Origin of the sequence: Acinetobacter sp. 161(2023), from assembly GCF_037027805.1 — a bacterium.
Lineage (GTDB): Bacteria > Pseudomonadota > Gammaproteobacteria > Pseudomonadales > Moraxellaceae > Acinetobacter.
In genome coordinates this window covers 115,343-157,051 of the sequence record NZ_JAZEYD010000012.1, presented here as the reverse complement: position 1 = coordinate 157,051, position 41,709 = coordinate 115,343, and the positions used below count along the sequence as shown (strand labels likewise).

The window sequence follows — 41,709 nt, the reverse complement described above, 5'->3', positions numbered from 1 at the left end:
GATTGTGCCCACGTTTACGTGTGGCTTATTACGTTCAAACTTGGCTTTAGCCATGATGATCTTCCTTTATAAACTGCTCATGCAGGGTCACTGCACGAGCGCTTGGTTTTAACTAAGAATTAGTTTGGGCTTATAGTAATCGAAAGATTACTCGTCGTCACCTTTTTTACCGCCAGTCTGGAACTTAGCGATGATGCCTTCAGCCACGTTACGTGGAGTTTCAGCGTATTTAGCAAATTCCATAGAATAAGTCGCACGACCTTGAGACATAGAACGCATTTGAGTCGCGTAACCAAACATCTCAGCCAATGGAACTTCTGCTTTAATTGCTTTAGTTCCACCAGGAAGATCATCCATACCTTGAACCATACCACGACGACGGTTTAAGTCACCCATGATATCGCCCATGTAGTCTTCTGGAGTTTCTACTTCAACTTTCATGATTGGTTCAAGAAGGATAGGATCAGCTTTCATGAAACCGTCACGGAAAGCGTACGAACCAGCCATTTTGAACGACAATTCATCAGAATCGACATCGTGGTAAGAACCATCAAATAATGTCGCTTTGATACCCACAACAGGGTAACCAGCTAATACACCATTCTTCATACGTTCTTGAATACCTTTGTCAACCGCACCAAAGAATTCTTTAGGTACTGTACCGCCGACAACTTCTTCAGCGAATTGGTATTCTTTACCAGCTTCTTCAACATCCATAGGCTCTAAACGAACATATACATGACCGAATTTACCTTTACCACCTGTTTGACGAACGAACTTACCCTCTTGCTCAACAGTCTTTTTGATTGTTTCGCGGTAAGCAACCATTGGTTTACCAATGTTCGCTTCAACACCGAATTCACGCTTCATACGGTCAACGATGATGTCAAGGTGAAGCTCACCCATACCAGCAATAATTGTTTGACCAGATTCTTCGTCTGTACGAACGCGGAACGATGGATCTTCTTTCGCCAAACGACCTAAAGCAATTGACATTTTTTCTTGGTCAGCTTTAGTTTTTGGTTCAACAGCCAATGAAATTACTGGCTCTGGGAATTCCATACGCTCAAGTGTAATGATGTTTTTCTCATCACATAATGTATCACCAGTAGTAACGTCTTTAAGACCTACACACGCTGCGATATCACCTGCACGGATTTCATCAAGATCTTGACGTTCGTTCGCATGCATTTGCACGATACGACCGATACGTTCACGCTTAGATTTAACTGGGTTATAAACTGGATCACCTTGTTTAAGAACACCAGAATAAACACGTACGAAAGTTAAGTTACCTACGAACTTATCGTTCATGATTTTGAACGCTAACGCAGAGAACGGAGCTTCGTCAGATGCTTCACGAGATGCTTTAGTTTCAGCTTTGTCGTCAAGAATACCTTCAATTGCTTTAACTTCTGTTGGAGAAGGTAAGAATTGAATTACAGCATCCAACATACGTTGAACACCTTTGTTCTTGAACGCTGAACCACAAAGCATTACTTGAATTTCAGATGCTAATGTACGAGCACGAAGACCAGCAATAATTTCTTCTTTAGAAAGATCGCCTTCTTCAAGGTATTTGTCCATTAACTCTTCAGATGCTTCAGCCGCAGCTTCAACCATCTTAGTACGCCAATCGTTCGCAGTATCAACGAGGTCAGCAGGAATATCACCGTATTCGAACTTCATACCTTGAGATGCTTCATCCCAGATAATCGCTTTCATTTCGATAAGGTCAACAACACCAGCAAACGTATCTTCTGCACCAATTGGCACAACGATAGGTACAGGATTACCACCTAAACGAGTTTTAACTTGCTCAACAGCACGGAAGAAGTTTGCACCAGTACGGTCCATCTTGTTCACGAATGCTAAACGAGGCACTTTATATTTGTTTGCTTGACGCCAAACAGTTTCAGACTGAGGTTGTACGCCACCAACTGCACAGTAAACCATGCACGCACCGTCAAGAACACGCATAGAACGTTCAACTTCAATTGTGAAGTCTACGTGTCCCGGGGTGTCAATTACGTTGATACGGTGTTGTTCGAATTGGTTACCCATACCAGACCAGAAACAAGTTGTAGCAGCCGAGGTAATTGTAATACCGCGCTCTTGCTCTTGTTCCATCCAGTCCATTGTTGCTGCACCATCGTGTACTTCACCAATTTTGTGAGATACACCTGTGTAGAACAAAATACGTTCTGTTGTAGTTGTTTTACCTGCGTCAATGTGCGCAGAAATACCGATGTTACGGTAATTACTAATCGGGGTTTGGCGAGCCATGATGTCTACATTCCTAAATGTTATATTTAAAACAGGGCGCATCAATTAAATTGATGCGCGCAAATATCCAAGCAGGCAACTTAAATACCCGCAAAGCTCCCACTTTGATAAAGAGCAATGTTGAATCGAGCTGCTGTACGCATGAATATTCTCCTGATTAGGGACTGTTTTATCCGCTTAGAAACGGTAGTGAGAGAAGGCTTTGTTGGCTTCAGCCATACGATGCACGTCTTCACGTTTTTTGATTGCTGAACCTTTACCTTCAGCTGCATCAAGCAACTCACCAGCAAGACGTAAAGCCATCGTTTTTTCAGAACGCTTAGCAGCAGCATCTACTAACCAACGCATTGCTAAGGCAGTACGACGGGATGGGCGTACTTCCATAGGTACTTGATAAGTAGCACCACCAACACGGCGTGCTTTTACTTCAACCATAGGACGAACTTTTTCAAGAGTAGTCTCGAAAAATTCAACTGGGTCTACTTTGTTTTTTTCTTGAACACGTTCTAAAGCACCGTAAACGATACCTTCAGCAACAGATTTTTTACCATCTTGCATTACGTGGTTCATGAATTTAGCGATTGTTTGGCTGCTAAATTTTGGATCTGGAAGGATCTCACGAGCAGCGACTACGCGACGTCTTGGCATTTTAATACACCTAATAATATGACACTTCAGGATAATCCAGCAGTTTGTACAAGTGTCATGTACACGACGCTGGCCTTACTATACGTCGCTTGAATTACAAATCTATGAAGAATTCAAACAAGCGAAACGCTAAAGGGCTTATTGGACTAGTTTCCTAGAATTACTTCTTAGGACGCTTAGTACCGTATTTAGAACGTGATTGATTACGATCTTTAACACCAGCACAGTCTAATGAACCACGAACGGTATGGTAACGTACACCCGGTAAGTCTTTAACACGACCACCACGGATAAGAACAACACTGTGCTCTTGTAGGTTATGACCTTCACCACCGATGTAGCTAGATACTTCAAAACCTGAAGTTAAGCGAACACGGCAAACCTTACGCATAGCTGAGTTAGGTTTTTTTGGTGTAGTTGTATAAACACGTGTACAAACACCACGACGTTGTGGACAAGCCTTCAACGCAGGAACTTTGGATTTTTCAACCAAAGTCGTACGACCCTTACGGATCAACTGATTCGTTGTTGCCATATGGCAATTCTCCCGTTATTAAAAAACCTTAAAAAGAAATACCTCTTTTTAAGGGCACATAATTGTAAGCTAAGATGCAAAAATGGTCAACACGGCAATACTTACCAAATGTTGACCATATCAATCTTTGACAGGATAACTTACAAAGTTAAATAGAGTTCAAATTTTATTTTTAAACCTCTTATTTGTAAGCGTATTGTTAAGAGTATTTTTTATCATCCAGCTCCTCCTCATCTTCCTCTGGAGCTAAAGCTGGTTTTTGCTCAGTATGCTCATGTTCCTCTACATGTTTATCGGCAAGTTGCTCGATACCTTGATGAACATTTTCCTGAATTTTCTCTTCGCTCTTTTTACTTTCTGTAGGCTTTAAGACAATAGATACTTTTGAAATTACATCATGGTTTTCTACTTTATGATGATGTGCAGCATGAATATTGCCATCTTCACCAACATTTAAAAGACGTGGGCTGGCTTTCTGGATCAGCGTAACCGCTGCATAATAAGCCTGTAGCGGAGATAAATGCTCACTTGGATGTTCATTTAAATAATGTCTTGCAGCTCCAAAGATAGCCTGTGCTTTATGACCCACATCTTCTTGCAGTTTCCAACTATATACAGCGCTTAAAACAGCACCAGCAACTGGTGTAACTTTACCAAAGGCTGAGAGTTTCGGAATACGATTTAACCAACCCCATTTAAACTCTCCGTCTTCATCGACTAGCCAGTTCTTTAAAGTATCTAAATCGGTAGTTGAACCTAACACCTGCTGAAATTGATGAATATCTTGTGTTTCCAACATATTCCGCAATGTTTTTAAAGCCAATAATAGAGTTTGCTTTTCGGCAATCAGGCTAATATCAACTTCTTTAAAGATAAATTCGACAACATCTTGGTCTGTAACTTCCAAAAGATCAAAGCCATGTGATCTTCCAGTCTGATAAATCGTTCTTAAAACCAACACAAGTGAAACAGGAATATCTACAGCAGCACCAACCACACTCGACACGCCAGTAATTGCCCCTTGTATTGTCGCAATTAATTTATTTTGCTCGATGAGCGCCTGACTTAAACGTTGAGAACGGCCCGTATCCTTTGTTAGCTCAAACAAATCTTTAGCACCCGCTTCTTCTAAGATTTTTTCAGTTAAGGTGCTTTTTGAACTAAAGTCATTCAGCCAATCAAATAAATAGCCTGAGATTTTTTCATCCCAATCTGGGGAAAGGAATGTAGCCACACCATTTACTTTTGTAAAATGTCGCCCAAAGACCTGCCGAGTTACTTTCGGCAATTGTTCACGTAGCATTTGTTGAGGACTTTCATATTGCTCAACTTCAAATGGGCTTTTAGTTCTCGATTTTCCTTCAACCGTTTTACCAGTTGGAATTGGTTCAATTACCTTACTGACATCACCTGATTGGTTCTGTTGTAAGATACTCAATCCTGTAGAACTGAGCTTTTTAGCCACTCCGAAGACCTGAGAAAACAAATTGTCAGATTGATTATTATTAAATTTTGTCATCAAGTACCTCGATTTTTTAATTTATCTAATTAGACATAAATACTAGGTGGAATGTGGATTTATCTCAACTTGAATGTGTGTATTTTAGTTAACCCTAAATGCAACATACCATGTCTTTAGTTATTTTTTTTAAATGTAAAATTGTCATAAAGATTTGCCATAAGAAATAAAAATCCTTTCTGCTATCATGTTAACAACGAAAAAACATGAGTCTTGTTTTCTTACAGCTATATTCTCCTATTCGTTTTCGTAGCTGTTGATCACGATCGACTCTTAATATCACCATAAAGGGACCTGTAGATGAAACGTGTTGTAATCACTGGTATGGGTATTAACTCATGTATCGGTAACTCTTTAGAAGCAGTTACTCATTCACTTCAAAATGGAATCTCCGGGACACGTTTTAACCCAACTTATGCTGAACTCAATTTTAAAAGTCATGTGAGCGCTGCTGCAGACCAAGATTTTGATCATATTGACCGTAAGTTAAAACGCTTTATGGGCGTATGTGCAATGTACGCTTACAATGCTGCTGTAGCTGCTGTTGAACATGCAGGTCTTACTGCTGAGCAAATCGGTGGTAATCCACGTTACGGTATCGCAGGCGGTTCAGGTGGTGGTTCAACTGCATCTGTTGTTGAAATGACAGAGCTTTTAGAAACTAAAGGTGCACGTAAAGTAGGACCTTTCTTCGTACCACGCAACATGTCAAACACTATTACAGCAAACGTAGGTGTTGCATTCAAACTGCAAGGTATTGCTCATACAATTACAAGTGCTTGCGCAACTTCTGCTGACGCAATTGGTTATGCGTACAACCTGATTCAGCTCGGCAAACAAGACCTTATGCTTGCTGGTGGTGGTGAAGAAGATCATTGGTCTCAAAGTTTATTGTTTGATGCAATGGGTGCGCTTTGCTCAAAATACAATGAAACTCCAGAAACAGCATCTCGTCCATATTCAGCAGACCGTGATGGTTTCGTTATTGCTGGCGGTGGTGGTTTCGTAGTACTTGAATCACTTGAACACGCTCAAGCACGTGGTGCCAACATTTTAGCTGAAGTCGTGGGTTATGCTGCAAACAGCGATGGTGCAGACATGGTTGCTCCAAGCGGTGAAGGTGCTACACGTTGTGTGTTAATGGCGCTTGAAGAAGCTAAGCAACATGGCGTAGACAAAATTGACTATGTAAATACACATGGTACGTCTACTCCAGCTGGTGACATTACAGAACTTAAAGCAATGGAACGTGCATTTGGCGAAGGTAATGTACCTCCTCTTAGCTCAACTAAATCTATGACAGGTCATAGCTTAGGTGCAGCTGGCGTACAAGAAGCTATTTATTCTGTTCTAATGATGCAAAATGATTTTATTGCACCAAACATCAATGTAACTGAACTTGATGAAGGCGCAAAACCTTTTGATATCGTACTTGAAAAACGTGATGCAAAATTGAATACTGTAATGAGTAACAGTTTTGGCTTTGGCGGTGTTAACGCTTGCCTTATTTTCAAGAAGTGGGATGCATAATCCCACGTAGGATTATCGATGGATGCACCTTCTGATGCTTTTTTGTGGGTAAAAGCATTACATATTATTGCCGTGGTTTGTTGGTTCGCTGCTTTGTTCTACTTACCACGTCTATATGTTTATCATGCTATGAGTGAAGATGCTGTTAGTCATCAACGCTTTGAAGTAATGGAACGTAAGTTGTATCGTGGAATTATGTGGCCTTCTCTGATTGCCACATTAATTACTGCTCATTTCCTTGTGGATTGGGGCGATGCAACTCGACATTACCATCAGGCAACATGGTTTTACCTTAAAGTCGCTTTAGTGGCTTTGTTAGTCATCTACCATTTGGTATGTGGCTACTACCGTAAAAAACTCATTGGAAATGCTCACTATAAATCACATAAGTTCTGGCGCTTCTTTAATGAAATGCCGACCTTAATTTTATTTGCTGTTGTGATTTTAGTTGTCGTAAAGCCTCAGTTTTAACTGGGGCTTTTGCTTTTCTTATCCAAGAAATCTTTTATTCACAGCAATAAGAAAACTAGATCCATTTAAAGCTTTATATTTTTTAAAACAGAACGATAAAACTAATAAATAATCACGCCTCTTTATTTCGCAATACCTAATCTATACTATGCTAAAGAAATAGATGAACTCATTTAATGGCAAAGCTATGCTAACTTTTAATGCCTTTAAACGCTTAATCCATACACAATTTATTCTTCTTACGCTTTTTATTTTCCGTCACTTGAAAAACTACCCAATTAGGCATTTGACTGCTCAAGAAAAAGTATTAGCACAAATGGTCTTCGGCGACATGCTCAATTGTGAACAACCTAAAATTATTGCTACTCGCTACCTTCCTTGGCAGTCTTACGGTATTTTTATGGCTCCAAACGGAAATATTTATGTCAATATTTCCGATTACAGTGAAAATTATGCTCTAGAATCTAAATTTATGCAGGGTATTTTTATTCACGAACTCACTCATGTCATGCAATATCAAAAAGGTATTCATGTACTACTTAAAGGTGCATTACTGCAATCGGCCTACTATCTTAGCTTTAAAAGCTACAACCCCTATAAATACACCTACTCTCCTCACAAGGCGTTTAGCTCTTATAACATTGAACAACAAGGTGAAATTGCCCGTGACATTTGCTCTGGAAAAATCCCAAATATTATCTGTTCACCGCAACTTCATTTGTAACTAAATAATCATTCATTCTTTGAACGTAACATTTTTTGCTTAATGTAAATGAGAATTCATATAAATCAGAAATAGTTATCTAAGGTAGAAAATCAGTCTTATTTAATTCAAATGATTGAAAATAATATAACGCGCTTATTCCAAATTAGCTTGTAATAAGGCAGTATACAAATAATAAAAATAATGAAGCCTGTTTCTATTCTATACAGAAAATCTCGTTATTTTTACGCAGAAAATATGTGATTGGTATATATTATTGATCTTGACATTTTTGTTTACTATTTTAATTGTTTACTATCGTATCATACACATCGTTGAAAAATTATATCTATAAAAATCAACACTGTGTGTATCTATATTCGTTATGATCTAGGATTAGGTTTGAATGAAAAGTTTTAAAGTTGCCCTTGCTCAGTTTTCTCCGCATATTGGCAATATTGACTCAAACACCCAAAAGATGATTGAGCAAGTAAATCAGGCGAAAAAACAAAACGCTGACCTGATTATTTTTCCCGAGCTTTCTGTTATTGGTTATCCAGCTGAAGACTTACTGCTACGTCCAAATTTAAATAAACGTATGCAAAAGGCTTTTGCTCAACTTGCCGAAGTTAAAGATATTGTCATGGTTTTCGGATTTGTGAACCAGACAGAAGATGGCCAACGTTATAATTCTGCTGCTGTCATGAAAGACGGTCAAGTTTTGGGTGTTTTTAACAAACACAATTTACCAAACTATGGCGTCTTTGATGAAAAACGTTATTTCCAAAAAGGACATCAGCATTTGGTGTTTGAATATCTTGGACATAAGTTTGGCGTATTGATTTGCGAAGATATCTGGTCAATTAATACCGTAAAACAGTTAAGCCAACTCAATGTTGATACTGTTCTTGTACTTAATGCATCACCATACGAAGTCGGTAAACCACAGCATCGTACACAAACCTTAAGTGAACTTGCAAAACAGCTTCACCTCAACATTGTGTACGTTAACCAAGTGGGCGGCCAAGATGATTTAATTTTTGATGGCACAAGTTTTGTCAGCAATAAAGATGGTGGAATTGCTTTACAAGCACCAAGCTTTAAAGAAGACCTCTACATCGCTGAATTTGACCCAAAAAACAAAGCATTTAAAGTCACAGAATCAGCTCCTGCTTTAGAAACATTTGCAGAGATCTATCAAGGTTTAGTTCTGGCAACACGTGACTATGTAGAGCGTTCAGGTTTCCCAGGTGTAATTTTAGGTTTATCTGGCGGTATTGACTCAGCTCTTACACTCGCTATTGCTGTTGATGCAATTGGTGCAGAAAAAGTACAAGCCGTAATGATGCCTTATACTTATACTTCTCAAATTAGTGTGGAAGATGCGGCAGAACAGGCTCGTCGTATGGGTGTAACTTTCGGTATTGCTGAAATACATTCAGTTGTAAATAGCTTTATGCAAACCTTGTATCCTTTCTTTGGCAACTCACCAGCAGATGCAACCGAAGAGAACTTACAAGCGCGCGCACGCGGCACATTACTCATGGGCTTATCAAATAAATTTGGTAATTTAGTACTCGCTACTGGCAACAAGTCTGAGCTTTCAGTTGGCTACTGTACACTTTATGGTGATATGGTTGGTGGTTTTGCAGTTCTAAAAGATGTTTATAAAACTATCGTTTTTGAATTAGCAAAATACCGTAATAGCTTAAGCGAAACTCCTGTTATTCCTGAACGTGTTATTACTCGTCCACCTTCAGCAGAACTTCGCCCAGACCAAAAAGACCAAGACTCTTTACCAGCATATGATGTATTAGATGCCATTCTTTACGCATACATTGAAGAAGATTTAAGTCAGGCAGATATTATAGCCAAAGGTTTTGATAAAGAAGTAGTTGAAAAAGTTATCCGTTTAGTTGATCGTAATGAATATAAACGTCGTCAAGGCGCGATTGGCCCGAGAATTACTTCTCGTGCATTTAGTCGCGAACGACGTTATCCGATTGTCAACGGTTGGACAGCGAATGACTGAGCAGGAAAACTCATCAAAAACTACAGCACTTGCTCAAGCACTTTTGCTTGAGCAGGTGGAATTTTTCAAAAAACAATTATCTATAGAAAACTCACCTATTTATTTCCAGCAGTTCATTCAACTCTTTATGCAACATGCTGACGAAATCAAACTTCATGAAGTGGTGGATTTAGAGCAACTACAAGCCGTTGTGAAACGTTATGCTTTTGAAATGCAGCTAGGTGCTGGTTTACTTGAGTTTATTGGGGAAATTGCGCAGCGTATTTATCTATCTGCTATGAAGTCTCCAATTCAGCTACAAGATTTGGTATCTGACTACCAATTTGAAATGTGGCTCTCCAAATTTTTAGAAATGGAACATATTCCTCTTTATCTCAATCAGTTTTTAAGAAGCAGCCCTTCTGTACAACAACTTTGCCAATATATTGCAACCTCAACCTTAGAACAAAAATTACCAAAATTTCTAAGCGCATCTAGAGTTGATGACTACCACTTTGAGTGGCAACATAAACTCAAAAAATTCTCCTTTCTACAGCAACAACGTCTTGAGCATAAACTTGAAACTTGGATTGCCAGCTTTATTCATGAGCAACTCACAGAATTAAGTCTTTTATCGAGTGAAGATTTAGAAAGTCTGATACGACATGTATGGGAAGATCTTAGACATAAAAAAATGTATGAGTTTATGAAACAGTTAACTCCTCTTGATGTTGAAGAGTTCTTTGTTTTAATTTACGAATACTGGAAAGAATTACGCCAGTCACAATTTATGCAAGATCTTATTCTTTATGGCGTAGAAGTTTTTTATGACTTTTATAAAGACGAAAGTTTATTTGAAGTATTAAGTGAGATTGGTTTAACTGAAACCGATTTACAAACTGAAGCCTTACGTTTTTACCCTAAGGTTATGAATGCCTTTAATGAACACGGTATTTTGGAACCGTTACTTCAAGCGATTTTAGCTCCTTTTTATCAAAGCTCAAAAACACTCGATATTATTGAAAAACATTTTAATGAGTAAAAAAAAGACAAAAAGAAACCATGCATGAGCATGGTTTTTAAAATGGTGGCTATGACGAGACTTGAACTTGTGACCCCCGCATTATGAGTGCGGTGCTCTAACCAACTGAGCTACATAGCCGTAAACTGTGTGCGCATTATCTATAGTTCTGTATAGCAGGTCAAGAGTTCAAAACCACTAAACCCTATCAAATGAACAAATAAGATTCAGATCATCATTATTTGTTCATTTTTTAGCAAATTCGTACTTTAAATAATTGATCAGCCACAGAAATATATTAGAGATTTAATACTAGTTTTTTTCCTTTTGCTCTTGATACACAAATCATCATGCTCTTTTGTGAAGCCTTTTCAGCATCACTTAAGTATTGATCGAAATGCTCGGCTTCACCTTCTAAAATAGCCGTTTCACATGTACCGCAAACCCCTTCTCGGCATAAACATTCCACATCAATATTTAATGTTTCGATGGCTTGTAAAATTGTCTGATTACTTTGTACTTCAATTTCCTGATTAGACTTAGCAAGTAGAACAGTAAATGCTTCACCATCTTCAGGAACTGTTGAAGCAAATTGTTCCCAATGGATATATTCATCGCGGTAACGGTGCTTGTTACAACAATCAATAACAGCATCAATCATTGGTTTCGGCCCACAAACATAGACATGTGTACCTTTAGGTTGTGATGAAATCAACTCATCCAAATTTAATGCGCAACCTTCTGAGTCAACATAACTAAACACATGCTCAGCATGTTTCTGCTTTAACTCATCTAACAAAGCCGCATGTTCAGGTGAACGGTAGGCATAGTGTAATTCAAACTCAGTACCACGTGTCGCAAGCTCATCCATTTGAGGTAAGAATGGTGTAATGCCAATACCACCTGCAATTAAAATATGTTTATTGCCTGTTTCAGCTAATGGAAATAAATTTTTTGGTTCTGAAATCTGAATTTCACAGCCTTCACTACATTGATCATGCATAAAGACAGAACCGCCCTTACCTTCCACATCTTTACGAACGCAGACTTGGTAAGTCGATAGGTCTTGCGTACAGCTCATCAATGAGTAAGCATTGGAAAGCTGTTCATTCATTTTGACAATAATATGGCTTCCCCCACTAAATCGAGGAAAGTTCTGCCCATCTTGACGTTTGAACGTAAACCGTTTGATTAAAGGGGTAAGCTGTTCCACATGAGTAACAACTGCTGGGAACATTTCATAATGACTAGCCATATTAGAATCCTTCTTTTACCGCATATTCTTGTTGTTAGGGCTTATCCTTAAAGCCCTAAACACATGTATTTAATGGTCATGAATTCTTCAAGACCATACTTTGAACCTTCACGCCCAACACCTGATTGCTTCACACCACCAAATGGTACAACTTCATTTGAAATTGCTGTGGCATTCATACCGACCATTCCATATTCAAGCTGTTCTGACACTCGCCATAAACGTGAAATATTTTCGCTATAAACATAAGCAGCCAAACCAAAGATGGTGTCATTCGCTTGAGCGACTACATCTGCTTCATCTGTAAAACGAATGAGCGGTGCAACTGGACCAAAAATTTCTTCTTGGACAATTTCCATCGTACGGTCAACATCAGTTAAAACTGATGGCTCATAAAAGGTTTGTCCTAAAGCATGCTGCTTACCGCCGCAAGCAACTTTAGCTCCTTTACTTACCGCATCATCAATCAACTGCTGTGCTTTTAACACTGCTTTTTCATTAATTAATGGGCCAATTTGTACGCCATCTTCCAAACCATTACCAACTTTAAACTTTTGTACTTCTTGAACAAACTTCTCAGCAAAAGCTTGATAAATATTGTCGTGTACATAAATGCGGTTAGCACAAACACAGGTCTGGCCTGCATTACGGAACTTAGCAAAAATCGCACCTTGTACAGCTTTATCTAAATCGGCATCGTCAAACACAATCAGAGGAGCATTACCGCCTAACTCAAGCGCTAATTTTTTAATGGTACTTGAGCACTGCTGCATCAGTAAGCGGCCTACTGGAGTTGAGCCAGTAAAGGTCAATTTCTTCACTTTTTCATGTGAAGTAAATACCGAACCAATTTCTTGTGATTTACCAGTAACGACGTTAATCACACCAGCCGGAATACCTGCTTTTTCTGCAAGCTTCGCAATCGCTAAAGCACAGTAAGGCGTTTCATTAGCTGGCTTAATGACAACTGTACATCCAGCTGCTAAAGCCGGTGCTGCTTTACGAGTAATCATGGCAATTGGGAAATTCCACGGCGTAATAGCAGCCACAACACCCACAGGTTCTTTACTAATAATAAAACGCTGCTGGTTATTTACGGTTGGAATCACATCACCATAAATACGCTTGCCTTCTTCGGCAAACCACTGAATAAATGAAGCAGCATAACGCACCTCACCTTTCGCTTCTGCCAAAGGTTTGCCTTGTTCAATGGTCATGATTAAAGCAAGTTCATCGGTATGATCTATAACTAGTTTGTACCAAGCCAATAAAATATCTGCACGATTTTGAGCAGTTAAAGCTTTCCAACTTTGCAAAGCCGTATATGCAACTTCGACTGCTTGTGTAGCTTCAACCACTCCCATATTTGGAATTGTGCCAATTTCTTCACCTGTTGCTGGGTTGGTCACTGGAACCGTTGCATTCGACTGTGCAGCTAGCCATTTCCCATTAATATAGGCTTGTTGTTGAAATAATTCAGTACTTTGTAAACTCGACATATCATCTTCCTAACTGAAGAATCAGGTGTAAGTCATCTTTACACCTGAATAAATCCATTTGTTTTATTTGTGATGCTGCGCCACTAAATGCTGGAAGTAAGCGATACCATGCTCACTAATTCCTGAGCGCTGCTTGTCGGTCATAATACGGCCTTGACCACGATAACCACGTGATTTCAAACCACGTTGTACGCTTTCGACCAAGTTCAAATCTTCAGGACGGAATACATTGCGATACCACTCAATTAAATCTTTTTGATCTTGAGTGAGTTCTTCATTCGTAAAATAAATATCGTAATGCTGCAAAGTCGTTTCTGCATCTACGGGGAATTCGTAGATGACAGTCATGAAGTTGCTGCCCGGTGGCACGTTGAACATGGTACAAGGCCAAGTCCAGAAACCATGAAACTCTGGATCTGTTACTGATGGATCAAGCTTGAATGACTTCTCTGATGAACGCGCAAAACCATATTGTAAAGTCCAGTTTTGATGCGTGGTATGCCAATATTTATCGACCTGAACTGAGTCAGCAAAGCCCGGATGTGCAGGACCACAGTGGTAACATTCTAGATAGTTATCGACAATCACTTTCCAGTTTGCTGGCGTTTCTGTCACAAAACGTGCCGCCAGTTTCAAATCTTTAATCACGCTACATGCTTGATTTAAACGCTCAGCAAATTCTGGAAGTTGGTCTTCTACGCATGTCGCATTTTCATCCATATTAATGAAAACAAAGCCGGCATATTCCTCAACTTTTAAGGGCACCATGCTTGAGTTTTCTTTATCGAAAGATTCAACATGGTCACAGTTACGTGCCAAAGCTAAACTACCATCTAGCTTAAAAGTCCAAGCATGGTATGGGCAGGTAATTACATTTTTTGCTTTACCACTACCACTTAAAAGCTCATGACCACGGTGTGGACATACATTATAAAACGCACGTAAAACGCTATCTTTACCGCGAATGATGACAATATTTTCACCAATTACTTTACGGGTAATATAGTCATTCGGTTGTGCCAACTCACTGCCATGTGCAACACAAATCCAGCTTTTAGCAAAGATTGCTTCTTTCTCATGCTCAAAAACTTGCGATGAAGTATAGAAAACTTTAGGAAAAGTCCATGCAACATCTGGGTTTGCACAAAAATCTTCAGGTAATTTTTCAACTGCACTCATGTTATTACTCCATTAAATTCTTTTCGTCCAAATGACTCGATACTAAATTGATGTCTTTTCGACACTGCCAAACATGCGACGTATCGCACTCAGCATGTTTTGATATAACTGTTGAACTTCTGGGCAGTCACGCATGAGACGTAAACTGCCATGTAATAAACCTTTGCCTAAATGGAACTCACTCGGAATTCCTGCTTGTTCCAATTTTTGAGTAAGGAGATAACCGTCATCACTTAAAGGGTCATATTCTGCAACTGCGACAAAACTTGCAGGCATATCTGAAAAGTCCGTCGCCAATAAAGGCGCTAGACGTAAATCCTGCCAATCTTGTGGGTTAGGTGCATATTCCTTTAAATAAAAATGCATATCTTCCGTTGTTAATAACGGCGCATGGGCATGCTTTTGTGCGGCTGGTGTATCAAACGCTGTAGTTAAACACGGATAAACCAAAGCCACTCCTTGAGCTTGCAAACCACTATGTTGTAGCTCCACTGCTAGGGCTGCTGCTAAATTACCGCCAGCACTATCCCCTGCTAGAACGATATTTTCGCTATCGATCTGCCAAGTTGAACCATGCTTTTTAAGCCATTGATAAACTGCTAAACAATCTTCAAAAGCTGCCGGAAAGCGATGCTCTGGTGCCATGCGGTAATCTACGCTAATGACAACTGCATTTAAGTCCTGACACAAATAACTGGTAATAAACTCATGTGAATCGAGCCCACCAACCATCCAACCACCGCCATGTAAATACAACACACATGGCCAACCAGACTCAGGTCGATTAGTTTTTGGTGAATATATGCGAACAGGTACTAGATGCTCTCCATTTGCAACAACTCGATCTTCTACTTCGATCTTGCCATCACGAGGCAAAATGTAGTGTTGACACATCGCGTCATATGCTGCACGGACTGAGTCAATATCTGCATCTGCTGGTGAATAAATACTGCTCCAATACGCAAGGCTTTGCATTTCTTCACTTAAGGCATAAGTGGTCTGTTCACATGTAGTCATTACCGTTCCCTCTAGCTGGTTTTTCTATCCAGTTTGATTGAGCTTGCAAGCTCAAGCTGCATCCTTTTTGCATGTTCATCTTGAGACTGGTTTAAACCAATTTCCGAATCATCATAACCTTGTTGCTCAATCAAGTGAGATGGGACTTTGGCATAATCCTGAATGAGCCATTTCACTAAGCCGTAGGTTTGAATCAAAATAATCACGATGAATGGTAAAGCCGTCACAATGGTTGCTGTTTTCATTGTGTCTAAAGGCGCTTTACTAAAGATCATGGCAATTGGAACCAAAGTCAGCATGACACACCAAAACAGACGTGCGTTTGGCGATGGGTCTTGCCCTTCACTTAAACCGCGAGTACATGTTGCTGAAACAGCATATCCAACCGCATCCATATGTGCTGCCAAGAACACCACCATAATGCCGAGGAAAATCCACATCATTAGCTTTCCAGCAGGTAACAGGCTAAGCAATTGTCCAATTGCAACTTCACCACCTTGTTGAGTTAAAATTTGCGGTACATTCACAGCCCCATGAATAAAGCTATAAACGCTGTAGTTTTCAAATACACCAAAGATGAACCAAAGACCGACACTACCGCCAATTACCATGGCAAAGATCACTTCTTTAATCGTACGACCTTTCGAAACACGCGTTACGAACAGTGCCACACCCGGTGCATATGAAATCCACCATAACCAATAAAATACAGTCCATTCGCGGGTAAACTTGCCATCACCCATTGGGTCGGTAAACAAGCTCATATCAACAAAGTTGGTTGCCATTAATCCAAAACTCATTAATGAATTATTCAAAATGAATTGAGTCGGACCAAAGCACAGTACATAGATCGCAAATAACACAACACCCAAGCACACCAAATGGCTTAAACGCTGCATACCTTTATCCATGCCCACATAAGAGCTGAGTGCAAACACAACCGAAACGCCCAAAATAATGATGACCTTGGTCATAAAGGTATTTGGGATACCGGTGAGCTGAGACAAAATATTGGTAAATGTCACGGCGGTGAGTACTAACGAAATCGTCAGAGCACCAAACATGCAAAGCAAGAACATGAGGTCGACTAAACGTCCAACCACGCCAGTTGATTTAAAGCCTGTTACAGCCTCAATCACGGAAGCTAAACTCAAACCTTTATTTTTTCTGACATGGTAGCTGTAGCACAAAGAAATTGATGCCAATGCATAAATTGCCCAAGCACTTAAACCAGAGTGAAAAAACGAGTAAGCGACACTATATTTCAATGCTTCCGCTGACTCAGGCGGTAAGCTCAAACCCGGAGTTTGATAATAGTAAGCCCAGTCCAAAAAGCCCCAGTACAGTGTAGAAGACCCAATACCTGACAAGATGAACATAAAAATCCATGACATCGTGGTGTATTGAGGCTTTCCCTCTCCAAGTTTAATTTTTCCGTATTTACTAAAGGCCAGACCAAAAGTAAAAATAATGGCTAAAAAAGCAAATAGTAATACTGGGGTTGTAAATACCGATGTTGTCCACTGCATCCATGTTGCAGCAATCTTGATCGACTCTTGCGAATAAATCGCCAAACCAGCAACTGAAATAAATACAAACAGTAAGCTGGTTACGGCAAGAACTTTATCCGTATAAATTTTTGTGTTTTGATTATCCATATCCCTACATCCATTTTTGGATGGCGTTATTCCATAACGAACACGTCCATTTTAATTTGGGCTACACACGATGCAATTGCATCTCCTACCTCATAAGTTTTTGCCTCACCGCCGATATCTGCTGTTTTTGGCCCATTAATTAATACATTCTCAATCGCCTGCATAATGTCCTGACCTGCTTGAATGCAGCGTTCGTCTTCTTCACCAAAGAATTCGAACATCATGGCACCCGACCAAATCGCAGCGATTGGGTTGGCAATTTGTTTACCGTAAATATCTGGTGCTGAACCATGTACAGGTTCAAACAATGATGGAAATTTTCTTTCTGGGTTTAAATTTGCCGAAGCAGCTAAACCGATAGTTCCTGTACATGCAGGGCCTAAATCGGAAAGAATATCGCCAAATAAATTCGATGCTACAACCACATCAAAACGCTCAGGCTGCAATACAAAACGAGCAGCTAAAATATCAACATGCTGTTTATCAGCTTGAATTTGTGGATATTGTTTTGCCATCGCGTCAACGCGTTCATCCCAATACGGCATGCTGACCGCAATACCATTTGATTTGGTCGCTGCGGTAATTTTTTTCGCATCACGCTGATTTGCAAACTCAAATGCATAACGCAAAATGCGATCTACACCATGACGTGTAAATACGGCTTCTTGTAAAACAAACTCTCGGTCCGTTCCTTCAAAAGCTTTACCACCAATGGCTGAGTATTCCCCTTCACTATTTTCACGAACCACGTAAAAATCGATATCGCCTGGTTTTTTCCCCACTAATGGACATTTAACCCCAGGCATCAAGCGCACTGGACGTAAGTTCACATATTGGTCAAAGCGACGGCGGAACTGAAGCAAAGAACCCCAAAGTGAAATATGGTCTGGTACTTTATCTGGCCAGCCTACGGCACCAAAATAAATTGCATCGTAACCTTGTAGGGTTTCAAACCAGTCATTTGGCATCATTTTGCCATGCTCAAGGTAGTAATCGCAGCTTGCCCAATCGAAAGCATCTAACTGAAGCTCAATGCCATGCTTCTCTGCTGCTGCCTTTACAACCTTAATTCCTTCTGGTAGAACTTCTAAACCAATGCCATCGCCTGCAATCGTGGCAACTTTATATCTTTTTGCCATAAGCTTCCTTCACACCTTCGACTAATATCCTTGTATGACTTAAACATGATGTTTTAAGTAAAAATGATCAATAACGGAACTATCACTCCAATGGACACGGATCGTGAACAATCTACCTAACCTATCGGATTTAAAGGTTTTTTGCACAGTCGCTAAACTAAAAAGTTTTGTCGAATCTGCTGAGGAACTTGGGACATCGCCAGCTTTTATTAGCAAGCGAATTAATATTTTAGAAAACACATTAAGCTGCAAACTTTTTCATCGCAGCACACGTCATGTCAGCCTGACGGAAGATGGCAAACTCATCCTTGAGAGAGTTTCAAATATTCTTGAAGAATTTGATGAAGTCTGTGAACTAGTGAATAACCCGCTCAGTACGCCTACGGGTCGTATGGATATTATTAGTAGCTTTGGTTTTGGCAGAAAGCATATCGCACCAATTCTGTCTAAATTAATGATGCTTTATCCAAAGCTTCAAATTCATTTTGACACCATCGACAATACCAAAGACCTGATTCAGCACAGCATTGATTTGGATATTAGAATTGGTAATGAAATTGCACCGAATATGATTGCGAAGAAGTTAGCCTCTAACTTTCGAATTTTGTGTGCAGCGCCAAGCTATTTACTTAAGCATGGCGTACCAGACAGCATTGAAGATTTGCAATCACACGACTGTTTAACAATTAGTGAACGTGATCAATCTTCCGTACTTTGGAAATTTAGGCATGCTTCTGAAGATGTCTCGGTTCATGTCAAACCACGCTTTGTTTCTAATAACGGCGAAATTATTCATCAGCTTGCCATAGAAGGCCACGGCATTATTTTCCGTTCGATTTGGGATGTTGCAGATGAGTTGATTACAGGCCAACTCCAGCATATTTTGCCTGAATATTGGCAAGATGCGGATATTTGGGCAGTTTATCCGTCACGACTCAAAAGCTCGTCTAAATTACAAACTTGCATTTTGTTCATTCAAAATGAATTACTTAATCGTTTACAGCATGTGCAGAACTTAAACCGTGGGCAACTCGTTTCACCCGCAGTCAAACGTGAACCTCCACCTGAAAAAGTCTTTCTATAAAAAAAACCTAAGTGAAGCCTATTCACTTAGGGCAATAGATTGCTTTTAAATTTTAGAAATAATAGCCAATTGAGAGATAAAACAATTTATCCCAGTCATTACTACTACCTTGCGCTAGGCCATTCGCTCCACTTCCCACCATTGGGTCATTTTTGCTCATAATGTATTCACCCTGAATACCAATGGCTTTGTAATTAAAATAAACCCCTGCAATTAAACGTTCAGAGTCTTTATATCCCTCTTCATCTTTGAAAAAGCGACTATGAGAGATATAAGGCTTAATATTTGTAAGTTGATGGAATGGCTGAGCAAAGGAATAGTTAATTTCATTGACCAAATACTTACCTTTATTGGCGACTTGATATGGATAGTCGAATGCACCAATCGTTGAACTATTTGGAAATAAATCATCGCCATTGGTCACATCTTGTTTACCCGCCAAGAACATCCATTGCCATGCTTGATATTGCGTTTGAGCAAAAACGTTCCAAGATTTTCGGTGCCCATCTACATTTGTTCTTTTATTTTCTAAATCAGAGTACCAGACTGAACCGCCTAACTCAGTCGAAATTTTTTGAGTCTTATCAATCTCAAATTTTCTAGATGCACGAGCAATCCACATATTTTTTTCTTCAATATGGGTGCCTGTAGTCAAATCATCAGCTTCAACAAAATTACCACTGTAACGGCTTGAGTCCTTTGAACTTCCCTTATAATTTCCACCATCAGTTGGATAAAATCCTAAGGCCAAATTATATTTATCATCTGCAAATTTATATTTGATACCCAAATTATCGATATCTTCTAAACCAACTGTATTTAAAAGTGTTTCGTAATAACTACTTCCCCAAAATTCGCCAAAACCAAAATCAACGGGTTGCAAACCTGCCGTGATTCTCTGCTGGTCAGATAACTTATAACCTACCCATGCTTTTTTTAGAAAAATTGCATCGCATAAGCGATCATATTGATAACAACGAGCATCCGCCCCTGCAATCCAATCTGGATTTTCATAACCTAACACTAATTTAATATCAGTTAGCCGCCAGTCATCATTTTGAGAACCTTCATTTGCATCAACCACATAATCTTTATGCAAATAACGGGAGCGTATCGCGCCAGAAACTTTAAATTGACCCGAGTCTAAAGTTGGATCTCCCCAACTCAAATCAGCCGCAGAAACTTGAACTCCCGCCGTTAAACTTAAAATCCCTAAAAATAATAATGACCTTTTCATGTCTTCAACATCCTTGTTAAGTGTTATAAGAACATGAAGAAATTGACGTAGACAAACAATGCCACAAGTATAAAGTCGGTCTTTACAAACTGTGTTTAATCAAAAAATGAGGATAAAAAAAGACCACGCAGGAGCGTGGTCTATAAAATGGTGGCTATGACGAGACTTGAACTTGTGACCCCCGCATTATGAGTGCGGTGCTCTAACCAACTGAGCTACATAGCCTAAAACTGTGCGCGCATTATCTTTGTTTCTTCAATGCACGTCAAGAAAAATTTTAAATAAATTAGGTGAAGTGAGCCTATAAGCCGGGTTCTGTCGAGGATGGTCATTCCTCTAGGCGTACAATCACTCATACGCTCAAGCGACCTACCCGAATCCAGTACGGGCCGTACCTCAGGATTCCTATTTGGTCTTGCTTCTGGTGGGGTTTACCATGCCGTGAACTGTTACCAGACACGCGGTGCGCTCTTACCGCACCCTTTCACCCTTACCTCACGAATGAGGCGGTCTACTCTCTGCTGCACTTTCCGTCGGCTTTCACCGCCCAGGCGTTACCTGGCACCCTGCCCTATGAAGCCCGGACTTTCCTCCCCTGCTTCAGTCACGAAGACCTCCACAGCAGCGACCATCCAGCTCACCTCAGGGGCGCATATTAACAAATTTATTTACTAATTGCTCGTGCTTTTTTGAGCAATTAATTTTTTATATTTGTCGAAGAGCTGTTCTTCTGTTTCCTCATGTTGTAGATCTTTAGGAATACAATCTACAGGACAAAACAACTGACATTGCGGTTGGTCATGATGACCAACGCATTCTGTGCATAAATCTGGATGAATTTCATAAATCACTTCACCCATAAAAATTGCTTCATTCGGGCAAACTGGTTCACAAACATCACAGTTTATGCATTCATCGGTGATATATAACGACACGTTACCAACCTTGTTGATGTTTACGTTCAAAGGCCTCAACCACAGCTTGCGGAACAAACTTGGTTACATCCCCTTTTAAACGAGCAATTTCCCGAATCAATGTCGAAGAAATAAATGAATACTGCTCAGATGGAGTTAAAAACACCGCTTCAAAATGTGGATCAAGTTGACGGTTCATATTGGCAAGTTGAAATTCATATTCAAAATCAGAAACCGCTCTCAAACCACGGAGTACAGCTGTTGCCTTTTGCTCTCTGAAAAAATTAACCAGCAAACCATCAAAGCCGACAAATTCAACATTTGATAGATGGCTTAATGAGCTTTGGGCCAGTTCAACTCTTTCTTCTAGACTGAACAAAGGGTTTTTATGATGTCCAATTGCAATTGCTACTACAACCTCATCAAACATTCTTGATGCTCTAGTAACTAAATCAACGTGTCCATTCGTGATGGGGTCAAATGTTCCAGGATAAATTACACGCGTTTTAGACATCCGCTAGTACTCTAATTATATTGTGAACCTATTTTAGCAAAAGTTATACATGAGGCGAAATATTCATGTGCAGGAAAAACTTCACCTTAGCATCAGTTTACGGCACAATAGACATAATTGTGGAAGTTTGAATTATGGCGAAAGCAACAGTAGTAAAGAAACATAATGGCGGAACAATCGCACAAAATAAACGTGCCCGTCATGATTATTTTATCGAAGAAAAATTTGAAGCAGGCATGTCACTTCAAGGTTGGGAAGTAAAATCCTTACGTGCTGGACGTATGACTTTGACTGAAAGTTATGTGATTTTCAAAAATGGCGAAGCATTTTTACTTGGCTCACAAATTCAGCCTTTATTATCAGCTTCGACTCATGTTGTACCTGAAGCAACACGTACCCGTAAGTTATTGCTCTCCCGACGTCAGCTTGAACACCTAATGGGTGCAGTTAACCAGAAAGGTTACTCATGCGTTCCTTTAGCGTGTTACTGGAAGGGTCATTTAGTCAAACTAGAGATTGCACTTGTGAAGGGTAAACAGCTTCATGACAAACGTGCAACTGAAAAAGACCGTGACTGGCAACGTGATAAAGCTCGTATATTTCATAAGTAATAAAATAAAAGCCTCTTTTCAGAGGCTTTTTTACGTCGTGAAGTTCATTAGTTTAATCTGTATAAAAGACCAGCAATATATTCACCAAACCATTTAGCTGTATCTAAATCGCCTTGTGGAGGAGTAATTTCGACAGGCGCATTATCTGACTGGGTCATTAAGCCCAAACAACTCGATAATCGGTTTAAATCTTTTTCACTATGCCCTGTGGTCATTAAAGGCAAACCTGACCAAAGCATGCCATGTTGCATGGCAAAAATATTTAATTGTTGTAATACTGCGAGTTTATCGCCGCTCAATCCACCCGAATTTGCAAAGCCAGCTGCAAGCTTGCCTTGCCACAAACGTTCTTTCCAACGTTTAGAAGTACTGTCCATAAATTTTTTAAAATCGGCAGTCATACTTCCCATATAGGTAGGTGATCCGAAAATAATACCTTGTGATGCATCAAGCGCATCCCAATCAATATGCTCAATATTCATTAAGTGTACTTTCACCCCCATCACCTCTGCACCAGCAGCAATAGCAGAGGCCACCTTGGCGGTATGACCATATGGACTGTGGTAGACAATTGAGAGATGTTTTTCAGGCAAAGACATAAGATTAAAATTTTGAGCGATTTTTTCTATTTTATCATTTTATTAGCTCTTGCTAAACCTACATCTATAAATATGAAATAGAAGCGTTTCAATACAATTCACAATTATAATATCTTTAAGCTAAATAAGACGCTCTCTTACTTTATTGAATGACTACAAAATAAGAGAGTGAATTTAATGATGTTTATAAAGCTTAGATAAAAACAAAGGTAGCCATACGCCCAGTCTTCGCATCACGACGATAAGAAAAATATTCATCGCTCTGTTGATATGAACATTGGTCTCCACCTAAAACCTGCTTCACACCTAGGCTCTGCAAAATAAAACGTGCAATTGCATATAAATCTGCATGAAATTTATTTGGAGCTGCCCCCTCAACAAAAGCTGTTTCCAACTCAGGATACTTGTCACAAAAAGCAGCTTTTACTTCGGCCCCGATTTCAAAACAAGGTTGGCTAATCGCAGCCCCTAACCACGCCCAAGCTGGAGGGTTTTGCATAGCAGCAATCGTGTTTTCAACAATCCCACCAGCTAAACCACGCCAACCCGCATGTAAGTTTGCGACTTCGGTACCCTCTGCATTTCCTAACACGATAGGTAAGCAATCAGCCGTCATCATCATTAAAGCATGGTCTTTGGTTTGAGTGACTAAGCCATCACCAATTAAAGCCTTAAAAGGAATTTGTTCATTTACTGTATGGCAAATCGTACTATGTGTTTGAGTCATCCATGTCATTTTTTTAACACCGAACTTAGCAAACTCATCTAGCAATATCATGCGATGTTGCTGAACACGCTCTACATCATCGTTGACATGTAAAGCCAGATTAAAGCCAGACAACTCAAGTTGATCCGTTGATAATGCCAAAGGATGTTGAACACGTGTCTGTCCTACATAGACGCCTTGAGGTAAACCTTGAACAAATTCCATATATGCGTCCTTAATATGCAGCATTTTCTGAACGTAACACACTCACTAAATGTGTAAAATCTTCAGGCCACGGCGCTTCAAATAGCATTTCTTCACCAGTACGAGGGTGTTTTAAACCCAATTTAGCTGCATGCAATGCTTGGCGTTTAAAACCACGCAAAGTATCAATGAGTAATTCAGACGCCCCTGCTGGTACACGTACACGGTTCATATATATCTGATCACCGATCAGTCCATAACCGATATAACTAAAATGGACACGAATCTGATGAGTTCGACCTGTTTCAAGACGAGCTTGTACACGAGTAAAATCTTTAAAGCGTTCTTTTACATTGTAATGGGTAACAGCATCGCGCCCGCCCGGTAAAATCGCCATTTTCACACGGTCAACTGGATGACGTTTGATAGGCTCATCAATCGTACCGCCAGCAATAACATTGCCATAAACAACCAAGTCGTATACGCGGTAAACCGATTTATTTGCCAACTGTTTACTTAAAGAAAATTGTGCTTCAAGACTCTTGGCAACGACTAACAAACCGCTAGTATCTTTATCAATACGATGTACTAAACCAGCGCGAGAAAGTTCCGACAATTTTGGAAAATGATAAAGCAAGGCATTCACTAAAGTTCCAGAACTATTGCCAGCCCCTGGATGTACCACCATACCGACTGGCTTGTTGATGACTAAAATTTCGTCATCTTCATAGACAATATTAAGTGGAATGTTTTCAGGTTGACTCGTGGTCTGAGCTTCAAGCTCAACTTCGAGTGTAAGCAGCTCTGTCCCTTCACAACGGTTCTTAGGCTTGACAATGTTACCATTCACCAACAGATGGCCATCCTTCAACCATTGTTTAAGCTTTTCACGTGAAAACTCATTCCACACCAAGGCCGCAACCTGATCGATGCGTTGTCCCAGATAGGTTTCATCTAACTGAACTTGCAACGATAAACGTGTTGCAGTTGTATCAGAAGTATGGTTATCTGCATCCTCAGAATCTTCAAGTAAATTGAAGTCGGTTTCAGATAAGTTTGTGTTTGAAGATTGTGCTGAAGTCATTTGATCATTGAGATAAAAGTGGTTTAATAGCGCAATTGTAGCTCATTGCCCAACATAACAGAGGAGTTTTTATGTCGCTACCACGTTATAAAATTACGATGCTTGCCTTATCCTTAGGTTTAGCGTCTGCATTTGTGGGCTGTAGCAGCAATCCAAGTAAAAAAGAAGTGGTCGATAGTGGCCCTCAATCTAGTGAACAAGCTTACTTCGAAAAGGCCCAAAAGTCGCTTGACCGTGGTCAATATCTTGATGCGACCAAGTCTTTAGAAGCAATCGATACTTATTATCCGACTGGACAATACGCACAACAAGCACAACTTGAACTTCTATATTCAAAATTTAAACAAAAAGATTATGAAGGCACGATTGCCTTAGCAGAACGTTTTATTCGTTTAAATCCTCAACATCCAAATGTTGATTATGCTTACTATGTTCGTGCTGTAGCGAATATGGAGCAAAACTACGACAGTTTGATGCGCTATACATCTTTGCAACAATCTCATCGTGATGTGAGTTATTTAAAAGTTGCTTATCAAAATTTTGTTGATTTAATTCGTCGTTTTCCAAGTAGCCAATATTCAGTTGATGCCGCTCAGCGCATGAAATTTATTGGCCAAGAGCTTGCTGAAAATGAAATGACTGCTGCACGCTTTAACGTTAAACGTAAAGCTTGGATCGCAGCTGCCGAACGTTCACAATGGGTAATTGAACACTATCCACAAACTCCTCAAGTTCCAGAAGCATTAGCGACTTTGGCATATAGCTATAACCAATTAGGTGATAAAGCGACTTCACAACAATATATTGAAGTTTTAAAGCTTAATTACCCTAACTTGGTGAAGAAAGACGGCACAGTTAACATGCGTGCTGCTCGTAAAGAAGGCAACTGGATCAACCGCGCGACTTTGGGTCTTTTCGGTCGTGAATCTACGGCTGCAACTCCAGAAAGCACAGCTGAAGCAGAAGCTCCAAAACGTGGTTTTCTCAATCGCGTAAGCTTTGGTTTAATTGGTAATTCGAATAAAGAAGAAACTGCGGAACCAGAAAAAACAACTGTTGAAGCTCCAAAGTCAGAGCGTAGTTGGACAAATCGTTTAAGCTTCGGTTTATTAGATAAACCTGAGCCACAACCAGCAGAAAATACAACTGTTGCCCCTACTGTTAGTTCTACAGATGGATCAACTGATACTCAATCAGATGATGCAACACAAGGTAATAACGACGCAGCTCAATAAGTTACAAACTTTAAAAAGCACCAATAAACAGGCAAGTGATATCACTTGCCTGTTTGTTTTTATAAAATATTAAAATATTTATTGTGTAGATCTTGCCTCATCGTGTCAGAATATTCTGACCAACTCTCTCATCAGTTTTAATACGGTTATCTGAATTATGGCAATTCCACAACATACGATTGATCAAATTTTAGATCGCACAGATATTGTCGATTTGATTGGTCAGCGTGTGAAACTGAAAAAGACGGGACGTACATATTCCGGCTGTTGCCCTTTTCATCAAGAAAAATCTCCATCGTTCCATGTCTATCGAGACAAGCAGTATTATCACTGCTTTGGGTGTCAGGCCAACGGTAACGCGATCCGTTTTCTGATGGACATTGATAACCGAAATTTTATAGATGTAATGAAAGAGTTATCGAGTAGCGCTGGAGTCGAATTACCCAAAGATAATACTGAAAATAAAAAACTATCCTATACCCGTCAGGTTACAAAGCCGCCAGTTGCTAAAGCAAATAAGACGGAGCCTGTAACTCCGACTCCGCAACAGCCAACTGATGAAAGCTACAATACGCTTGAACCTGTATTTTTCGATGACCCGTTTGCCCAGTTTGAACAGCCTTTTAGTTTTGATGAACCAGTTCAAGAAGGTAATTTATATGACTTACTGGAAAATATTGCTCAGTTCTATGAGCACCAACTACCTCATAGTCAAAAGGCAAAAAATTATTTTAAACAGCGTGGTTTAAGCAATCAGACGATTCAGTTTTGGCGCTTGGGCTATGCTCCAGAAGACTGGCAACATTTAGAAAAAGCTTTTCCTTACGACATTGATGGTTTAAAACAACTTGGACTTATCCGTTCAAGCGATAATGGTCGTGATTTTGACTTATTACGTGACCGTGTCATTTTCCCGATTCGAGACCCTAAAGGGCGCGTTGTTGGTTTTGGTGGGCGTGCTTTAAATGATGAAATCAAGCCTAAATACATCAACTCTCCAGACTCAGAAGTCTTTCACAAGAACCAACTGCTTTATGGGCTTTATGAAGGTAGAAAACTTAAGTCTAGCGACTGGTTAATGGTTGAAGGCTACATGGATGTGATTGCACTTCAGCAATATGGCATTACAGGGGCCGTCGCAACTTTAGGGACTGCAAGTAATACAGAACATCTTAATATTTTATTTAAACAAAATAGCCGTATTACCATTGCTTTTGATGGCGATGCTGCGGGTCAAAAAGCAGCACGCAGAACGTTAGAAATTGCTTTACCCCTTCTCAATGATGGGCGCGAACTCAAATTTTTCGTACTACCGAATGACCACGACCCTGACTCTCTTATCCGTCGTGAAGGGCTTGAAAATTTCCAGAAACTATTACAACAAGCCCCTCTTCTGTCTGATTTTGTCTTTGCCCATTTAACAGGCCAACACGACATTAGCACCCCAGAAGGCAAAAGCTTGGTCATGGGTGAACTCAGAGAACTGACTGAACTATTACCCAAACAGGGCTCTTTCCGTTATTTACTTAATCAATCTTTCCGTGAAAAACTCGGACTGGGTAAACGTTTTACCCCACAAATCAGCCATGATGCCTCGCTCTCATTTAACATTCACACTAAAGATGAAGACTTTGCGATTGCAATTTTGATGAATCACCCTTTTCTTTATATTCATTTTGAAGGGTTACGTGCCTATATTCAGCAAGATGAATTGTTAGCAAAAGTTCTGGCTATTTTAAATCGTATTTTTGATGATTTGCCAGATGATCAAGAATTAGCGACTTATTATGTTCTTGGTGCTTGTAGTAGTTATTGTCATGAAATTGCCGATATTATGCAAAGAACCAATATACAGGCATTAACACAGGCACCTGAAGTCGCTGACAAGTTAGCTCAAGAATATGCGTTAGGCTTAAAAGAAAGATATTTACGCCTAAAACTGAAATCTAAAATTTCATTAGTAGAGTCAAGAAATTTAAGACAGCAACTCAATGAACTAACAAAACAAATTAGTTTAAGACTGTTGTCTTAATGTTTTTGCTTACGCTCATGATCAAAAACGTCCTGTAAATGCTGTCGTAGCCATTCTAAATAATCAGGATTTTCTGCCTTGGCAGCTTCGCGTAGCAAAATAGATGTCGGATGCATAAGCTTTTGCGTCAACCGATGCGCGAATTGCTGTAATACTTGTTCAGCATTATCACCGTGATGCAAAGCCTCTAATGCATGAGCCAGCTCTTGTTGACTAATTTCCTCACTATGTTGGCGGTAAGCATGAATTGTGCTGCCAGCCTCTTTAACTTTTTGATGAGTAATAAGCTGAGTAGCTAACTGATTAACCATGACTTCTGCTTCAACAGCCGCCTGACGTCGTTGAGCAAGGTTCTCATCAATCACACTTTGTAAATCATCAACACCATACAAATAGACACCATCAAGCGCTTCAACTTTAGGATCTATATCACGGGGAACCGCTAAATCAACCATTAACATTTGTTGATAACGACGTTTCTTTAATGCAGCCTTAACATCTAGATAAGCAATAACTTGATATAAACTACCAGTACAACTCGACACAACATCGGCCCGATACAAATTTTCAGCCAATGCTGCAAAATCAATAATTTCAACTTCAACCTGATGTGAAATCTCTTGAGCTAGTTGATCAGCACGCTCACGGCTACGATTACAAATAATAATTTTAGCGACGCCCATTTCAGCCAAATGTTTAGCAACTAAACTATTCATTTCACCCGCAGCAACGACCATCACTGTAAGTTTTTCTGGCTTACTAAAGACCTGTAAAGCTAATTGTGCAACTGCATACCCCATCGAAACGGCATGACTTCCTACCGCAGTTTCGGAACGTACACGTTTAGCTGCATAAAAAGCATATTCAAAAACACTGTTTAATTCAGGAGAGACCGTTTGAGCTTCTTTAGACAATGCCAAAGCCCTTTTGACTTGCCCTAAAATTTGCGGCTCACCTAACATGAGAGAGTCTAGACCACTCGCTACTCGCATTAAATGCGTAATTGCCTGCGTGTTCTCGTAACGATAAACATGATGAATTAAGTGCTTTACATCAATATTATTGGCATCAGCTAACCATTTCAGAAGGCTTTCGGCATTTTCCGCCATGGCATAAACTTCTGTGCGGTTACAGGTCGAAACAACCACCAAATCATTTAAGCTGTAGTGATGGTTTTGTTCGGCAAGCAAACTACTTAATCGCTCTGCATTGAAAGCAATTTTTTCGCGGAGTTCGACAGAAGCTGTTTGATGGTTGACACCCAATGCAAAGAAAGACATATCAGATCATCATTTCGCTAAATTTATGCTATTGTGCAACATCGGTGTCATAAAAAGCATTACTTTGGATCAATAAAAATTGCGTCAAATGAATAGCCGTATTAATTTTAACGGTGCTTCGATAAGACAGTATTCTACCACATTCTTATTGTTAGGTAGCATGTCCTCGCATGTCTATGCACGTCCTGTGCAAGAGACCTATGCCGTGCATTCATTTGATCAGGCATTAGAGCAAACTATGGTTGCTGAATTTGCTCTGGCTTATGATGATATTCCTAATGCTCTGCACAATTACACAGTCCTCGCAATTAAAAGTAACTCTACCTCAATTAAACAGCGAGCTTTAGACGTTGCTCTTGAATATAATGATTTTCAAGCCGCTTTAAACATTGCTACACATTGGGTAGCCCAAGAACCCAAAGATGTACCTGCTTTATTCTATTTGTCACATATCGCTTTAAAAACTCATGAATACCAGCTTGCCGCTGAAACATTAGATAAAATTTTAAAAATAGATCCAACTGCTGATTTAGAACAAATTTTAGCAAGTATCGCCCCAGAAAATGCTCAAGATCGAGATGTATTATTAACAGCTTTACGTTCTAGTGCAGAAAAAGATAACCCTTCTATTTTAGCGCTCATCGCCAACTTAGAAGCCCAAAATGGCCAATTAGAATCTGCTCTAACCAACATTAACAAAGCATTACGCCGACGTCCTAAAGTGACGAGCTTTATTTTAATGAAAGCAAACCTACTCATTGCTCTTAGCGATCAAGAGGGTGCGCTTAAATGGTATGCAAAATCCAGCCGTAAGTATAAGAAAAACTTAGACATTCGTTTAGCTGAAATTCGCTATCTTATACAACTTAATCAATCTCAACTCGCATTAGAAAAGCTCGAAAACGTTATAGAAGCTAATCCTAAAGCTGAAGAAGCATTGTTTATTGCAGGCTTAACCAGTATTGATTTAAAACAATATGATAAAGCAGAACAATATCTTGTTGACCTACGAAACTCTGCAAAATACCAAAATGAGGCCTATTATTACTTAGCGATTAATGCAGAACGTAAACAGCATTATGAATCTGCTAAAGCTTACTATCGTTTAGTTGATGGTAGTTTATATATAGTTTCCAGACGCAATCTAATTGCAATATATGATAAGCAAGAAAATTTACATGATGCTTTACGGTTCCTCACTCAAGAACGCGTAAATTATCCCCAACATGCAAGTTTCTTATATCAAGCTCAAGCTGAAATCTTAAAGAAAATGGGCAATAAAAAAGCTGCATTAAATTTATTAGATGAAGCGATAAAGAATTTACCGGATGATCCCGAACTCATTTACGCAGAAGTTTTATTACTTGATCCATACACCGACCACGATAAACTCGACAAAACATTAAAACAATTATTACAACTTGAGCCGAATAGTCCAACTTACCTCAATGCATATGCTTACACACTAGCCCTACAAAACCGCAGGTTAAAAGAAGCACGCCAATATGCAGAACAAGCCTTAGAATATGCGCCAGAACAGGCCTCAATTCTTGATACGCTTGGCTATATTGCATTTTTACAAAATGATTATGAAGCAGCAGCAGAGGCTTTAGGCAAAGCTTATGAACTTAGTCACAATATAAATATTGGCATTCGCTATGCTAAAGCATTGTATATGCAAGGATCATTAACTCAATTTAGCGCTGTGTTACAACAACTGAAACAAAAACATGCCAATGATCCACAATTACACCAGCTTGATACGTTAATTTTACCTACATCTGCAAAAAAGAGTTAAATATATGAGCAAATTTGCCCAACTGTGCACAGCGATCTGTGGATCAAGTGTATTATTTCTAACCGGTTGTCAGCATTTTACTCAACCAAAACCTGCGGTTACCCAGCAAGTTCAAGATGAAAAACACTTTAATTTACAGGGTAAAATCGGGGTTCGCACACCACAACAAACTGGTAGTGCATTTTTCACATGGGTTCAACAACAAGATAATTTTGATATTGAATTAAGCGGTATTTTAGGTGTAGGAAAAACTCAAATCCAGGGTAAACCTGGTGAAGTGAAGTTAAATAGTGCAAAAACTGGATTAATTACTGCTGCCTCTCCAGAAGAACTTTTAGAGCGCGCAACGGGTTGGCAAGCACCCATTACTCATTTAACAAGCTGGATTTTAGCCAAACCCGCAACTTTAAGTGCTCAAATCAGTAAAGATAATGAAAATCGTGTAAACCAGCTCATTGAAGATGGCTGGACTGTTAATTTCAGTTATGATGGCGAACAAACTTTGCCAAACAAACTGGTTTTAAAGCAAGCTCTTGCTGAAGATAAAGAAAACCGTATTACAATGGTCATCCAAAATCGCTAAGTCTAATTATATAAATCTATGATTCGAGTTCCTTCTCCAGCTAAGCTCAACCTGTTTTTACATATTACAGGCCGACGTGAAAATGGTTATCATGAGTTACAAACCATTTTCCAACTTATTGATTTATATGATTGGATGATATTTACGCCATCTTTGGATGAACAAATCGAAATTGATGGATTGAGTGAAGTTAGACCTGAAGAAAACCTAATTTATCGGGCTGCTCAAATACTAAGACCGCATGCAAAAAAATTCTGCGGTCTACACATCAAAATTGAAAAAAATATTCCAATGGGTGCAGGTCTGGGCGGAGGTTCATCCGATGCTGCTACAACCCTGATTGTGTTAAATCAATTATGGGAATGTGGCCTGAATCAAGAACAACTTGCGGACTATGGCGTAAAGCTCGGTGCCGATGTTCCTATTTTTGTTTATGGTAAAAATGCATGGGCTGAAGGTATTGGTGAACATTTATCATTCATAGACTTAGATCAAAAACAGTTCATTATTTTAAAACCTGACTGTTTTATCAGCACTCAATTGCTTTTTTCACAAAAAACATTGACAAGAGACTCTAAGACCACTAAATTTTGCGCCTATCAGTTAGAACCTTCTAATTTTGGAAATAACTTTGAGCCATTGGCCCGACAGTTATACCCTAAAGTAGAAGAAGCAATGCAATATTTAGATCAATTTGGTCGAGCAAAGCTTACAGGTACAGGTGCTTGTGTTTTTATTGAAGTAACGAATGAAATGAATATTGATGAAATTCTTAAGCATTCACCATGTAAATCTTACTTGGTAAATAGTTTAAACGAATCTCCTCTTAATCATTTTAAGGTTACACGTTAGGGGCGTCGCCAAGTGGTAAGGCACCGGGTTTTGATCTCGGCATCCGTTGGTTCGAATCCAGCCGCCCCTGCCAACCTCACCTGTAATGATGATTATATTAGGGGCGTCGCCAAGTGGTAAGGCACCGGGTTTTGATCTCGGCATCCGTTGGTTCGAATCCAGCCGCCCCTGCCATCATATACATCATCGAATTTAGGGGCGTCGCCAAGTGGTAAGGCACCGGGTTTTGATCTCGGCATCCGTTGGTTCGAATCCAGCCGCCCCTGCCATTCTCTTATTTTAAAGACAGACTTAATTGCTATGCTTTTTGTTGATTCACCTTGACATTGCATTGCAAAAATATTAAAGTTCTGCCGCATTAGGGGCGTCGCCAAGTGGTAAGGCACCGGGTTTTGATCTCGGCATCCGTTGGTTCGAATCCAGCCGCCCCTGCCATCTATTTAATTACATACCAACCGCCAAGGGTGCTTCATGCCCAATCTTGTCGTTTTTAGTGGAAATGCTCATCCACAGTTCGCTCAAAAAGTCGTAAGTCACTTACATATCCCTCTAGGTGCTGCATCAGTCGGTCACTTTTCTGATGGAGAAATTTCAGTAGAAATTACTGAAAATGTTCGTGGTAAAGACGTATTTATCGTTCAGCCTACTTGTGCCCCTACCAATGATAACCTTATGGAAATCTTGGTTATGGCAGATGCTTTGCGTCGTGCAAGTGCTGGTCGTATTACAGCCGTTATCCCGTATTTTGGTTATGCTCGCCAAGACCGTCGCCCACGTTCTGCACGTGTGCCGATTACAGCTAAAGTTGTTGCAGACATGCTTACCACTGTTGGTATTGATCGTGTCGTAATGATTGACTTACATGCTGACCAAATTCAGGGTTTCTTCGATATTCCAGTCGACAACATCTATGGTACTCCTGCTTTGCTTGCTGACTTACGTCAACAATCGCATGATAACCTTATGGTGGTTTCTCCTGACGTTGGTGGCGTAGTACGTGCTCGTGCCGTTGCCAAACAGATGGGTGACATCGATTTAGCAATTATTGATAAACGTCGTCAAAAAGCCAATGAATCGCAAGTTATGCACTTAATTGGTGACGTACGAGATCGCGATTGCGTTATCGTAGATGACATGGTTGATACTGCCGGTACATTGTGTAAAGCAGCTGATGCGCTTAAGCAATTTGGTGCACGCCGTGTAGTTGCATACGCAACTCACCCTGTACTTTCTGGCAAGGCTATTGAAAACTTACGTAATTCAGTTATTGATGAATTAGTTGTCACTGACACTATTCCTCTTTCTGAAGAAGCATTAACCTTGGGCAAAATCCGTCAGGTTTCTGTTGCTAGCATGGTTGCTGAAACGATTCGTCGTATTAATAACGAAGAATCTATCAGTGCGATGTTCGATAGTTTATAATACCGCAGCTTTTATGAACCCTGGCCTTGGCTGGGGTTTTCTATCACTAAACTGGTCGCAAGTTTAGTATATTTAAACTTTAATGAGGATTTACTCATGGCAAACTTCGTATTAAACGCTCAAGCGCGTGCTGAAGACAAACAAGGGAAAGGTGCGAGCCGCCGCCTTCGTCACGAAGCATTAATTCCAGCTATCATTTATGGTGGCAATGCTGAGCCTGTAGCTATTACTTTAGAACTTCGTCAGCTTGTAAAAGCTTTAGAAAACAATGCTTTCTTTGAAGAAGTTATAGAAATCCAAATGGGCGACAAAGTTGAAAACGTTAAGATCCAAGCGTTACAACGTCACCCAGCTAAAAACACTCCTATGCACGCTGACTTCAAACGCGCATAAGTGTTGAAAGGCGTAGATTAGTGTCAAATATTTCGCTAATTGTTGGTTTGGGCAATCCTGGTTCAGAATATGCCCAAACCCGCCATAATGCAGGCTTTTGGTTCATTGAACAGCTTGCTAATAAGTATGGCATTACATTAAAAAATGATCCGAAATTTCACGGAATCAGTGGACGTGGTAATATAGAAGGACACGATGTCCGTCTACTTCTACCCACTACATTTATGAACCGTTCTGGGCAAAGTGTAGTTCCATTTGCAAAATTTTATCAAATTGCTCCCGAAGCAATTTTGATTGCTCATGATGAACTTGATATGAATCCTGGTGTAATTCGTCTTAAAACAGGCGGAGGACATGGCGGTCATAACGGTTTACGTGACATTGTTCCTCATATTGGTCCAAATTTTCATCGTTTACGTATTGGTATCGGACACCCTGGCTCGAAAGAGAGAGTTTCAGGTCATGTACTTGGTAAAGCACCAAGTAGTGAACAAAGTCTGATGGATGCAGCAATTGATCATGCCCTTTCTAAAGTGAAACTACTTGTTCAAGGTCAAGTTCCACAGGCCATGAATCAAATTAATGCATATAAACCCACTTAAATTGTTGAACAATCAAGCTTGCTATCTTGCTTTTTTAAGAGCAAAATGCGCATCAGCCACTTTGCCAACAGCAAAAGCTATAGATTTCACCATAAGATCTACATCTTAGGTCTACTCAGGAGACGCTAGCCATGCTATCTCGTTTATTAAAGTGCAAAATTCACCGTGCAGTTGTAACCCATGCTGAACTTCACTATGAAGGTTCTTGTGCAATTGATGGCGTATTGATGGACTTAGCTGGTATTCGTGAATATGAAGAAATTCATGTTTGGAATGTAACCAATGGCAAACGCTTCACAACCTATGCGATTCGTGGTGAAGATAACTCTGGAATTATTTCAGTAAACGGCGGTGCTGCACACCAGGCAGACGTTGGTGATTTAGTCATTATTGCTACATTTGGTGATTTTACTGAAGCTGAAGCAAATATTCACAAACCACGATTAGTATATGCAAATCCAAATAATACAGTTAACCACACAGCGAATTGTATTCCTGTTCAAGTTGCTTAACTTATTCTAAGAATAAAAAAAGCCCGTTAATACGGGCTTTTTTATAATTTTATAAATCTTAAATAGTTCTTTTCCACCAGTTCTTTTGCTGTTTGCAATTCAAAGGCTGAAGTTCATCTCCCAGCAAATCAAACAAAATCGCCTCTCCTTTCGTATTTACCTTAAATTCAGCATACTTTGCTTTCTCATAGCATTGAGCTAGACCTTCGGCAAACAAGAAACTTCGTGAAGCGGGATATAAAGCCTGTAAACGATTTTCAGGATTTTTTAAAATTAAATTATGACCAGCAAATGAATTATTGATATCTAAAACTGTGCGAACTACGCGATTTTGTGAATCTAAAATAACTTTTGCTTGAACAGAAGAATGATTAAAAATCACCGGCTCTAGTCTCTCAGTTTCGCTTTCTGCAAGAGCTTTAAGAGATTGTAAATTTAGCTCATAAGCCAGTGCCATATAGTCACCTTGTAAAATTGAGCGCGGATCAACTGGCTTAAGCTGAATAAAAATACTTTTACTATGGTGCAAATGCCATTCATTCTTTGCCACTAATCCGGCAAAAAACAAGATAGTGACTAGTGCAAGAATAAGAGAAAAATACTTCTTCATTATTTTTCTCCTTCAATCAAATTGCGTTGATTTTCATGGTGAAGTAACCAATATAAAGCCAACAATACAATGCCAGAAATAAAAATTGATGCACTCTTGGCTAGAAAAGTTATTTGTAAGTTGTAGTAGAGCTGCCAGAACACTAAAACAAATACGACTAAGCTACCCCCATAAACAATATAATCTTTCTTTTTTAATGCCCACGTTAAAATAATAAGCAGAATGAAAATTTCAAAATATCCCAATGCAATAAGTAACGCACCAAAAATTAAAAAGGCGAAAAAAGTGACTCCCTGAAGTTGACTATATAAATGAAAAATACTAAAGCACAACAACCAGATACTAGGCAGTAAATATAAAATCCATCTCTGCTGATCTATCGAGATTTCTGGAACTAAACCCACAAAAGCATCAAAGAAAGAAGCTACTAAAATTACTGCAAGTACACATAACAAAATACTACGCTCATATAAAGCTATTGATTCACCTTTAGGCAAGAGCACCAAACTTAAAAACAAGTAACTGAGAAAAGTTAAATTTAAATAGGTTTGAGTAGAATGTATTGACCACAATGAATGGTCTAGTTGCAGCAAATAGAAGAATGCTATTCCATAAGTAGCGAGCATTTGAATTAAAATGAAAAACCAGTGAGGTCTAAGTAAATAACTGATACATAGCACAATAAATTGAGCAATTAACACCCATAATATTTGATCTGTCTCTGACTCAAGATGAAACAAAAAAGCAGTTTGACCACTTATAAATAAACAATAGGCAAATTGGCGAATGAAGTGGTGTTGGGATTTTTTCAATAAAATAGCAGCTATAAAAACAAAAATAACTCCTATAACTAAAGAAATAGCCTCCCAAAACACCAGTGTAAAAGCAGCGAGTGCCAGACCTGCAAGCCAAGCACCAATTGCCAATGGAATGACATAAAAGCGACTTTGCCTAAAAATTTTTATTAAAAGACAACTAATTAATGCAAACCAAATAAAAATAATGCCAGCAATTAATAAAAAGATGAACTCATTAGAATCTTTAAATAAGTTATTAATGCCATCTACAAGCCATATTGTTGCGGTCACACCAAGAATAGCAGCCATTAAGCTGGCACATAATTGATCATCTTTTTTAAAAAAATAATAAAAAACGATTATTCCGGCAAAGAAAGCAGAGATCAGGTAAGGAATATGTTCACTTGATAAAAACTGGATCATTCCCGTTATGGAAATAACTGCAAACCAAGCAATAAAGACGAAACGTAAAGCAGGATATCTCTTTATACATATCCAAAACTCGATAAGACTTAATAAATTTAGAGCGGATAGATATAAATAAGGAAATTTTTCTGACCAGAAAGTCTGTTTAAAAAATAAAAAAAGTGTGAGCTGACTGGTAATACAAATTAAAGCAAAGATTCCAATATTCGGTCGATATAGCCACGGTAGTAAAAGTAATGTCCAAAGTAAGAAAAGCAAATAACTGTCTGCACCTGTTTGATAAACCTGCCCGATTACAGCCAAACTTAAGCCTACCATCAAACCGCAAACACCATGTAAAGTCTGCCTAACTCCTTCACTTAAGGTATCTTTTACGCTGAACCATGCTGTCACAAGTAATATAAGTGGTGGGATGGCTAGCTGAATACTGTCTGGAAGCATTAACCAGTTAGCAGCAATTAAATAAAGAATACTGACCGCCATAAATACATAACTGAAAATATGGAGATGTTGAATAAATAAAGTATTCCTAAGGGGATAATCGTCTCTTATCTGCATGAAACACCTATTTTATTTATAATTTTCTATAAAAAACATAGCATTCCATTTTCATATCAACAAGTAAGCTCTTGTTAAAAAGCCTAATTCTGTTTATGAAAATACTTATTCATAAAGAAACTTAGCATTCTACAAATGCATCTAGCCAATTTTATCAAGCGCGCTATAATAAAACCCATCGCTTCAGGGCGGGGTGTAATTCCCCACCGGTGGTAAAGTTAATTTTTATGATTAGATTAGCAAGCCCACGAGCTTAAATTGTGTAATTTGAGCAGATTTGGTGAAACTCCAAAGCCGACGGTATAGTCCGGATGAAAGAAGACGACGAACTGGGATAAATCCGTTTTATTTCAGTGCCAGCCTGTTTTTACATCAGTCCTGAAATGTTCAACCGTATTTTTACGAGAGCGTTTCATTATGTCTAGCTTAATTCAACCAGAACTTTTTTTCTCAGCCCTCTCTCCTGCTGAGCAACGCATTCAACAAGCATTAGAAGATATCCGTCAAGGCAAACCAGTCTTGGTTATGGATGACTTCGACCGTGAAAATGAAGCAGATTTAATTGTTGCAGCCGAAACTTTAACAGTAGAAACAATGGCACGCATGATTCGTGATGGCTCAGGTATTGTATGTTTATGCCTGACAGAAGAGCTAGCAGATCATTTAGAACTTCCTCCAATGGTTTCTCACAACTCAAGCCAGTTTCATACCGCTTTTACAGTAACCATTGAAGCTGCTCAAGGTGTTACCACAGGTGTTTCTGCTAAAGACCGTGTGACTACCATTCAAACCGCAATTAAAGATGGTGCTGTCCCAAGTGATCTTAACCGTCCGGGCCATGTTTTTCCTTTACGTGCCCGTAATGGTGGAGTGCTTACTCGTCGAGGTCATACCGAAGGAACAATTGATCTAGCAAGACTGGCTGGGCTTAAACCCGCTGGTGTGTTATGTGAATTAACTAATCCAGATGGCACTATGGCATCAGGCATTCAGGTTTTGGCATATGCTCAAACTCATCACTTAACCGTGATTACGATTGAAGAACTTGTTCAATACCGCCAACAACACGGTATTTAAATGAAAAAAGGTTTGGCTTTATATCAAAGCCAAACCTTTAAATTAAAATTTAATAATATTTAAGATACTTTCTTTTGTGCTGCCTGCTCTTCGACATAGTCAAAAAGTTCAGAGAATTGCGCAATCATTGCTTTAGGCTGTGCTTGTTCAAGTTCCTCTGGTGTTCCATAACCATAAGTCACTGCAACTGCTTCAATACCATTATGGCGAGCACCCAAAATGTCGTATTGGCGATCACCTATCATTAAGCATTCTTCTGGGTTTAGTTGCTCATGTTCAAGAATATAATGAATGAGTTCAGCTTTATTAGTCCGCTCGCCTGTTAACTCACTACCATAAATATGTAAAAAATATTGGCTTAAGTCAAAATGATCCAAGATACGTTTTGCATAAATCGTTGGTTTAGCGGTGGCAACAAATAAACGATATCCTTCTTCTTTTAATGCATTAAGCGTTTGGGCAACTGATGGATATACTTCATTCTCAAATAAGCCCGTAACTGAAAAACGCTCACGATAAGCAAGTAATGCTTGCTCAGCCAGAACATCATCTTGAGTAGCTAACAGTTTTGCTAATGACGCTTTTAACGGGGGGCCAATTGTCCAGTCAATATTTAAATCGGCAGCTAAAGAATATCCCAGTTTATCCATTGCATAGCGAATTGAAGTATGGATACCAACTTTTGGGTCTGTTAGAGTTCCATCTAAATCAATCAAAATATGTTTTATAGCCATTCAATCACTAACCCAGTAAAGTATTTAATTCAATTGGTCGAGAGTTTAATCAAACTCTCTTATACTAACGTAAATTTAAATTGAAAAGGAAATAACCGTGCGTCCAACCGTACTTTGTTTCTCGGGTTTAGACCCTTCAGGTGGTGCAGGTTTACAAGCTGATATTGAAGCGATTGGACAAAGTGGTGCTCATGCAGCAATTGCATGTACAGCCCTCACCATTCAAAACTCACAACAAGTATTCGGCTTCGAAGCAACCTCAAAAGAACTATTATTAGCTCAAGCAAATGCCGTTGTAGGTGATTTACCAATTAAATGCGTTAAGTCAGGCATGCTTGGCACTACAGATAATATTGCTGCTCTAGCTCAGTTTCTTCGCGCACATCCAGACTATCAATATGTACTTGACCCAGTTTTGGTCGCAAACAGTGGTGGTTCTTTAGGTGATCAGGCGACTCTCGTTAAAGCATTTGTTGAGCTTATTCCCCTAGCCACTATTATTACTCCCAATACAGTCGAATTACGTGCTCTAACAGGCATTGCTGACTTAGAACAAGCAACCAAAAAACTTTTCAAAATGGGTGCTAAAGCTGTATTAGTTAAAGGTGGACACGAAGATACACCAGATCATATAAAAAATAATTTATATATTAATGGTGAACTTGCGGCGAGCAGCAGTTGCCCACGCTTAGATGGCGAGTATCATGGTTCAGGTTGTTCTTTAGCTAGTTTTATTGCTGGTCGTTTAGCTTTAGGTGATTCTTTAAAAATTGCAGTTCAGCATGCTGAAACATGGTTATTCGGTGTTTTAAAGAACGCCGACACTCCAGTATCAAATGGGCAAAAAATACCAAAAAGATTTTAAAAAAGAAAAAAGGCGCTAAAAGCGCCTTTTTTATTCCCCTCAATTATTGAGGAATACGTAAAACCTGACCAGGGAAAATCTCATCTGGATCTTTTAACATTGGTTTATTTGCTTCAAAGATTTTTGGATATTGATTTGCATCACCATAAAATTCTTTCGCAATTTTTGAAAGGTTATCACCAGATTTCACTGTATAAAATTTGCTTTCTGGTTCAGGAGTTGCAACAGTCATTTGATCATCTACATGTGCCACATGATCAATATTCCCAACAATAAGAATAATTTTTTCTTTATCTGCTTGGCTTTGTACTTGACCATTAATAGTCGCAGTATCAGTTGAACCATTATAGGTTACAGATAAGCCTTCCACCCCTAGACCTAAGCTTTTAATTAAACCTAATAATTTATTTGCGATTTCTTGTGCAGAAGGTTCTGCTGGTGTTGCCGGAGCTGGTTGTGGTTCTGCTGGTGCGGTATTTTTCTTACCAATACCTTTTACAAAATCAAAA

General features: G+C 39.3%; 39 protein-coding genes, 6 tRNA genes, 1 other RNA gene and 1 riboswitch (1 of these 47 running past the window's edge). Of the genes, 22 read left to right on the top strand and 24 right to left on the bottom strand.

What is annotated here, in order from left to right:
• Window positions 1-147: 147 nt before the first annotated feature.
• From fusA to WA249_RS13300, 4 genes are all read right to left on the bottom strand, one after another.
• Window positions 148-2,286, bottom strand: coding sequence for an elongation factor G (gene fusA / locus WA249_RS13315; protein ID WP_336169345.1), 2,139 nt, complete (start codon window positions 2,284-2,286; stop codon window positions 148-150).
• A gap of 177 nt (window positions 2,287-2,463) precedes the next feature.
• On the bottom strand, window positions 2,464-2,934 hold the full coding sequence (gene rpsG, locus WA249_RS13310; protein ID WP_003653285.1) for a 30S ribosomal protein S7: 471 nt from the start codon (window positions 2,932-2,934) through the stop codon (window positions 2,464-2,466).
• 160 nt (window positions 2,935-3,094) lie between these two features.
• Window positions 3,095-3,469, bottom strand: a complete 375-nt coding sequence (gene rpsL / locus WA249_RS13305) for a 30S ribosomal protein S12 (protein WP_002050319.1) — start codon at window positions 3,467-3,469, stop codon at window positions 3,095-3,097.
• A gap of 199 nt (window positions 3,470-3,668) precedes the next feature.
• Entirely contained in the window at window positions 3,669-4,988 is a 1,320-nt protein-coding gene (locus tag WA249_RS13300; RefSeq protein ID WP_336169343.1) for an EcsC family protein, read from the bottom strand.
• A gap of 300 nt (window positions 4,989-5,288) precedes the next feature.
• On the opposite strand from WA249_RS13300, the gene WA249_RS13295 reads away from it, so the two are divergent.
• From WA249_RS13295 to WA249_RS13275, 5 genes are all read left to right on the top strand, one after another.
• Window positions 5,289-6,518, top strand: a complete 1,230-nt coding sequence (locus WA249_RS13295) for a beta-ketoacyl synthase N-terminal-like domain-containing protein (protein WP_336169341.1) — start codon at window positions 5,289-5,291, stop codon at window positions 6,516-6,518.
• Window positions 6,519-6,536: 18 nt separating this feature from the next.
• A complete protein-coding gene (locus WA249_RS13290; protein WP_322902952.1) occupies window positions 6,537-6,989 on the top strand; it encodes a CopD family protein in 453 nt (150 codons plus the stop codon).
• 163 nt (window positions 6,990-7,152) lie between these two features.
• Window positions 7,153-7,713 carry a hypothetical protein gene (locus WA249_RS13285; protein ID WP_336169338.1) on the top strand — a complete coding sequence of 187 codons (561 nt, stop codon included), beginning with the start codon at window positions 7,153-7,155 and terminating at the stop codon, window positions 7,711-7,713.
• Between the two features lie 385 nt (window positions 7,714-8,098).
• Window positions 8,099-9,724: an NAD+ synthase gene (locus WA249_RS13280; protein WP_336169336.1), complete on the top strand. Its 1,626-nt coding sequence runs from the start codon at window positions 8,099-8,101 to the stop codon at window positions 9,722-9,724.
• Entirely contained in the window at window positions 9,717-10,745 is a 1,029-nt protein-coding gene (locus WA249_RS13275; RefSeq protein ID WP_336169334.1) for a hypothetical protein, read from the top strand. The genes WA249_RS13280 and WA249_RS13275 overlap by 8 nt, the downstream gene beginning before the upstream one ends.
• A 43-nt stretch (window positions 10,746-10,788) precedes the next feature.
• Here WA249_RS13275 and WA249_RS13270 read toward each other — a convergent pair.
• The 7 genes from WA249_RS13270 to WA249_RS13240 form a co-directional block, all read right to left on the bottom strand.
• Window positions 10,789-10,865: transfer RNA gene (locus WA249_RS13270), tRNA-Met, on the bottom strand.
• A gap of 157 nt (window positions 10,866-11,022) precedes the next feature.
• On the bottom strand, window positions 11,023-11,979 hold the full coding sequence (cntB, locus tag WA249_RS13265) for a carnitine monooxygenase, reductase subunit CntB (protein WP_336169332.1): 957 nt from the start codon (window positions 11,977-11,979) through the stop codon (window positions 11,023-11,025).
• A gap of 47 nt (window positions 11,980-12,026) precedes the next feature.
• On the bottom strand, window positions 12,027-13,478 hold the full coding sequence (locus tag WA249_RS13260; protein ID WP_336169330.1) for an NAD-dependent succinate-semialdehyde dehydrogenase: 1,452 nt from the start codon (window positions 13,476-13,478) through the stop codon (window positions 12,027-12,029).
• A gap of 63 nt (window positions 13,479-13,541) precedes the next feature.
• Window positions 13,542-14,657: a carnitine monooxygenase subunit alpha gene (cntA, locus tag WA249_RS13255; RefSeq protein ID WP_002120432.1), complete on the bottom strand. Its 1,116-nt coding sequence runs from the start codon at window positions 14,655-14,657 to the stop codon at window positions 13,542-13,544.
• Window positions 14,658-14,699: 42 nt separating this feature from the next.
• The gene (locus tag WA249_RS13250) at window positions 14,700-15,674 is read right to left on the bottom strand and encodes an alpha/beta hydrolase (RefSeq protein ID WP_336169328.1); all 975 of its coding nucleotides are present in this window, start codon (window positions 15,672-15,674) and stop codon (window positions 14,700-14,702) included.
• An 11-nt stretch (window positions 15,675-15,685) separates the two neighbouring features.
• Window positions 15,686-17,332 (bottom strand): BCCT family carnitine transporter, encoded by a 1,647-nt coding sequence (locus tag WA249_RS13245; protein ID WP_336169326.1) that lies wholly within the window; start codon window positions 17,330-17,332, stop codon window positions 15,686-15,688.
• 26 nt (window positions 17,333-17,358) lie between these two features.
• Window positions 17,359-18,471, bottom strand: a complete 1,113-nt coding sequence (locus tag WA249_RS13240) for a tartrate dehydrogenase (protein WP_336169324.1) — start codon at window positions 18,469-18,471, stop codon at window positions 17,359-17,361.
• Window positions 18,472-18,574: 103 nt separating this feature from the next.
• Between WA249_RS13240 and WA249_RS13235 the strand changes: the two genes are divergently transcribed.
• Entirely contained in the window at window positions 18,575-19,555 is a 981-nt protein-coding gene (locus tag WA249_RS13235; RefSeq protein WP_336169322.1) for a LysR family transcriptional regulator, read from the top strand.
• A 52-nt stretch (window positions 19,556-19,607) separates the two neighbouring features.
• Here the strand turns inward: WA249_RS13235 and WA249_RS13230 are convergent, their stop codons facing one another.
• The 5 genes from WA249_RS13230 to coaD all read right to left on the bottom strand — a co-directional run bounded on the left by WA249_RS13230 (window position 19,608) and on the right by coaD (window position 22,220).
• Complete coding sequence (locus tag WA249_RS13230) at window positions 19,608-20,792, bottom strand: porin (RefSeq protein ID WP_336169320.1); 1,185 nt, start codon at window positions 20,790-20,792, stop codon at window positions 19,608-19,610.
• Between the two features lie 148 nt (window positions 20,793-20,940).
• Window positions 20,941-21,017 (bottom strand) — tRNA-Met (locus WA249_RS13225).
• A 63-nt stretch (window positions 21,018-21,080) separates the two neighbouring features.
• Window positions 21,081-21,436: RNase P RNA component class A (gene rnpB, locus WA249_RS13220), an RNA gene on the bottom strand.
• Between the two features lie 27 nt (window positions 21,437-21,463).
• A complete protein-coding gene (locus WA249_RS13215) occupies window positions 21,464-21,727 on the bottom strand; it encodes a YfhL family 4Fe-4S dicluster ferredoxin (protein ID WP_336169318.1) in 264 nt (87 codons plus the stop codon).
• A 1-nt stretch (window position 21,728) separates the two neighbouring features.
• Window positions 21,729-22,220 carry a pantetheine-phosphate adenylyltransferase gene (coaD, locus tag WA249_RS13210; RefSeq protein WP_016139061.1) on the bottom strand — a complete coding sequence of 164 codons (492 nt, stop codon included), beginning with the start codon at window positions 22,218-22,220 and terminating at the stop codon, window positions 21,729-21,731.
• Window positions 22,221-22,354: 134 nt separating this feature from the next.
• Here coaD and smpB point away from each other — a divergent pair, with 134 nt between their 5' ends.
• Window positions 22,355-22,831 carry an SsrA-binding protein SmpB gene (smpB, locus tag WA249_RS13205; protein ID WP_004641603.1) on the top strand — a complete coding sequence of 159 codons (477 nt, stop codon included), beginning with the start codon at window positions 22,355-22,357 and terminating at the stop codon, window positions 22,829-22,831.
• A 47-nt stretch (window positions 22,832-22,878) separates the two neighbouring features.
• Here smpB and WA249_RS13200 read toward each other — a convergent pair whose 3' ends face one another.
• The 3 genes from WA249_RS13200 to rluD all read right to left on the bottom strand — a co-directional run bounded on the left by WA249_RS13200 (window position 22,879) and on the right by rluD (window position 25,424).
• Window positions 22,879-23,430 carry a flavodoxin family protein gene (locus WA249_RS13200; RefSeq protein WP_016139062.1) on the bottom strand — a complete coding sequence of 184 codons (552 nt, stop codon included), beginning with the start codon at window positions 23,428-23,430 and terminating at the stop codon, window positions 22,879-22,881.
• A gap of 193 nt (window positions 23,431-23,623) precedes the next feature.
• Window positions 23,624-24,361: a peptidoglycan editing factor PgeF gene (gene pgeF / locus WA249_RS13195; protein WP_336169315.1), complete on the bottom strand. Its 738-nt coding sequence runs from the start codon at window positions 24,359-24,361 to the stop codon at window positions 23,624-23,626.
• A 10-nt stretch (window positions 24,362-24,371) separates the two neighbouring features.
• Complete coding sequence (gene rluD, locus WA249_RS13190; protein WP_336169313.1) at window positions 24,372-25,424, bottom strand: 23S rRNA pseudouridine(1911/1915/1917) synthase RluD; 1,053 nt, start codon at window positions 25,422-25,424, stop codon at window positions 24,372-24,374.
• Window positions 25,425-25,495: 71 nt separating this feature from the next.
• On the opposite strand from rluD, the gene WA249_RS13185 reads away from it, so the two are divergent.
• Both WA249_RS13185 and WA249_RS13180 read left to right on the top strand, forming a co-directional pair.
• Window positions 25,496-26,659, top strand: coding sequence for an outer membrane protein assembly factor BamD (locus WA249_RS13185; RefSeq protein WP_336169311.1), 1,164 nt, complete (start codon window positions 25,496-25,498; stop codon window positions 26,657-26,659).
• A gap of 157 nt (window positions 26,660-26,816) precedes the next feature.
• Complete coding sequence (locus tag WA249_RS13180) at window positions 26,817-28,691, top strand: DNA primase (protein WP_336169309.1); 1,875 nt, start codon at window positions 26,817-26,819, stop codon at window positions 28,689-28,691.
• On the opposite strand, the gene hemA is transcribed toward WA249_RS13180, so the two are convergent.
• Entirely contained in the window at window positions 28,688-29,971 is a 1,284-nt protein-coding gene (gene hemA, locus WA249_RS13175; RefSeq protein WP_336169307.1) for a glutamyl-tRNA reductase, read from the bottom strand. The genes WA249_RS13180 and hemA overlap by 4 nt on opposite strands.
• A gap of 88 nt (window positions 29,972-30,059) precedes the next feature.
• Between hemA and WA249_RS13170 the strand changes: the two genes are divergently transcribed.
• The 11 genes from WA249_RS13170 to panD all read left to right on the top strand — a co-directional run bounded on the left by WA249_RS13170 (window position 30,060) and on the right by panD (window position 36,133).
• A complete protein-coding gene (locus WA249_RS13170) occupies window positions 30,060-31,769 on the top strand; it encodes a tetratricopeptide repeat protein (RefSeq protein WP_336169352.1) in 1,710 nt (569 codons plus the stop codon).
• 4 nt (window positions 31,770-31,773) lie between these two features.
• Window positions 31,774-32,352, top strand: coding sequence for a lipoprotein insertase outer membrane protein LolB (gene lolB, locus WA249_RS13165; protein ID WP_003653326.1), 579 nt, complete (start codon window positions 31,774-31,776; stop codon window positions 32,350-32,352).
• An 18-nt stretch (window positions 32,353-32,370) separates the two neighbouring features.
• Window positions 32,371-33,204, top strand: coding sequence for a 4-(cytidine 5'-diphospho)-2-C-methyl-D-erythritol kinase (gene ispE / locus WA249_RS13160; RefSeq protein WP_336169304.1), 834 nt, complete (start codon window positions 32,371-32,373; stop codon window positions 33,202-33,204).
• Window positions 33,203-33,277, top strand: a tRNA-Gln gene (locus WA249_RS13155). Before ispE ends, WA249_RS13155 begins: the two co-directional genes overlap by 2 nt.
• Window positions 33,278-33,303: 26 nt before the next feature.
• Window positions 33,304-33,378, top strand: a tRNA-Gln gene (locus WA249_RS13150).
• Window positions 33,379-33,398: 20 nt separating this feature from the next.
• Window positions 33,399-33,473, top strand: a tRNA-Gln gene (locus WA249_RS13145).
• A 91-nt stretch (window positions 33,474-33,564) separates the two neighbouring features.
• Window positions 33,565-33,639 (top strand) — tRNA-Gln (locus WA249_RS13140).
• Between the two features lie 36 nt (window positions 33,640-33,675).
• Complete coding sequence (locus WA249_RS13135; RefSeq protein ID WP_336169301.1) at window positions 33,676-34,626, top strand: ribose-phosphate pyrophosphokinase; 951 nt, start codon at window positions 33,676-33,678, stop codon at window positions 34,624-34,626.
• A 96-nt stretch (window positions 34,627-34,722) separates the two neighbouring features.
• The gene (gene rplY, locus WA249_RS13130) at window positions 34,723-35,019 is read left to right on the top strand and encodes a 50S ribosomal protein L25 (RefSeq protein ID WP_016139072.1); all 297 of its coding nucleotides are present in this window, start codon (window positions 34,723-34,725) and stop codon (window positions 35,017-35,019) included.
• Between the two features lie 20 nt (window positions 35,020-35,039).
• Window positions 35,040-35,621: an aminoacyl-tRNA hydrolase gene (gene pth, locus WA249_RS13125; RefSeq protein ID WP_003653332.1), complete on the top strand. Its 582-nt coding sequence runs from the start codon at window positions 35,040-35,042 to the stop codon at window positions 35,619-35,621.
• 131 nt (window positions 35,622-35,752) lie between these two features.
• Window positions 35,753-36,133: an aspartate 1-decarboxylase gene (gene panD, locus WA249_RS13120; RefSeq protein ID WP_002120296.1), complete on the top strand. Its 381-nt coding sequence runs from the start codon at window positions 35,753-35,755 to the stop codon at window positions 36,131-36,133.
• Window positions 36,134-36,191: 58 nt separating this feature from the next.
• On the opposite strand, the gene WA249_RS13115 is transcribed toward panD, so the two are convergent.
• Together WA249_RS13115 and WA249_RS13110 are read right to left on the bottom strand one after the other, a co-directional pair.
• Complete coding sequence (locus WA249_RS13115; protein WP_336169299.1) at window positions 36,192-36,743, bottom strand: GDYXXLXY domain-containing protein; 552 nt, start codon at window positions 36,741-36,743, stop codon at window positions 36,192-36,194.
• The gene (locus WA249_RS13110; RefSeq protein WP_336169297.1) at window positions 36,743-38,524 is read right to left on the bottom strand and encodes a DUF2157 domain-containing protein; all 1,782 of its coding nucleotides are present in this window, start codon (window positions 38,522-38,524) and stop codon (window positions 36,743-36,745) included. Before WA249_RS13110 ends, WA249_RS13115 begins: the two co-directional genes overlap by 1 nt.
• A gap of 176 nt (window positions 38,525-38,700) precedes the next feature.
• A riboswitch (FMN riboswitch) is annotated at window positions 38,701-38,851 on the top strand.
• A gap of 90 nt (window positions 38,852-38,941) precedes the next feature.
• Here WA249_RS13110 and ribB point away from each other — a divergent pair.
• On the top strand, window positions 38,942-39,601 hold the full coding sequence (gene ribB / locus WA249_RS13105; protein ID WP_336169296.1) for a 3,4-dihydroxy-2-butanone-4-phosphate synthase: 660 nt from the start codon (window positions 38,942-38,944) through the stop codon (window positions 39,599-39,601).
• A gap of 59 nt (window positions 39,602-39,660) precedes the next feature.
• Here ribB and WA249_RS13100 read toward each other — a convergent pair whose 3' ends face one another.
• Entirely contained in the window at window positions 39,661-40,335 is a 675-nt protein-coding gene (locus WA249_RS13100) for an HAD-IA family hydrolase (protein ID WP_336169294.1), read from the bottom strand.
• 97 nt (window positions 40,336-40,432) lie between these two features.
• Here WA249_RS13100 and WA249_RS13095 point away from each other — a divergent pair, with 97 nt between their 5' ends.
• Complete coding sequence (locus WA249_RS13095) at window positions 40,433-41,200, top strand: hydroxymethylpyrimidine/phosphomethylpyrimidine kinase (protein WP_336169292.1); 768 nt, start codon at window positions 40,433-40,435, stop codon at window positions 41,198-41,200.
• A 43-nt stretch (window positions 41,201-41,243) separates the two neighbouring features.
• Here WA249_RS13095 and lysM read toward each other — a convergent pair whose 3' ends face one another.
• A protein-coding gene (gene lysM, locus WA249_RS13090; RefSeq protein ID WP_016139078.1) for a peptidoglycan-binding protein LysM crosses the window boundary here: on the bottom strand, window positions 41,244-41,709 show its 3' portion. 8 nt of this gene lie beyond the right edge of the window; the window shows 466 of its 474 coding nt (coding positions 9-474); its start codon lies beyond the right edge, outside the window; it ends in the stop codon at window positions 41,244-41,246.

Coding starts and splice junctions, on each gene's coding strand:
- fusA (WP_336169345.1), bottom strand. CDS start 2,286: ATGGCTCGCCAAACCCCGATTAGTAATTACCGTAACATCGGTATTTCT.
- rpsG (WP_003653285.1), bottom strand. CDS start 2,934: ATGCCAAGACGTCGCGTAGTCGCTGCTCGTGAGATCCTTCCAGATCCA.
- rpsL (WP_002050319.1), bottom strand. CDS start 3,469: ATGGCAACAACGAATCAGTTGATCCGTAAGGGTCGTACGACTTTGGTT.
- WA249_RS13300 (WP_336169343.1), bottom strand. CDS start 4,988: ATGACAAAATTTAATAATAATCAATCTGACAATTTGTTTTCTCAGGTC.
- WA249_RS13295 (WP_336169341.1), top strand. CDS start 5,289: ATGAAACGTGTTGTAATCACTGGTATGGGTATTAACTCATGTATCGGT.
- WA249_RS13290 (WP_322902952.1), top strand. CDS start 6,537: ATGGATGCACCTTCTGATGCTTTTTTGTGGGTAAAAGCATTACATATT.
- WA249_RS13285 (WP_336169338.1), top strand. CDS start 7,153: ATGAACTCATTTAATGGCAAAGCTATGCTAACTTTTAATGCCTTTAAA.
- WA249_RS13280 (WP_336169336.1), top strand. CDS start 8,099: ATGAAAAGTTTTAAAGTTGCCCTTGCTCAGTTTTCTCCGCATATTGGC.
- WA249_RS13275 (WP_336169334.1), top strand. CDS start 9,717: ATGACTGAGCAGGAAAACTCATCAAAAACTACAGCACTTGCTCAAGCA.
- cntB (WP_336169332.1), bottom strand. CDS start 11,979: ATGGCTAGTCATTATGAAATGTTCCCAGCAGTTGTTACTCATGTGGAA.
- WA249_RS13260 (WP_336169330.1), bottom strand. CDS start 13,478: ATGTCGAGTTTACAAAGTACTGAATTATTTCAACAACAAGCCTATATT.
- cntA (WP_002120432.1), bottom strand. CDS start 14,657: ATGAGTGCAGTTGAAAAATTACCTGAAGATTTTTGTGCAAACCCAGAT.
- WA249_RS13250 (WP_336169328.1), bottom strand. CDS start 15,674: ATGACTACATGTGAACAGACCACTTATGCCTTAAGTGAAGAAATGCAA.
- WA249_RS13245 (WP_336169326.1), bottom strand. CDS start 17,332: ATGGATAATCAAAACACAAAAATTTATACGGATAAAGTTCTTGCCGTA.
- WA249_RS13240 (WP_336169324.1), bottom strand. CDS start 18,471: ATGGCAAAAAGATATAAAGTTGCCACGATTGCAGGCGATGGCATTGGT.
- WA249_RS13230 (WP_336169320.1), bottom strand. CDS start 20,792: ATGAAAAGGTCATTATTATTTTTAGGGATTTTAAGTTTAACGGCGGGA.
- coaD (WP_016139061.1), bottom strand. CDS start 22,220: ATGTCTAAAACGCGTGTAATTTATCCTGGAACATTTGACCCCATCACG.
- smpB (WP_004641603.1), top strand. CDS start 22,355: ATGGCGAAAGCAACAGTAGTAAAGAAACATAATGGCGGAACAATCGCA.
- WA249_RS13200 (WP_016139062.1), bottom strand. CDS start 23,430: ATGTCTTTGCCTGAAAAACATCTCTCAATTGTCTACCACAGTCCATAT.
- pgeF (WP_336169315.1), bottom strand. CDS start 24,361: ATGGAATTTGTTCAAGGTTTACCTCAAGGCGTCTATGTAGGACAGACA.
- rluD (WP_336169313.1), bottom strand. CDS start 25,424: ATGACTTCAGCACAATCTTCAAACACAAACTTATCTGAAACCGACTTC.
- WA249_RS13185 (WP_336169311.1), top strand. CDS start 25,496: ATGTCGCTACCACGTTATAAAATTACGATGCTTGCCTTATCCTTAGGT.
- WA249_RS13180 (WP_336169309.1), top strand. CDS start 26,817: ATGGCAATTCCACAACATACGATTGATCAAATTTTAGATCGCACAGAT.
- hemA (WP_336169307.1), bottom strand. CDS start 29,971: ATGTCTTTCTTTGCATTGGGTGTCAACCATCAAACAGCTTCTGTCGAA.
- WA249_RS13170 (WP_336169352.1), top strand. CDS start 30,060: ATGAATAGCCGTATTAATTTTAACGGTGCTTCGATAAGACAGTATTCT.
- lolB (WP_003653326.1), top strand. CDS start 31,774: ATGAGCAAATTTGCCCAACTGTGCACAGCGATCTGTGGATCAAGTGTA.
- ispE (WP_336169304.1), top strand. CDS start 32,371: ATGATTCGAGTTCCTTCTCCAGCTAAGCTCAACCTGTTTTTACATATT.
- WA249_RS13135 (WP_336169301.1), top strand. CDS start 33,676: ATGCCCAATCTTGTCGTTTTTAGTGGAAATGCTCATCCACAGTTCGCT.
- rplY (WP_016139072.1), top strand. CDS start 34,723: ATGGCAAACTTCGTATTAAACGCTCAAGCGCGTGCTGAAGACAAACAA.
- panD (WP_002120296.1), top strand. CDS start 35,753: ATGCTATCTCGTTTATTAAAGTGCAAAATTCACCGTGCAGTTGTAACC.
- WA249_RS13115 (WP_336169299.1), bottom strand. CDS start 36,743: ATGAAGAAGTATTTTTCTCTTATTCTTGCACTAGTCACTATCTTGTTT.
- WA249_RS13110 (WP_336169297.1), bottom strand. CDS start 38,524: ATGCAGATAAGAGACGATTATCCCCTTAGGAATACTTTATTTATTCAA.
- ribB (WP_336169296.1), top strand. CDS start 38,942: ATGTCTAGCTTAATTCAACCAGAACTTTTTTTCTCAGCCCTCTCTCCT.
- WA249_RS13100 (WP_336169294.1), bottom strand. CDS start 40,335: ATGGCTATAAAACATATTTTGATTGATTTAGATGGAACTCTAACAGAC.